The following is a 57,671-nucleotide window of genomic DNA, read 5'->3' as shown; positions in this document are numbered from 1 at the left end:
AAACCTTGCTCTTTCATTAGTAAAATTGAAACATAAAGTTGCATTAGTTGATGCAGATATATATGGTCCTTCAGTTCCTAAAATGCTTGGTGCTGAAAAATTAAAGGCGAAAATACAGGATGGCAAAGCAATACCTATAGAAAAGTATGGGTTACATACTATTTCAATTAGCTATTTTATTGATAAAGATCGTGCAGCAATATGGCGTGGACCCATGGTCACAAAAGTACTTTACAATTTGCTAATGGGAACGAAATGGTTGGATATAGAATATTTAATAATTGATACACCACCTGGAACTGGTGATGTACATCTAAGTCTGATGGAAAATTTTAACTTAACTGGAGCGGTGATAGTTTCAACTCCGCAGGAGCTTGCTTTGATTGAGGCCCGTAGAATTTACGACATGTTTACAAAGCTCAGCGTACCAGTTATTGGTATTGTAGAAAATATGAGTTATTTTATTCAAGGTAACTCAAAAATGTATGTTTTTGGAAAAGGTGGCATAAGAAAAGTATCTGAGGAATTAAGAATAAAGCTCTTGGGCAGAGTTCCTTTAGATCCACAGATATGCAGTGCTTCTGATTGTGGAAATCCCCTGATGTTAAGTGAGAATTTGATGAAGATTTATAAAAACATTGCTAAAGATATGGGGTCTTTTATATGCAATCTATAAAGGTTGTTTAAACTTTTTTAAAGTAGGTAGGATGTAATTTAAAGGTCAGCAAATGAATTATGATGTAATTATTTCAGGTGGTGGGTTACTTGGTTTTATTGCTGCCATTGGTCTCAGCAATAACTCTGTATCTGTAGCTGTGATTGAAAAAAGTAATCTACAGCATGTAATTAATGACAATCGAGTATTTGCTATTTCTCAAGGTTCGAGAAAAATATTGGAAAAATTAGGAATTTGGCAGATCATAGAAAGTGAAGCAGAACCTATACTTGATATATTCATACTAGATGAGAATAGTCCGGTTACTGTACATTATGATCATAAAATAGTTAGTGAAGAACCAATGGGCTATGTTATCAGCAATACTGCTATATGGGATGCAATCAATAATAATTTTTTGAAAAAGCTAAACATATATTCTCCACTTTCCTATAAGACAATTATTTGTGATGCAGGATATGTAGAGGTTATTCTCGATAATGACCAGAAATTAATATCGTCGTTACTTATCTGTGCTGAGGGTAAAAACTCTAAATTACCGGAGTTATTTTCTATACCGGTAATGAAATTTGATTACAAGCAAAATAGCATAGTATTTAATGTAAAACATGAATTGAATCACCAAAATTTAGCTGTAGAACGGTTTTTTCCTGGTGGTCCGTTCGCAATTTTGCCAATGAAGGGTGGCCATACTTCTTCAATAGTTTGGACAGAAAAATCTGAAGTTTCTAAAATGCTAATGAACTTAGCTGAAGAAGAATTTATCATAGAGCTCAAAAAAAGATTTGGCTCTTATTTGGGGGAAATTAGATTAGAGGGTAGAAGAAAATCTTATTCTTTGAGTTTTGCTTTTGCGAAAAGATTGTATAAAAGCAGAGTTTTGCTTATCGGTGATGTAGCACATTTGATTCATCCTGTTGCAGGTCAAGGACTTAATCTTGGAATTAGAGATATAGAAAGTATTATAAAGCAAATAACTGCTGTAAAAGCATATGGTATTGACATTGGTAGTAGTTACTTATTGAAAAAAATTTCATGTGATAGATATTGTGATAATTTTACTATGGCGCTTGCAACTGATTGGTTAAATAGGATCTTTTCTAACAGAGTATTTTGCGCTAAAACACTGAGAAATCTTGGCTTAATGGTAGTTGAAAATTCAAATTTCCTCAAAAAACGCTTTATTCGTTACGCTATGGGGTTTAGGTAAGATTTATATGTCAAAGACCTTGACTGAGGTGAATTTCAGTGTTTCTTTACTTCTGTTGTTTAAGCTGACTCTTTATCTCAGAGAAAACTCTTTTCTTTTTCTCCACTTCTTCTTAGGCAAAGTTATCCTTCGAATAGCTATCTTCAGTTCTAGTAGTGATAAACTAATGTACTGATTAGGGAAAATTTATTATAATAAAGCTTCTGTAGCTCAGCGAAGCAATTAAGTGGCAATACAAAATATTATCTCTCTTATCATGATACTATCTGTAGCAATTGCCGATATAGCAACTGACCTATATTTAGTCGCATTACCGAGTATTGCTAATCATTTTAAGGTAGAAGGCAGTGTAGTGCAGCTTACTATTAGCTTAAACTTAGTTGGATTTGCGATATCTGGACTAATTTATGGTCCGCTATCTGACTATTATGGTAGGCGTCCGATCATGCTAATTGGTATGACAGTTTTTACTTTGGCGAGTATTATGTGTTGTATGGTTAATAATATTGTGCTCTTAATACTAATTCGCTTTATACAAGGAATAGGAGCTGGTGTTACAGGTGTTGTTGGGTATGCAGCAATAAAAGATATATACTCAGGTAGTGAGTATTCGAGGATGATTTCAAAATTAAATATGGTGGTAGCACTTTCACCTGGAATAGCACCAGTGGTAGGTAGTTATATAATTTCACACGGATATAACTGGAAATTTTTGTTTCTTATTATATCACTAGCAGCAATTATTATGCTTATTTTTATTTACTTTAAGTTACAAGAAACACTTGCTGTAAGTAAAAATAAAATTAGTATAGCTAATTTGCTTGTTGATATTTTCAAGCAATATATATCGATGTTTAGAAATTATCGTTTTCTTGGATTTTCGGCTATTCATGGATTAACTTTTATGTGGCTTTGGGCGTATGTTGCTAACTACCCTTTCATATTTGAGTCTATTGGTGTTGAAGTACAGTATTTCGGTTATTTCATATCAATCATAGTTATATTTTTCATAATCGGAGCTTTGGTTAATAGAAAGTGTGTGCCAGAAATAGGTGTTAGCCGAATGTTAATAATAGGTTTAATATTGCCAATAATACCTGAGAGTTTATTGGCGTATTTTTACTCTATAAACAAATTAAGTATGTTTGTTCTTCAAATTATTTGGATTCCAAGTAATATAGGTCTTGCACTTGTAATAAGTAATAATGTAACTTCTGCGTTGGAAACAATTAAAGGTATAGGACTTGGCAGTGGAGTTCTCTCATTTTGTAATATGATGTTCGGAGCTATCGGAATATATATAATAGGGAAGTTTTTTTCTTACTGCGTTTTGTCAAATGCACTGTTAACAATTGCATGTTCTACAACTGCACTTCTTATATACTGTTTACTTGAATATACTAAAAAGTATTCTTAAGCCTAATAACGAGAGGTAGTCAAAGCCTAACTAAGATAAAAAGGTATTTATTCAAAAGTGTGATTAATATATAAATATTGAAGTGAAAATTCTTTCATAAGAATAGCTGATACCTAAAATACGGAAAACTTAATTTTAATTAAGTGACTGCATTTAGATTACAGTGCCTAGCATATAGATCTACTGTTTAAGTATCAAGATAAAGGTTATTATTTTTTGTTGTGGTATTTAAATAAACGATGATTTTCCTCATTACAGCAATTAAAGAGATTTTAACAGTCCTGCGGAGAGTTACTAAACGCTGGTAAAGTATTTTTCGTTTTTCTGTTACGGATAGATAGTAACCATAACAGACGACATGTATAATACTTTTTAAGTATAAAATCTGTCGCCTATAATTTATAATTTGCTAACTTTTTATATAAATCGTACAATAATTAAATTATGTTGTTTTTAATACGAAAATTATATGCCTGATTATGAAAGTTTGACACAAGGACAAAAGGATTAGTACAATAAATCATTGTATGTACTGTTTACTAGAGCAAAGTTATCACTAACAGAAAAATATATAATTAGGAGAGCTATTAAGACGATTAAAGAAAATAAAAAAGAAGCTCACCATATTGTAAAACGCTCTAAAAAATGATTTACTGTAAGTTATTTTTATCAATTTAGATATAATCGAAATTCTTAGCTCTACTGCGTAAGTATCAATGTTTGTTTTTTTTGTAATTCATGATGATGAAGATTATTACGGGGAGTTGATTTTTTTTTAAAAAATTAAAGATAATTACAGATACTTTATCTAATATTATCAATATTTTTGACTATAGTTAGTATAACTATAGCTACTGCATTGACAATTAGAATTATTACTCTAAGTGACATTGAATATACGAGATCAAAGTCTAGTGTTAAATTAAGTGTTCTGGAAGATAAAGTAGCATATAATATTAGCTCTATTAAATAGCTATTTGTAATCTTGCCCAGAGAAATGAAGAGAAAATTTAGAGTCTTTTTATGAAAAAAGGGTGTTCAATAAACCATACTATACTATGTTGGGTTCAAAAAAGGTGAGTAGTAAATTGTTCGATGTCTTCTACTTTTTCGAGATTAGTATTTATGGCAATATACAATGTAAAGTCTAAGAGAGCTGATCAGCTTTCATGTAACTGTTTTTATACTATATGTATATGCACTTCTACGATGTACAATACGATGCTACTTGTAATAATATTATACTAACGCTAGCTATAACTGGTTGAAATGCTGCTTTTGGAGATTTTATGAAAAATTTTTTATCAAATATCTATTACACAGTTTTATTTCAGTAGAAGAAAGATTATCAGCACGTTTGGTTCTTGCTCGTTGATTTTTTCTATCAACGGAAGTTAATTCTATAGCAATTTCTATCAAGAAATTTTGAGCTTTTTCGCCACTTCCACATGCAGGTTGTTTCTATATGAAGATCTTTATTGTTTTTTATACAATAAACTATCAGTTTTTGTAGATTCTATATAAGAGGTATCTTTCTGGATTTTGAAACTCTAAGTATTTTATTCAACATTGAGATGAGAGTTTCTTGTTGTTTTAATCTGCAGAAATTAGAGATAATTAAATACCTTCAGCTTTATGATAAAAGGGCTACATAATTTGTCGAGAAATTTTTAAATACACTTTACTAAAAGTTTATTATATAGCTATGCAGTAGTAGGTTTATTTTATCCTTGTCATTTGTAGTGTACTGCATTAATATTTACATGTTGATCAGAAGGTATTGATGAATAACATTGTAATTGTCGGCTTACAGTGGGGTGATGAAGGAAAAGGTAAAATGGTAGACTATCTTTCTGAGAACGCTGGTGTGGTTGTTAGATTCCAGGGGGGAAATAATGCAGGGCATACTATAGTAGTAGATGGTGAAGTTTATAAATTAAATTTGCTGCCTTCTGCTATTTTAAGGACAAGCAAGATATCCATTATAGGAAACGGTGTTGCTCTTGATTCACATGCCCTAATCTCAGAAATAGAGTTATTAAAAACTAGAGGAATAGATGTCAACCCTAACAATTTGATGATTTCTGAAAGCTGCCCATTAATACTCAGTGTACATAAGGACAAGGAAAAGTTGTTTGAAAATTTAAACGGGAATCATAAAATTGGCACAACAAACAAGGGAATAGGACCATGTTATGAAGATAAGGTTGGAAGAAGAGCTATACGCCTTTGCGACTTAGAAAATACAGATGAGCTTAATGGAAAGATTGATACTCTTTTAAGTTACCACAATGCTATCAGAAGGAGCTTAAGCTGTCAGGTAGCAAAAAAAGGGGAAATATTAAAGGAAATTGAAGAAGTCTCAAAAAAAATTCTTCCGTATAAGAAACCAGTATGGAGAATATTGAACGATCTCATAAAAGAAGGCAAGGAAATAATATTTGAGGGCGCTCAAGGCACATTTTTAGATATTGATCATGGGACATATCCTTTTGTTACTTCAAGCAATACTGTGGCATCGCAAGCAATAACAGGTTCAGGATTCTCTTCCAATGCTTATGTTATCGGTGTAGCAAAAGCTTATACTACAAGAGTAGGCAACGGTCCATTTCCTACTGAACAAAAAAATGAACTAGGAGATAGCTTATTTTCTATAGGTAAGGAGCTTGGAACAGTAAGTAATAGGAAAAGACGCTGCGGTTGGTTTGATGCAGTTTTAGTACGTCAAGCAGTACAACTCTCTGGAGTTTCAAGTGTTGTATTAACTAAGCTAGACATTCTTGATTCTTTTGATAGAATTAAAATATGTACTGGTTATGAGTACAATGGAAGGGTGTACGATTATTTACCTGCATCACATGCAATACAGGGAAAATTAGAGCCAATATATGAAGAATTTCCTGGCTGGAAAGAAAGAATTCAGGGCAAAAGGTCGGTTAAAGAGTTACCTACAAATTTAATAAGATATATAAGAAGAGTAGAGGAATTAATAGGTGTACCAATTCATTTAATTTCAACCAGTCCAAAAAGGGAGGATGTTATTAAGCTTAGGGATTTTAAACTTTCTGAAAGAGTTCTTATATCTTAATTAACTACTACCCAGTAAAAATTGCTTGTTTAACGAAAAAGTATTTGTGTTACCTTTAGTGTGAGTTTGTTAGTTAAAATGGCTTTGTGCTATAAATTTATAGCAATGGTTAATTTAGTATGTGGAGAGGAGTGAAAGAGTTAAATTCAAGTTTAACACTTGTAGTTATTTTCAACTTAGTTAAGATTTATAATCAAAGTTAATATAAAGAAGGTTTGTTAGCTTTAAAGTATGATTGTTTATTTTGAGGTAGGTTATTTGCTGTGACTAATGAGGTAGAGAAAAGTAAAGCAGTGAGTGTGGAAAAAGTAAGTAATCTTTTTAGAAGATGATCTTGTTTCATACTTTAGAGTAGTTCTTATTTCAAATGGGATAAACAACTTGTTAAAATTAAATAATGAATTATATTCACTGAATATAATGATGCAAAAAAGCTTAAGGTAGATTATGATAATATTAAGTTACTTATGAGTAGTATTGGTGAAAATAGGAGAGAGTGGATCTTTGCATGGGAAAGAACTAAAAGCATTATAATCTTGTAGAAGATTTTTATATAACACCTGGCTTTATCAATTATGGAGAATTACGTTTGTTATTGAGCGAGTGGGATAGTAGAAGATTTTACACAACAAAATTTAGTAGACAAGATCCTCCTTTGATGATTTATGAAAAACAAAAAGAGCTTCACTACTATATTAAAAAAATCTTGAGTGGTGTGTTTATAATCTAATAATCAATAAAATTTTTAAATAAAAATATATAATTAGAATAATAAATGGAAAAGTGAGGACTTTTTGAGAAACTGTAGGTAATTAGATAGAATTAGTAAAAAAAGTGGGAAGTTACAAGCAGGTATTAGAAAAGTAGTTTTTTGAATTTACTATGAAGAAACTTTAAAGTAGATAAAATCTTCAGTGCTAATCTTTATTGGCTGTAATAGAAGTGAGCTGATTAAGGTTAGTGCTATTTTATAGCAAGAAAGAGAAGGTGGTTTTAACTTGAATTATGATTATAAATAAGGTGAGAATCATGCCTTATTGTCAAGAGAAGATAAAAAATTAATAAAAAAGTGTATGATATTAATAAAAAGTAAAGGATCTAATTCTATATTATTGTTTGATGTCATATCTAAAAGTATGTTGGTAGTAATCTTACTTCTACTACTGATAATGATTTGTTAGTTTAAACAGAAATTACTTTATAGTACGTAACAGACTGGAGTTAGAAAATCAAAAATTATGAGAAAGGTTAGAGAAAGAGTTTAGTAAACTAAAAGAAGAGGAAGTGGTATTAGAAAATTAGTTAGAAGTAACTCGTAGAGTAGCTGAGGGAAAAATTAAAGAGTTTTTAAAAGGGAAAAAAATCGCACTTTTTGAAAAACTGATGTAAATGTAAACATAGTCAGCGTATGATATTACAGTGAATGGTAAAAGGTTTGTCCGGTAGACATCTTTAAATGTAATGTTTAACTTACATATAGAAGACGGGTGTTATCTTTACAGTATAACGAAGAATTAAAAGAAACAATAAGCAATAAGTGGAAAAGATGGAGTAAAGAAATGTGTTTAACATGACAGTATGTAAAATATTTAAAAATATGATTTAATTAGTTTACTTTTTAAGTAAATATAATACCTATATGGTAGTAAAATGGTTGAGACTTATATTAAACTTTCCATCTTATACTGGGGGTCAGATGCAATTCCGTATACTCTATTTGGTGGGATGATTTTATTCTCTATCCCAAAAATGATACCTTCAATTATAGCTATAAGTACTTTTTCAAGATTGCAATCTGCTCCGGGAACGCGGTGTTCTAAGCGACATTTACTGCTGGAACTTAAAGTCCTAATTGCAGCAGTTCTATTATTCACACCCCAACTGACTGTAGTTGGGGTGTGAATATCTGGGTACTGAAATCTGAGATATGAATCATTGTTAGGAGCAAAGAATAACATATCTTTTTTCATCATAGCACATAATCCACCAATACTATAAATCAAGAAATCACTGTACTTTTGTTCACTGCAATAAAATAAGTTGCTGTTATGTAAATTAACTAAGTTAACATGCACATTTAATGCACTACCTGCTCTGTCTAAGTAAGGTTTTGCTTTAAAGGAAGTATTACCACCAAGTTTTTGTGCTGCTTCAGTAATTAATCCCTTTACTAACTCAAAGTGTTTAATTAAGTCATTAAAGTTCGTATAACAACTACTTTTTATCTCATATTGGTGTATAGAGGTCTCTTTTTCACAGAAAAAACCAAGTAAGGCTATTTTGTCTTTAGCATTACTGAGAAATAAGCACTCTTTCTCTATTCCTTCGATATAAAATTCTAGCTCAATACCAAATTGAATATAATAGTTTAAATTACTTAATATATTCATGAATTTATTTCAGTAAGTTTATATTAAGTTAGTTATATTTATACTGGCACTTTACTTTTTTGCCAATACATTCAATACTATATTTATATATGATATATTATTGTTTTTTTAGTACACTACTAAGCACTTAAGGATAAGTGGAGTTCATTTATTGAAAGAAAATAAGATTTAATTTTAGTGCTTTTATACCCTTTACAACTCATCAAAAATCACCATAATTTTTAGTGTGTATTGAGTAGTGTTAGCTTTTCACTTTGCAACAAAATTATTGATTACCTTTTGTTTTTCTGATTATTTACTTTTTTTCTTGGTGTAGTGTATGAGCTTAATTAACTCTAAGGTTTCTGCTATGTTTTTTGACCAAGTTGTTACAGTAACAGATCACAATGTTACTTGGGAAAAAATCCAGAATTGTCTTTATAATCTTTATGGGAAGGCGACATATAACAGCTGGCTAAGTTCACTTAGATTTGTCAGTAGTAGCAATGAAGAAGTTTTGTTATCTGTACCAACAAGGTTTATAAAGGAGTGGATTACAGTTCATTATATGGAGAAGATACTATCTTTATGGCAAAGTGAGGATAAAAATATACGTTCTGTTGATATTCGAGTAACCGGGGAGGAAAAGGATTTAAGTTCTAATGCTATAGCAAAGAGTAAGGAGGAGAGTAATAATCATAGCCTTGGTTCACCACTGGATCCGAGATTTACTTTTGATAACTTTGTAGTAGGAAAGCCAAATGAGCTAGCGTTTACGGCTGCGAAACGTGTGGCAGAGTCTATAATAGATCCAATATCAGGTAGCAATCCTTTGTTTCTATATGGCGGGGTAGGGCTTGGTAAAACACACCTAATGCATGCTATAGCTTGGTACATAGTCAATTCTCTTCCAGCAAAAAGAAAAGTAGTATATTTATCAGCGGAAAAATTCATGTACCAATATATTACAGCACTAAGGAGTAAAGATATCATGTTGTTTAAAGAACAATTTAGATCGGTAGATGTATTGATGGTAGATGATGTGCAGTTTATTAGTGGTAAAGATAGTACGCAAGAAGAGTTTTTTCATACTTTTAATGCATTGATAGACCAAAATAAGCAATTGGTTATATCAGCTGATAGATCTCCTAGTGATCTTGACGGAGTAGAGGAGAGAATAAAATCCCGTCTTGGTTGGGGGTTGGTAGCAGATATTAATGAAACGACTTTTGAATTAAGACTTGGTATATTGCAGATCAAGGTGGAACAAATGAATATATACGTTCCAGATGATGTCCTAGAATTTCTAGCAAAAAACATAAAATCTAATATAAGAGAATTAGAGGGAGCCTTAAATAAAGTTGTCCATACTTCATTGATCGGAAGAAGTATAACAGTAGAATCAGCCAGTGAAACTCTAGCAGATCTTCTTAGATCAAATCATAAGCCAATTACAATAGCAGAAATACAAAAAAAGATAGCTGAGTTTTTTAATATAAAAGTTGCAGATATGCACTCTAATAGAAGACTCCGTGCTCTTGTAAGGCCGAGGCAGGTAGCTATGTATTTTGCTAAAAAGTTTACACAAAAAAGTTTTCCAGATATTGGAAGGAGCTTTGGTGGTAGAGACCATGCTACTGTTATACATGCAGTAAAACAGATAGAAAATTTTATAAGGACTGACTCAAATTTTGCTGATGAAATTAATCAGTTAAAAAAAATGTTTAAGTAGACTTTTTTAAAGTTAGATTATATATAGGTCTTAGTACCATGTTTGTTAGGTTAAGAAAATGTTGTAGAGAATGTAAGTTTCTTAAATTTAATAAAAAAGTGAGTAGCCTACATAATGAAAAAGAGCAGTTTATTAATCAAAAAAGTTCAAGGAATTTTTTTAATGAAAAAATAGGTAAAATCTCGTCAACTATAATAGGGTTGATAAAAAAGGAGGAAAAAGCTGTAAAAGGTTTATTATTAGTAAAAGCTACAATATTGGAGAATATAGAAATTGATAATTATAGTGTAAAAACGATGTATTAATTGTTAAACAAGGACATAATGAATATAATAAAACAGGTTTGAACTTTGGGAAGTAGTAGAATTCATGAAAAAGATGCATAGTAAATCTTTGACATTATTATTACATTAATTAACTAAAATATCTACTTTTTGGCAGTACCTAGAAAGTATATTTGTAAGATTGAGACTGTCGTGTTTCCCAGTTTTTCACATATTGTTGAATTAGTTCAGGATAGTCTTCAATAATTAGTAGGTTCTCGGCATTACCTTTTTCAGCTGTTCTACTAAGATTGAATGATCCTGTGATGACTCTTTGATCATCAATGATTATTATTTTATTATGAGCAATCTTAGGTTTATCATCAATCCAAACTGGTATCCCACCTGCAGATAATTCATTTATTACACTATATTTTGAATAAAGTTGCGATTTATCTAAGATGACTTTGACATCAACACCACGCTTTTTAGCCTTAATCAAAGCATCCGCAACTGTTTCAAGAGTAAATGTGTACTCTTGAACTAAAATAGATTCTTTAGATCGATCTATTTCATTAATTATTGGCGTAGTACAATCTTCTTCAGGTGAAAAGCAAACTGTAGCTCTTGGACAGGGTGAAAATATAGGGCCTGCATAATAATACAGAGAAAAGCATATTAATAAAGATAAAAGGTATAAAAGCCTCACAAGCACACCAAAAGCATAGGACTACATTATAGTTTATAATCTATCAATCCATATTCCTTCCACTTTTGCGTAACTTTCCTTACTATTTCCTCACTCATTTCAATTTTTCTTCCCCACTCCCGTTTAGTTTCAGGTGGGATTTTGTTTGTTGCATCAAATCCCATTTTGCTTCCAAGTCCACTTTCAGGAGAGGCAAAATCTAAATAGTCAATTGGTGCATTTTCTATCATGATAGTATCACGCACAGGGTCCATTCTCGTTGATATTGCCCATGTTACCTCTTTCCAATTACGGATATTTATATCATCGTCAACAACTACAATAAATTTTGTGTATAAAAACTGTTTTAGAAAGGAAAATATTCCCATAACAATTCTTTTTGCATGTCCTGGATAAGATTTTTTGATTGACACTACTGCTATTCTATAAGAACACCCTTCTGGTGGCAGATAAAAGTCTACTATCTCTGGAAATTGATTGATAAGAGTTGGCACAAAAATTTCATTAAGTGCCTCGCCAAGGATTGATGGTTCATCTGGTGGCTTGCCAGTGAAAGTGCTGAAATAAATTGGATTTTTACGCATAGTAATTGCAGTAATGTTAAACTCAGGAAATTGCTCAACAGAATTGTAATAGCCGGTGTGGTCTCCGTACGGCCCTTCATCTTGATATTTATCCAAACTCACGTAGCCTTCTAAAACAATCTCTGCATGAGCTGGCACTTGAAGTGGTATAGTCTTACACTTTACAAGTTCGATGGGCTTTTTTCGCAGCAGTCCAGCAAATTGGTATTCTGACAATGTTTCTGGTAATGAAATTACTGCAGCAATAAGTGTTGCAGGATCACCACCAATCGCAGCAGCAGCAGGAAATTTTGTGTTTCGCCTTTCTTCTTTCCATCGTTTATGATGACTTGCCCCACCACGGTGTGTAAGCCAACGCATCAAAGTCGTTTTTTTATCTATGACCTGCATGCGATATATACCAAGATTGAAATTATCTTGTCTGTTTTCCGTTGGTCCTTTTGTTACCACAATCGGCCAAGTGATAAGCGGTGCAGGTTCATTTGGCCAACATGTCTGAATGGGTAGTAATGCAAGGTTCACCTCTTCCCCAGTCAGCACTACCTCTTGACATGGGGCTTTGCTCACTACTTTACTTCGCATCGATAATACGGCTTTTAATAAAGGAAACATTTTTATAGTATCTCTGAAGTTTTTTGGTGGCTCAGGAGATTGCAAAAATGCTAAAAATTTACCCAGATCTCTTAGTTTACCAGGATTTATGTTCAAACCTAAAGCTATTCTATTGATAGTGCCAAATAAATTCACTAGAACAGGAATTGGATTTTTGCCGTTTTCTGTAACAACATTTTCAAAAATGATAGCTGGTCCATTATTTAACAGAATTCTACGGTGAATTTCTGTCATTTCAAGAACTGTCGAAACCTCTTCCTTGATTCTAATCAAGTCCTTTTTTTCTTCTAAGGCTTTAATAAAGTCGCGTAGGTTGTTATACATAACTTAAAGCAAATCTTCTAGTGTAATTACGTAATATATTGCATTTTTTAATTGATTTTTGTAAATCCTGCTTGCAGTAATTAATATCCAGAATATTTACTTCTTTGATTTCATTTTCTCCACACAAACTACTTCTTTTTCTCTTCAATATTTAATAAACTCCTTTGTACTATAAGGCTTATTGCTATGCTTATTTCATAAAGTATTATGCATATCTTTTCGATCAAAAGCTAGACCTATTTAAACACCAGATTCTTTAACTGTATTTTATATCGATACTGATATTGTCGATTTTCTACATATAAATCCTATATGCTTTTATATTAATTTTTTTACAATTATATTGACATATTTAAAATATACTGTTTAAAATACTTGTTTTTCTGCATTTGCAGGCTGTTTTTTATTGTTAATTTCTGATAGTGAATGCCCATTGTTACTACCTTTTTCATCTCTTCTCTGAATGGTTTAATTCATGCTGAAAAAAATAGCACATATTCATCCATTATACTATAATGTGTTTTTCTTATTGCTTTATTCAGTGTAAAAAACATCTAATAAATCCTGTTTTTTCTAAACTCCTTGATTTAGTACTCAAGTAGCACCACCTTCAGTGATTTTAGTTGCTTTTATTATCTCTTTTTGCTAATTCCTTTTGACCTCTTTATAGTCATATAAATTTTATATACGTTTCTGGTTCTTTACATCTTCATATAAAGGGTAAACAGCATATTAAATTCATTGAACAGCAAACCATTCATTTTTCAAATGGACCTCATTAATATTTTGAATCACTAACAATCATTTACTTATTGTTTTTAGGTAATGTAGTATTTTTTCCGTTATTACATAAATCTGTAGTACCTGTTGGTGGTTGAAATTGACTTTTAAACATCTAAAATACTTTTTAGTTTCACGTGAGTCAAAAGACTTCAAACTTATTTTTGCAGTAATACGATTATGTAGTTTCTTTTATTATATATTAATTTTTAAATATCTAAGAAACTGCTGAGTCACAAATAATTAATATATGGTTTTTTGATATATCTAATACACATTCAAAAATGCTCAGTACTATTAATAATCAGATTTTTACGTAGCAAACTATAGCAACTCATTAAAAAAATATCACAGCTTATCCATTTCCATATTTATCAATCAAAAGAGGTAAATGACATAACACATCCACCCAGTTTTTTAGGTACAGCAATTCTTATGCCATCATGAAAAACCCTAGACAATAATTTTATAGGACCTCAAACTATGCCTTTAAATTGTATTTATTAAGATCTGTTTACTCAAGTAGGATTACATTAATTTTGCTAAAAGTGGTTTACGTTTTTCCACACGACGTCAATTATATTCTGCAACGAACTTAGCAAATTGGGAAAAACTTATTTTCTAAAGTAGCCGTTTCTTTTTCTCTAGCAATTATTAGCCCACTCATATAATTTACTGCAGCATATGTTAAAATTGTGTTCCGCGATTATAAAATAGTCAACTTTTTATTGCGACGTCTATAATTACTATATATAGCAGTGAAAGGTAGAGCAATTTCATAATTGGTCACTCTAGAGAGCTTTAACTACCTGCATCACCAAATCTTTTGATAAATTCGTGATAATATATCTAAATTTCATTGTGCGTAAAGCTTGTACTTACAGTAAAACTGACTATAAAATACACTTAATACGAATGTTTTTATATCTTAACATAGATTCTTCTTTTGATATATAAGTAAATATGTGCTAAAAACTTCATGTTGTAGATTATTTAGTAAGTATATGTCTAGAATACAATTTTTATTGATTTTTATGTTTACAGTAGTAAGTTTGCCAGTAATAAGCAATTGGCTTTCATATCGCAACCAAACCTTAAACAATGATTGTATCGGTAAGGGAATAGATAATAACTATGTGAGTAGAAACTTTGATAAGATTATAAAAACTTTCCGAAAGGAGTCAATTAGAAGTAGTTATGCTACCCTGGATGATGCAACTAAAGATAAAATCTTACAATATAAAAACAAAATATTTGACTCGGCTTATCCTTACTCAGGAAACAAAAATAGTAAAATTATAGCTGTGTGGTTCTTTGACTATTCTTGTAGCTATTGTAAAGTCATGAAGGACGATATCAAACAGTTGATTAATGACGGTAAAATTAAGTATATTTTCAGGGATACTCCAATACTTGGTAATAACTCTTTAAAGGCAGCAAGAGGTGCTTTAGCTGTCTATTTCATTGATAAAGAAAAATATTTCGATTTTTATTATGCTGCCTTAAGTTATAGGGGAGAATTTTCAAATGAAACTGTATTAAATATAGTGAAAAATATAGGGGTTAATGAAAGTGATTTTGATAATTCTATGAAAAGTAATGCAGACAAAATTGAGCAAGCGATAAACAATAGTAAACTTTTAGTAAAGGAATTAGGAGTAGGTGGTACACCTCTTTTAATAATTGGGGATAGTCTGTTTGTAGGGGTAACTAATTTGAATGTATTACGCAAGAAAGTGGATGAATTAAGCCATAAGCAAAACTAGTTATAATTTGCTACAAAACTTTATTTTTTTGTTTGACAGTACAAGTAAGCTTAAGTGTGTAAATGATAGTAAGCAACAGCAGTTTTAGTATCAGGCTAGGTAGCTGTAATTTAGTTACTTATTATGTAGATGTAGGATGTTCCAAAGTTGTAGTGCTTATACACCTTTCCTTTAGTTGAATTACTTCAACTTTATCTTTATGAGACAGATATGTTTCATTTATAGAATTAGATTTCCAGAAAATATATCTTATAGTTTTACTAGAGAGCTAGAATTTTCTACTTACTGACGTGCACAACTTATAATGGTTGTGAACAGCGCAATATCAATTGGTTTCGTTCATAAAAATAGAATAGGAGAAAGTAAAAAGCTTCTTGTTAACTGATTTAAAACCTTATGCTAATGAAAAAGATAAATAAGCACATATGTGCATAATTAAGAAAATATATACATGATGCAGTAAAGATTCGCTTAAATGGTGAAAAAAAAGCGAATATTTAGTAAGTTACTCGTGAGGTAAGTAAACTTACCAGTAAAAGGGAACAATAATCACTGCAAGCTTTGAATTTTTGGATACCTATATGCTTTGTGATACAGAAGACTATTTAGATGTTTTCTATTGATAATTATTATAGTAATAGCGAAGTAATGTTCCTTTTATGAAATTGAAATCTAGATAGCTTTCTCATTAGTACTTTGAAAGCAGCAAATACTACTTGATAACTTGCTTTAAAATTTCCTCTTGTTGCTGAATATGAACATTAACATAACCGCATGCAGGAGATGCAGCAGCAGGTCTTGCTATACACTTAGGTCTTTTTGCTTGAACATCGAGATTGAGCAATACTTCTTCTATCAACGGATTAACAAAAAACCACCCTCCCATGTTTTTTGGTTCTTCCTGACACCATACAACTTCAGCGTTTTTATATTTTCCAAGCTCATTGCTTAGTTTATTAGCAGGAAATGGATAAAATTGCTCTAATCGTATTATTACTATATCATTTATTTTTTGTATCTCACATGCTTCAATTATATCGTAATAAACTTTACCACTGCATATTATGGCTTTGCGTATCTTGTCATCTGAAACTAAGCTTACTCTATATTCCGGAGTTACCGTGAGAAATCTTCCTTCAAAGTCAGATAGGTGAGAAACTGCTCTTTTGTGACGTAATAACGATTTAGGTGTAAACACTACTAAAGGCTTACGGAAGTCTCGATGGATCTGTCTGCGCAAAACATGAAAGTAATTTGCCGGAGTAGAGCAATTAACTACTTGCATATTATCTTCTGCACAGAGCTGCAAAAACCTCTCTATACGCGCAGAGCTGTGTTCAGGTCCTTGCCCTTCATAACCATGAGGCAAAAGTAGAACTAGACCGCTGGATCGCAACCACTTTGTTTCTGCTGACGCAATAAACTGGTCGATTATAATTTGCGCACCATTTGCGAAATCACCGAACTGTCCTTCCCAGAGCACCAATGAATACGGGGAGTCAAGACTATATCCATATTCAAAGCCCATTACAGCATACTCTGATAAAGTGCTATCTATAACCTCAAAGTGAGCCTGTTCTTTGTTTATATCATTCAATGGAGTAAACACCTCTTCTGTTACCTGATCAACGAGTTTTGAATGACGATGTGAAAAAGTTCCACGACCAGAATCTTGTCCTGACAAACGCACTTCTATTCCTTCTGTAAGTAGTGATGCAAATGCAAGGCTTTCAGCTGTTGCCCAATCTATATTACTACCAGAACTTATGCTGTCTATTCTGCTATCGAGTATTTTTTTAACTTTATTATTAATGTTAAAACTATTTGGTATATTGCTATTTATATGTACACCTAGTTTTTTTAGCTTATCTGATGGTACACCAGAATCTGTATAGTATTCGTTTAAATCATTTAGCCTTGCTTTTCTAAGTTTTGACCACAATCCACCGAACCAATCAGCTTTCTTTGGAGTATAAATCGCTGATTCAGTGAGGCTTTTATCTAATTTTGCCCTAAATTCGCTACGTAGTTTGTTTACTTCATCACTATTTAGCACTCTTTCTGCAGTTAACTTCTCTTCATACAGCGTTCCTGGAGTTTTATGCTTTGATATTACCTTGTACATGAGAGGCTGAGTGAGATTTGGTTCATCACCTTCATTGTGACCATGTTTACGGTAACATATTATGTCGATCACCACATCTTTTTTAAACTTTTGCCTATATTCCATCGCTAGATTTGTGACAAAACTTACAGCTTCTGGATTATCTCCACTTACGTGGAATACTGGTACTTCTATTAATTTTGCCATGTCAGTACAATAAAAAGATGACCGTGCGCAGCATGGATTGGCAGTAAACCCAACTTGGTTATTAATGACAATATGCACGATTCCATCCACTTTATAACCTTTAATATTACTCAAGGCCAAGGTCTCAACAACCACTCCTTGACCTGCGAAAGCTGCATCACCATGAATTGATACCCCGAGCACAGACTTCGTTTTTTGTTTAGCTCTCACTCTTCCAACCAGAACTGGATTTACTGCTTCGAGGTGAGATGGGTTAGGGCATAGACTCAAGTGTATTTTCTTGCCATTAGCAAGTATGCGATCAGATGAGTAACCGAGATGATATTTGACATCACCAGACATCTTAAGGTCACTTGGATATGCAAGATTGCCTTGAAATTCAGATAGCATTGCTGCATATTCTTTCCCAATAACTTTGGTTAAAACGTTGATTCGTCCGCGGTGAGCCATACCAAAAACTATTTCTTCAATCCCAAAAGCTATGGAATTACCAATGATCTTTTCTATTGCGACAATAACTGATTCTCCACCTTCAATAGAGAAACGCTTATGTCCAGGGAATTTTGTATGAAGAAACTGCTCGAACATCTCAGATTCAATCAAGTGCCTCAGTATCTCCTTTTTATCTTGCGAGCTTAGTGTATAAACCTGATTTTCAATTTTTTCCTGCAGCCACATTCTCTCCTTGTAAGAGGAAATATGCATAAATTCAAAACCAATATTTTTACAGTAAATATCTCTATAAACTCTAGTATCACGTGTTAGAGAGAAATTTGAATATTTCTGGTAATCTATTTCCTCATTCACGTTTGGTGATAAAGGATTGAGGTCTGAAAAAAAATGACCGTAAGATCTGAAAAAATTTACCGAATTGGAAACTGAGTCATCTACTTTAATCAGATGTTGTATACTACAGCACTTATCAACTTCTAAGTTAACTAAGAAGGTTCTGTACCAATCTTCCCCGATTGATTTATCACCTTGCAAGTAACGGCTATACATTTCCTCCACAAATTTCATATTATCACTGTAAAGGTAAGAATTGTTTTTAAAATTTGGCATAATTATATAAAAGATATCAAGTGTTTATAAGTATAACTTAGGTTTTTTAAAAAAGAACTTTTTTTGACACCTATGAGTTAAATCAGTATATCATAAATTTCCTAAGGATTACCTTCAGCATTTAACTTAACAATTTTTTTAGTAATAACTTCAGTAAATTCAGAAAAGGCTCTTTTTTTGTGTGAAAATGTAACCTTTATAGTGCCAGCAATGAAAAAACATTAAGAACTACATAAACACTGCCTAGTATAAAGCGTTAAAGAAAATGCATGATAATATATCTTATACTTAAGGTAGTGAAAACCACCGTAAAACAGCGACAGACACTACAGTCTTCTATTACTTGATTACGCAGGTAGCATTTCTCAATAATACTATATTGTGTGCTAGCAACACTTTAACTTTATTATTTTTGAAAAATACAGAAACTGACCCTATTAAGCCACCTTTATCATAATCATAAACCTTTTCTTTTTAGTAGTTTTTCTTTATTAAAAGCTGAGTTCATGTTTTTGAAATTTTTTAAAGCAAACTAATTTTACACACCATACTTCAATATCAAGCTAGAAATGACCTTGTTCTTATGTTCCAAAACTTCGTTTAACTAAATTCAACGTGATACCTATGTATAGAACTCTATTGTGTTTACTTAGAAGTATATAAATATAGTAGCTTTTTATGCTATACCCCTCTCAGCTTCAGCTACTTAGGTGGTTTCATAAGAACAACTGGAATAGCGTCATAGAAGTGCTGATATGACACCTTATTAGTAGGGATTGATTTTGTAATTTCAACGTTTATATAATTATTAACTATATATATTAAGAGATTTATTAAATAAAGAAAGAAGATAAGAGAAATCTCGTAATAGTTAATTATTTTCTAACCTTGTAATCTGATGTTCTATACTGTCTTAACTACTTTATAAGTATGCTTCAAATTATATAATAAAATCCTGAAACTAGATATAAAGTATATATAGCATATAAAATTAGATGTAAGACACAGCTATGTAATACTTTCGTTGTTCAATTTATTCAGATTAAAGATAACTAAATGCTCTTGTTATCATGATAAAGAGACTGGCGGAGTTTATTTCAGCAGTTTTTAATTCTGCTCTTATAACTGAAGGAATCTGAATACTAATTAGTTATTTGGACGGTAGAAAGTGACGCCATTGATTACACTGGTTTCATCTGCTATACATAATCTTTGAATATGAAAAAACAGTGGATGAATATGATATAGCAGTTGTAGGTGGTGGCCCTGGCGGCTATATAGCGGCAATTAGAGCGGTGCGGCTTGGGTTTAAAACTGCAGTTATTGAAAAAGAAAAAAATTTAGGTGGTATATGCTTAAATTGGGGATGTATACCGACAAAATCGTTACTTAGGACATCCGAAGCCTATAGGCTCATAAAAAGAGCGGAGGAATTTGGTATAAAAGTGAAGGATGTGAGTTTTGATATACAATCAATAGTGAAATACTCAAAAAATATTGTTGATAAACTGTCGAGCGGTATTGTATATTTAATGAGAAAAAATAATATAAAAGTCTACAGGGTTTTGGTAACCTTGTAGGTAATCGTACTATAAAGATTTCTAGTGGTGATGGAGAACACAAGATTTCTTCTAAGCGTATTATTTTAGCAACAGGTGTAAGAGCACGAAATCTGCCTGGAGTAGAAGTAGATGGAGACTTAATATGGAATGCTCAGCATGCTATAGCTCTAGACAAGTTACCAAAATCGTTGTTAATTATAGGATCTGGTGCAATTGGGGTAGAATTTGCGAGTTTCTATAGTACTTTAGGAGTTGATGTCCCAATTATAGAAGTAAAAAACACTATTTTACCGTTAGAAGATAAGGATATTTCAGGTTTAGCACAAGAAATATTTATGAGACAGGGAATAAAAATATATACAAACAATAGTGTAAAGACTATAACTAAAAATAAAGGCTCTGTTCAAGTGCAGCTAAGTAGCGGTAAAAACAAAGAATTCGATAGAGTAATTGTTGCAGTTGGCGTTCAGGCAAATACTGAAAATATAGGTTTAGAGAATACAAAAGTTAAATTAAGTTCTTCTGGCTTTATTGAAACAAATGAATGGTATGAAACGTGTGAACCGAATGTATATGCAATAGGTGATGTAGCTGGCCCGCCATGTCTAGCACATAAAGCAAGTCGTGAAGCTATGGTCTGCGTTGAGAAGATTGCTGGTAAAGATGTCCACGTATTTAAAAAAGAGTGCGTACCAAATTGTACTTACTCTTATCCGCAAATAGCGAGTGTTGGTCTAACTGAAGAACAAGCAATCAAAGATGGATATGATATAAAGATAGGAAAATTTCATTCTGATTTTAGTAGTAAATCTATTGTGCTCGGTGAGACTGATGGGTTAGTGAAAACAGTGATAGATAAAAGAACAGGTGAGCTCCTTGGAGCTCACCTGTTAGGAGCAGAAGTAACAGAATTAATTAGCAGTTTTGTCCTTGCAAAGCAGATAGAAGTAACAGATCTTGATATAAAATCTACGATTTTTCCTCACCCAACTATTTCGGAAATGATGCATGAGTCAGTACTTGCTGCAGATAATGAGTCGCTGAATAGTTGAGTTAACGTTCTGTTGCTTTAAAGCTGAAAGTCCTTGAACGGAAGATTTTTATGTACTTTAGTTATGACTGATTGATTATCAGAATTAGATCTCTATCGTCTTTCTTTTAGCTCTTTAGCTCTGCTAGTTTCACTTTAAGCTTTATCTTTAGATTAAGATATCCCTGAGCTTTTTCCTGTATTATCTAAATCTTGTTACTCCAGTTAGTGTTTTCCATTTTTATTACGCTGTTCTTACTGAGTAGATCAACATCTAAATTAAAGATACTTTTATTGTGTTTTTAGCAATCCGATAAATCTTCTCCGTTTTGTCTTCTATTCTGAGGTTTACTTTTTTGTTAATTTCTTTTTTACTATTGTTGCTAAGTACTTTTCTTCCTATTTTTCTATTATAAAGCCTAATAAAATTCTACGTGCAAATTATTAAATAATAGTTAATAATCTAGTATCAATGTACTATACACAGATGGATGTTATCCTCGCAACAGGCGGAACAGGTGGACACATTTTCCCGGCTATGACCTTGGCGAAAGCACTAAAATTGCAAGGGTACAGTTGTATATTGTTTACTAATAAAAAAATAGATAAAAATACAGATATAGAAAGCTATACCCTGCCATTATGTAGGCCAAGTAATAATAGATTTAAATTTTTCTTTTTGTTAACATATAGCTTTGTGTTAGCACTGTGTCAAATGAAAAAACTAAAGCCAAAGCTAGTTGTTGGTTTTGGTAGCTATGCCTCTTTTCCAACTCTTCTTGCTGCAAAAATTCTCTCTATACCTATAATTTTACATGAACAAAATACAGTTTTAGGAAGAGTAAATAGATTTTTTCTCAATGGTGCAGAGTTGATCGCAACTAGCTTTCCGGAAACTAAATATGTAGAGAACAATAGATGTATTTTTACAGGAAATTTTGTTTATATAAAAGCGCAGGGCTATTATCACATTCATTCTGAAGAGAACTTGAATATATTAGTGATAGCAGCTAGTCAGGGTGCAAGTTTTTTTGACGATGTAATAAGTGACGTAGTTTGTAATTTGCCTATTAAAGTGAAAGAGAAGCTTAGAGTAACGCAGCAATGTACGAAAAAAAATATCAGTAAGGTCAAAGACTTGTACGAAAGTGAAAAAGTCAGTAATGAGTTAAGTGAGTTTTTTGATGACATAGAAAGTAGATTAGCAAGTACTCATTTGGTAATTAGCAGAGCAGGGGCAACTTCAATAGCAGAGATCACTCTTGCTAAGCGTCCTGCTATATATATTCCTTACCCCTACTCAAAAGATGGTCATCAATTTTACAACGCAAAATATATTGAGAATTTAGGAGCAGCTGTGATAATTGAGCAAAATAGTGAAACGAAAAGAAATCTAAGAGAATTACTAGTTGATTTATTAGGAAATTCTCAAAAATTGAGTGATATGGCTAATAATACTAAAAAAGCAAGAATAAAAAATGGAGTTGATGAATTTATTAAGATAATAGCTCAAAGATTTTGATGACGAGTATGGATGCTTGCTTTTTCTTCAAATGTATCCCATAGTTTTTTTTCTAATGCTATATTATATAGCTTATTGATGTAAACTACACCTGTAGGTGAGGTTATGTTAATTTCAAGGAGAAAATTATCTATAATGTCAATGCCAACGAATATTAACCCTCTTTTCTTTAGTTCAGGGCCAATTTTATTACAAATTTCATTATCTCTGTCACTCATTTCAGCTGGTAGAAAACTTGCTCCAAGTTGTAAGTTTGTTCTGATTTCTTCACTGACTCTTGGGACTCGTTTCATTGCTCCAATTGGTTGGCCATCCAGTAATAATATTCTTTTATCTTTATCTATATTCTTACAAAATGCTTGCGCAATTATAGGGCATTTATATTTTGAAATCATTAGTTCCAGTATTATTTGAATATTACTTTCATCTCTTGCTCTCATTACGTCGTTTCCTCCATAGCTATACAATGGCTTCAGAACAATATTTTTGTCATGATTATGGTAAAAATTCCTAATCATTGATGTATTTTCAGTGATTAAAGTCGGCAAAGTTAATTCTGGAAATAATGAGGTGATTAATTTTCAGGACAATTTCTTATCTCTGTTGGATTGTTTATTACTAAAGCACTGGCTTTCTCTAAAATATAAGTGGTTGTAATGTAACGCATATCAAAAGGTGGATTCTGTCTAATAAATATGATTTCTATTTCATTTAAGTTAATTATTACGTCTTTTCTAGAGGTAAGACCAGAATCATCAGCACTAACTTTCTGAGCAAGAGCGATTGGCTGGTTTAGATTTAATGCTAAATTATTAGGAACATAAATGAAAATTTCGTGCTTTCTCCTTTGTGCTTCCTTTATTAGTGCAAATGTAGTATCAGTTTCAAAGTTTATATTTTCATCCATTTGAAAAGCAACTCTCATTTATATATTATTTTTAAAATAAAACTACCATTTAAAAACTAAGCTTCCATTAACGTCGTAACTTGCTATGTCTATGACGTACATAACTTACAACTTGCTTTACTCCTTTAACTTTTCTTGCAATTGCTATTACAGCTTTTAGTTCTGCTTTATTCTGAGCTATACCCATTAAATAAACAGTTCCATCAACTGTGTTAACACTGTAATTAATTGATTTGATATTTCTTTTCCCTAAAAACCTTGTTCTTATTTCTGCTGTTATCATACCATCTATAATAGAGTCAAGTATGGAAATTGTTTGAATTGGTGTTACCCTTATTTCATTTATTACCTCTTTAACTTCTTTTTCCTGCCAAGCTATTTTTTCTGCTGTAAGTTGTTTTTCGGGCGTATCGACATTCCCAATAAGCAGTACTCTTCCTTCACTTACTTTAACTTTTACAGGTGAAAATAATCCATGCTTTAAGAGCTCCTTATTGATTCTGATTATTATAGTTGTATCGTCGACAATATTTCCTAAAGATTTATCTTGCATTGCTACTGCTGTCGCTGTAGTAGCTACTACACCACTTATTATAAGGGTTGTGCATCCACTTTGTGTAATCAGAAAGATTGCAAGTAAAAAATTTGCTATCAGTCTCATTATTGATTTTCAGGGTTTAGAGTTTTTGTTAAAAGATATTAATAAGCTTTTTTGATTATGTAAATACCATAATTGAGTAAGATTTTAGATCTTGAGTATTTTAATGTAGTACTATAATGTTAGTTTGAAGTAATTTAGGTTTGCTTAAGTAGATTGATAAGTGGAATTGATTAGAGTATTATAAGGTCGTTATTCTAATTTTGTGACACTGGGTATAATCTTCAAGATGAGTTCTATCATAAGATAATAGAAATAGATTTGTGGTGTAGCTATAAGTTACTGGAAAATTTTTGCGGATATGGCGGAATTGGTAGACGTGCCAGGTTTAGGTCTTGGTGATCTTGTTCATGGGGGTTCAAGTCCCTCTATCCGCACTTACATAACTTAGATTCTAAAAAAAAGTTTATAATCACTAAATATGCTTTTGTTTCTATAAAAAATCTGTTCTTAAAGATTGTATTTAACTTAAATCCTGATAAAATAACTTTGTTAAGGTGTGAATTAAAATACTTGTAAGTAGGTTATAATGTCTAATAGTATACCTCAAAGTACAGTTAAAATAGGTGTATCAGATAGTATTTATACTTATAGAGAATTAGGTATAGATAAACTTAAGCATGAGTATGAAATTACGGTAAGTAGTGATTGTATAAGACAGAAAATGGGTTTTAGATTACAAGAAATAGCTAAAAGTGCAAAATTGCCTGGATTTCGGTCTGGCAAGATGCCTTATGATCTCGTTGTTACGAATTATAAAAGCGAAGCTTTAGAATATGTAGTAAACAATACGATTGACTATTGCTCTACTGATTTGATGGAAAAAATTGGAGTTAAATCTCATGTTTATCCTAAAATTGATATTATATCATTACCAAATCTAGACAAAAAAGATGAAAAGGACAGTTTTGTATATAAACTATCTTTTGAGTCAATGCCAGAGGTACCATTGATAGATCTTGATAAAATAAATTTGAAGAGAATTGAGGCAAAAATCGAAGAGGAAGACATAAGAGAATTTATTGCCTCTATAAAGGCAAAATTTCCTGATTTTGTCTCTGTTAATGATGTTTCTTATCAGGCAAAAAATGGAGATAAATTAATAATTGACTTTAAAGGGCGAATTAGAAATAAGCTTTTTAGAGGTGGAAGTGATAAGAACTTTAAGGTGATTTTAGGTTCCGGAACATTTATTAATGGTTTTGAGGATCAATTGATTGGTATGAGAAAAGGAGAAACAAAAAGCTTTAAGTTAAAATTTCCTGAAGATTACCAAGTAATTTCTCTTGCAGGACAGGAAAGTAATTTTTCTGTTCTAGTTAATGATATTCAAATTATTCGAGGTTTTAGAAGTAATGATGAAATAGCTAAAAAAATGGGTTTTGAAAATTATTCGTTACTAAAAAAATATGCTAAAAAAGTAATTAGTGATCAGTGTAAAGAGATGGGAGATCTATTGATTAAAAAAGAGCTGTTTGATTGTTTAGATGCTGGTTATAGCTTTGGGTTACCTACGGAAGTGGTGAAACAGGAACAACAGAGAGTAAAAAAGGAATTGGACTCTGGGGACGATTCTTGTAAAGAGGCTGAAAGGCGTGTAAAGCTTGCAGTGTTATTTATGAAGTTTAGTACAGAACATAAAATATCGTTAACTCAGAATGATATTCTGAATGTTGTTATGAATCAGTATGTTAATAAAAATATGCCGTTTGATAAAATAGTGAAGCATTTTAGGTCAAATAGGCAGTTTCAATGGTTGGTTAAAGGACAAGCTCTTGAGCATAAAGTTACAGATTATATAATGGAAAAGGTTAATAAAAAAGAGCAAGTTGTTTCTGTAAAAGAATTAAAGGAATTGTTTGATAATATCTAGTGAGAAGGGTATGACTCTTATACCAATTGTAATTGAACAAACTAGTCGTGGTGAGCGTGCTTATGACATATATTCGAGATTAGTGAAAGAAAGAATAATTTTTGTGACTGGGCCTATTGAAGACAGCATGGCTAGTGTAATAGTGGCACAGCTTTTATTTTTGGAGTCAGAAAACCCTGACAAGGATATTTATATGTATATTAACTCGCCAGGTGGTATTGTAACTGCTGGTTTATCGATCTATGATACAATGCAGTATATAAAGCCTGATGTTTCGACTTTGTGTATAGGTCAAGCTGCATCTATGGGTTCTTTACTACTTGCAGCTGGTACAAAAGGTAAGCGTTATTCTTTGCCACATTCAAGAATTATGATACATCAACCATCTGGTGGTTATCAGGGTCAAGCAACCGACATAGAAATACATGCTAATGAGATTCTACGAGTTAAGAAGAAGCTGAATCAGATTTATGAAAAACATACTGGAAATTCACTAAAGAAAATTGAAGAAATGATGGAGAGAGATAAATTCATGGATTCTGAAGAAGCCAAGAAAATTGGATTGGTTGATAAAGTAATGGCTGAGCGCGAAGATATTAAAGTTGAGTAGAGGGTGAATTAATGGATTATAATAATAATTTACACCGTTGTTCTTTTTGTAATAAAGCACAAAATGAAGTAGATAAATTAATTACTAATTCTTCAGATGGCTTAAAAGTGTTTATTTGTAATGAGTGCATAGAGTTATCTCATAAGGCAATAAGTCAAAAAAAAGGAGGGCCTTTTAATTCAGATTATATGTCTGATGTGAAGTTATTATTAAAGAAACCTGAGGACATAAAAAATTTTCTTAGCAAACATGTTGTGGGTCAAGAGCATGCACAACATGTTTTGTCTGTGGCTATGTATAACCATTGTCAATCCATGGCACAAATTCACTCTATAAGTGACATTGAGATTGAGAAATCGAATGTAATGCTCATTGGTCCCACTGGTTCTGGTAAAACTTTGTTAGCTAAGACACTTGCTAAAGTCTCGGATGTGCCGTTTGCTATGGCTGATGCGACAACTTTAACGGAAGCAGGTTATGTAGGCGATGATGTAGAAAGTGTGTTGTCACGTTTGTTGCAAGCTGCAAACTATGATGTTACAAAAGCGCAGCGTGGTATAGTATTTATAGATGAAATAGATAAAATTACAAGGAAATCTGAAAGCACTTCAATAACGCGTGATGTTTCAGGTGAAGGAGTGCAGCAAGCTCTGCTTAAGATTATGGAAGGTACAGTCGCTTATGTTCCACCGCATGGGGGACGTAAACATCCACAACAAGAACTTATACAAGTGGATACTAATAATATATTGTTTATCTGTGGAGGAGCTTTTGAAGGTCTAGATAAAATTATTGAAGCAAGGAAAAGAGGAACATCAGTTGGCTTTGGGGCGGATATCAGTCATTCTAGGGAGCAAAGGAAAAAGAATGTTTTACATGATGTTCAACCTGAAGATTTGATCAAATTTGGTTTAATACCGGAGTTTGTAGGGCGGGTTCAAATAACTGCTGTTTTAGATGAGTTAGATCATGAAGATTTAGTACATGTACTAATAGAGCCAAGAAATGCACTAATAAAACAGTACAAGGCATTACTTGCATTTAGCAAAGTAACCCTTGAGTTTACAGATGAAGCAATATCAGCTATTGCTGAAAAGGCTATGAGTTATAAGACAGGTGCAAGAATGTTGCGTGCTATTTTAGAGTCACTTTTGCTTGATGTTATGTATACAGCTGGAAATGGAGGTCTTGAAGGTAGTACAATAGTGATTACTAAAGAAATGGTAGAGCTAGGAAAAGCAGTGATTAATCGTAGTAATAAAGGTACTATTATAACAGTTAATGATTAGTTTGGGGTAGTGTTATGAGTGTTGAATGTACTGTAGACTCTGTTTTTGTTACATTGCCAGTATTGCCTTTAAGAGATGTAGTAGTTTTTCCAAGTATGATGGTTCCTTTATTTATAGGTAGGGAAAGATCTATCAATGCGTTAGAGTGTGCTATTGATAATAGTAGTCGCCGAAATGAGATTTTTCTTGTGACACAACGAGATGGTTCTATTGATAACCCGGAACCACAAGACCTTTATGAGGTAGGTGTGCTAGCAAATATTGTACAATCATTAATAAGACTACCTGATAATGCAGTAAAGGTTGTAGTTCAAGGAGTAAACAGAGGAAGAGTTTTAGAGTATATCGACTCTCATACTTTATTACAGGCTAAAGTAGAGTTGAGTAGTTACTATGAGTGTGAAGATGATGAAGATAATGTTGATCTAGAGGCTTTGAGGCGCTCTGTTATAAACGCATTTGATAGCTGGTGTAAACTAAATAAGAAAAATCATCCTGAAGTTGTTGTTAGTCCAATTGAACAAATCAAAAAGCTTGATCAGCTTGTAGACACGATAGTTTCGTATTTAAACGTAAAAGCATCAGATAAACAAAGCATACTTGAGACTTATAGTACAGTAGAGCGTTTAAGAAAAACTTTCACTTTTATTGAAAGAGAAATAAGTATTTTGGATGCACAAAACCGTTTGTGTAAAACAATTAAATCACAAGTTGAGAGCACTCAGAAAGCCTACTATCTTAATGAACAATTGAAAGCTATACAGAAAGAACTAGGTGAATTTGAGAATGGAGAAGAAGGAAGCACAGTAAGTGAATTTGAGAAAAAGATAAATGAAACAAAGCTTTCTCAGGAAGCAAAAGAAAAAGCTATGACTGAATTGAAGAGATATAGGAAAATGAACCCTGTTTCTCCTGAAGCTACAGTTATATCTAATTATCTGTATTGGTTGCTTGATCTGCCATGGGGAAAGCATAAAGATATAAAAATTAACTTAAATGCAGCAAAGAAAATCTTAGACGAGAATCATTATGGCATAGAGAAGGTAAAAGATAGGATAATAGAATTTTTAGCAGTATTGAAGAGAGTAAAAGAGATAAAAGGTCCTATACTTTGTCTAGTTGGACCACCTGGCGTTGGTAAAACTTCTTTAGCTAAATCTATAGCAAGAGCGGTAGGTAGGGATTTTGTTCGCATTGCTCTTGGTGGTGTACGTGATGAATCTGAAATACGTGGCCATAGAAAAACATATATTGGTTCTATGCCTGGCAAGATTATCCAACACATGAAAAAAGCTAATTCGTGCAACCCGCTCTTTTTACTTGATGAGATAGATAAAATGGGCTCTGATTCGCGTGACGATCCTGCGTCTGCGTTGCTTGAAGTTTTGGATACAGAACATAATAAGCACTTTACAGACCATTATTTAGAAGTTGAGTTTAATCTTTCAAGTGTAATGTTTGTAGCTACAGCGAACAGCTTAAATTTGCCATATCCTTTGCGTGATAGGATGGAAATTATACAATTGTCTGGTTATACTGAAGATGAAAAGATTAATATTGCTAGATATTATCTGATCCCTAAATTGAAAAAAGAGCACGGTTTACGTCAGAAGGAATGGAGTATAACTGATGATGCACTGTATGAGTTGATACGTTTATACACACGTGAAAGCGGCGTGCGTAGTATGGAAAGGGAGCTTGCGAAGCTTATGAGGAAAGCGGTTAAGAAGATATTAACTGATAAAAGTAGGGAAATATCTGTAAGAGTTGATAATTTACAAGATTATTTAGGAATACGTAAGTATACCTTTGGTATTGCAGAAAATGAGAGTTTAGTAGGTGTGGTAACTGGACTCGCTTATACTGAAACAGGTGGTGATATTTTAATGATAGAGTCAGTTCTGATTCCTGGTAAGGGAGAAATAAAATACACAGGAAAACTTGGAGAGGTGATGCAGGAATCTATAAAAGCTGCATATAGTTATGTTCGTTCAAATTGTCTGTTTTTTGGTATAGAGCCTGAAAAATTTCAAAGTAACGATATACATTTGCATATACCTGAAGGTGCTGTGCCAAAGGATGGGCCTTCTGCTGGTAGCGCAGTATGTACGTCTATTGTTTCTCTTATGACAAGCATACCAGTTGATAAAAGTGTTGCTATGACAGGTGAAGTGACATTACGTGGTAGAGTTTTAGCTATTGGAGGCTTAAGAGAAAAGTTACTTGCAGCACTCAGAGGATCAATTAAGACTGTAGTTATACCTAGCGAAAATGAGAAAGATATACAAGAAATTCCAGCAAAGATTAAGGAAAAGATCAATATAGTTCTTGCCAAGAATATTGATGAGGTCATAAAGGTTGCTTTGATACGACCCACCATTCCAATTGAAGGCAATACTGGAAATAGCACACCATCTTCTTCTATAGAAAATAGAGGTGATAGTTTTCCTGAGTTAAAAACACTAAAGCATTAGGCCTTTGTCTGCATAGCTTTAGCATTCCATAATAAGTTTCAAGTAGCTGTAGAAACAGAACACTAAAAACTCCTTAACAAGTTTTGCTAGCTTTCTTATCATTATAATGAAAGTATCACGTAATCGATATCCTGTCTGATTCCTGGTATTATGTGTACCTTATGTTTTTACAACCTTTCTAAGGTTTTATCTATATAAGCTGAAATGAGCTTTTGAAGCATTTAAGGTAGTATAGAATACCAATTTACAGAATTAGAGAGAGCTACTAAAGGGTCTCACCTGCCTTCTTTTCTAACTTAGTAAGTTTTATAAATATTTATATAACTAAGAGTTAATTATTTTTATTAAAAAAAAGTAGTTATTTATCCTTTTCTAGATTATATAGAAAGTCGATATAATATAACCAAATTGGTTTAGGTTTACTAAATGTGAGAAAACGATATGGTAGCATATAATATTTCAAAGACTTAATCTATTATAATCTTTTTAAAATAGTTCTATGAAACGTAATTGATAATAAATTGCAAAATGCCTTTGAGGTGAGTAAAATAAACCGTGTATTTTTTTATAAATTGACTACGCCAAAAGCATGCAAAAACTTCATATATCTATTTGTCTTGCACTACCTCCTATAATTGGCACGTTATTCTTAGTGTACCCTATGATTTTTCCATGCTTAATATCTATTGTTGTAGCATATTTATTCAATCCGCTAGTAGTAAAGTTTGAAAAGCATAAAATACCGCGCCTATATTCTGTAATTTTTATAATATTTGTGCTACTGCTGGTTCTTGTATTAATTGTTACATTTGTTTTACCTATTATATATGTTCAAATTACTTCGATATTAAATTTTTTAATCAGTAAAGCACCTTTCTTAAACCTTAAAGGTATCTCATCTGCATTAGAGTTTCTTAATATAAAAGTAGGAGATGGTTTGTTTGATCACTTATCTGAAAATCTAGTAAAAAATTGCGGCGATTATATATCTTATTCTATAAACGCTTTTGGTATTATAGGTAATTTTATTGTCCAGGTGTTAAGCTCAAGCTTTAACTTAATTCATGTAGTATCATTGGTAGTAATTATTCCGGTAATGTTTTTCTATATATTGCGTGATTGGCCTCTAATTATAATAAAGATTAGTGAATTAGTTCCTGTTCCTTATAAAGAAAAAGTTGCAGTTTTTTTTTCAAAAGTAGATTTTATTATACTTAATTACCTAAAAGGGCAGGTAAACATATGCGTTGTTATGATGGCCTTTTATTCTATAGGTCTTAGTATAATCGGGTTGAAACATCCTGTTGCTATTGGAATTTTATCAGGAATATTAACATTTATACCTTATATAGGGCCATTAATATATACTATTATTGGGTTTTTGAGTGCTATTGCTCAATTCAGTGGGTGGTTCAAAAGCGCTGCTGTTTTAGCATTATTTAGTGTTGGACAGTTAATAGATGCGAACATACTAATTCCTTTATTAATAGGGAAAAAAGTTCATATATATCCAGCTGTAATTATCCTTGGAGTAACTACATGTGCTTCATATTTTGGGTTGATAGGTATATTACTTTTTATTCCAATAATAGCGATTATTAATGTATCAATAAGATATGCAATAGATATATATCTTCAAAGTGAGTTTTATAAGGGTGGTTAACAGATTTTTTATATAACTTATGATAATGAAGAACATGGACTTTAAAATATTATTTGTACATAACAAGAATAAGCAAATTTTAACACAAAACTCACTGTCAGAGGTGTAGGGGTTATGTTTAGTATGCAATTAAATTTATTTAGCAATAATCAAACTGATTATAGTTGGCAAAATTTTATTGTTTTAAGTGAAAATAAGCATGTGTACAATTCAGTAATTGATGACCTGTCTTGGAAATGTATGATTCTCTTTGGACCTAAAGGTTCTGGTAAGACTCATCTTGCTCACATCTGGCGATCGATAAATAATGCAATTTTTATCAATGTAAATAATTTTGTAAATGAGATGAGATATAGCAATGCTTTTATTTTAGAAGATGTACAAAATGTTCAAGATCAAGCAATGTTGTTACATTGTTACAACTATATGAAAGAAAATAACAAAAGACTACTTATTACTTCTTCATCTTCACCAAAAAAACTTAATTTAAAATTAAAAGATTTAAGTTCTCGTGTACTATCAACTACCAGTGTGAAAATTCCACCTGCAAGCGAAGAACTGTTGCGAATTATGTTGGTAAAACGATTTTCAGATAAACAAATGAGGGTTAATTTGAGAGTGATTGATTATATTTTAGCAAGAATAGAACGTTCTTTTCATAGTGTTAATAAAATTATGGAGAGAATAGATAATGAATCTATGGGATCAAATATTACCATTCCTTTTGTTAGTACTTTACTAAAAAAGAGCGATTATCATATATATTAAGAATTTATTAACATCTATGCTCTGTAAATGAGCCACCATTTAATCACATTAGTGCTATAGAAAATTATCATTTTAATATAGATATAATTAGATATGATCAAGGGATAGTTATTATGGTAGTTTATAAGGTATTTTCTATAGATTTGAATGTTATAATTTAACTATGGTAAAAGTAAGATCAAGTCTGAAAAAAAAATTAAGACGAAAGTTTATTGTACTTATAATATTAGTAAATGCTTTATTTATCTCGTATTTCCTAATAAAAAATATGAGTAACATTTCTAATCAAACTGTAGTCAAAGAAATAAATATAGAGGCTAATAATGCAGAATAAACAGTTGCAGGGTAAAAAAGGAAACCTTTACATAACGTATTATATAGATGCTTTGGTATCAAAAAGATCTGCTATGCAAAATACTTTAGAAAGTTATTGTTCAGATTTACTTTAACTTGAGAGTTTTTTATTTAAAAGTGGTACTACTTTAATTAGTGCAAGCAAAGCTAATATTAAAGATTATGTTAGGTATCTAAGTATACAAAAGAAATATAAAAGTAGTTCTATATAAGAAAAATATCTGTTATGAAAAATTTTTATAAGTGCCTATTTAATGATACAATAATAGACTTCAATCCAGCTCTGGCTAGTGATGATGAATTAAAAAATCCAAGAGTTTCTCGTCCTTTACTAAAGTATTTGAGTATTGGGGAAATGCTTTTACTAATGAACACAGTCAGAAAATCAGTAAGCAGATCAAATAAAGAGATAAGCAATAGGAGATCATGTACCATTTTAGATATCCTTTACTCTTCTGGTATGCGTATTACTGAACTGATTAATATAAAGTTATGTGAAGTGTTACATTTAGTAAACAATAGTGATAAAGAATGTTACATAATCATAAAAGGAAAAAGTGGTAAAGAAAGGAGAATCCTTTTTAAGGAACAAGCACTAAAAAGCCTTAAAAATTATTTATTAGTTCGTCACAACCTAATACTTGGAGATAAGGAATCTGATTGGTTATTTCCACAGGTAATAAACCCAATAGGCAGATTACAAGCAGAGAATCGGTCAATTAATTAAGGAATTGGCGAGAAAATGTAATATTGATGAAAGTAAAATCTCTCCGCATGTAATTAGGCATTCTTTTGCTACTCATTTACTCGATAGTGGAGCAAGCATTACACTGATACAAAGAGTTCTTGGTCATACTAACCTTTCTACAACACAAATATATACTCACATTACTAATAAAGAATTGAAAGCTGAATTAGCTGATTTGCATCCTATTACTCAGGTAATCAATAGTTAAACTTGTTGTTTTAAGTTTGTAGTAGAGTTAGACTTAAATAAATTCATCTGGATTTGTGACTTCAAGTTTGTTATTTAATTTTTTTCTTATATTATGGGAGGTGCTTTATACTTTAGTTACTCTTCCCATACTCTTTTTTCCTACACATGTAGTAACTATTTTTCTTACCTTCTCAATAAAGATTGTATTATACATGCTTCGTTTACTATGTGGTGTTGAATATGAAATCAGGGGAATGGAAAACGTTCCAAAGCAGCCCTTCATAATAGCTTCTAAGCATCAATCTCCGTTTGAGACATTTATTTTTATGCTTTTATTTAGAAATGCAGTTTTTGTTTTAAAACGTGAACTGAAATGGATTCCATTTATTGGCTTACACCTCATGGCACTTGGAATGATTTTTATCAATCGCTCAGATGGTATCAGTTCTATACGCTATATTGTTAAGTTAGCTAAGTTACGTGTGAAAGAAAATAGGAACGTAATCATATTTCCTGAAGGCACCAGAACAGTTGCAAAGCAAAAGACGAAATATCAATCAGGGGTAGTTGCTTTATATAGTGTATTATCTGTTCCTGTATTGCCAGTTGCTTTAAATACTGGTTTATTTTGGCCAAAGAGCATACTTTCTATGAGAAAAAATCCTGGAAAGGCAGTAATAGAAATATTGCCTCCAATATATCCTGGATTAAGCAAAGGCGAATTCTTGAAAAATTTAAAAAAAACTATTGAAGGAAAAAGTAGTAAATTGGCCACAAGAAAACTGGTATTGCAAATTACTGAAAAGCATTTACAATAAAAAAAATACAGTGTTTTAGGTCTTAATATATGGCAAATCATAAGAGTGCTAAAAAAATGGTAAAGGTAATAGCAAAACGCACTTTAGTAAATAAAATTCGTAAAAGCAAAACTCGCACTGCTATTAAAAAATTAGTTGATATAATTAAGTCTGGTGATAAAGAAAATGTCATTTTAGCATTTCGAAACGCTGAATCTAATTTGCACAAGTGTGTAAATAAAGGTCTTCTTCATAAGAATACTGCTGCGCGTAAAATAAGTCGCTTGAATGCAAAAGTAAAAGCATTAATGACTGTTTAATGCGATTAATCTAAAGTTAACCAAGTTATATATACTTTTTAGTTTGCATGCTTTATATAAAATTTGATAGACCGGGTTATGGATAAAAAAGCGTTATTAGAATTAAACAATGGGTTAAAGGTTGAACTACCCATATTAAGTGGAACAATAGGCCCTGATGTGTTAAATATTAAGGATTTATATAAGGCAACAGGGCTATTCACTTATGATCCAGGGTTTATTTCCACATCTTCGTGTTCTTCTGCAATTACATTTATTGATGGAGATAAAGGAGTCCTTAGATATAGGGGACATGATATAGCTGATTTAACAGAGAATAATGATTTTACTGCTGTAATTTATCTATTACTTTATGGTAAATTACCTAGTTCAAGTCAACACAGAACGTTTCTTCTAAAAATAAAAGAGTTATCTAAAGTGCCGGAACAGGTTATTGATGTAATTAAAGCATTTCCAAAAACTGCTCATCCTATGTCAATTTTGATTGCATGTTTTGCAAGTTTGTCAGCATTGTACTATGAAAAACATGGTACTAATATTAATAATGAAGACCTGAATTTTGGAATCTCTGCAATAGCCCAGATCCCTGTAATTGTTGCAATGATATATAGGTATATAAACGATCAGGCATTTATAAATACCAATAATGAATTAAACTATAGTGAAAATTTCTTGAGGATGATGTTCGGCGATGCTTTTAATAACGATAGGGGCACTCTTTTTGCAAGAGCTCTCGATAAAATATTTACTCTTCATGCTGACCATGAGCAAAATGCTTCTACAACAGCTGTCAGATTAGTAGGATCTGCTGGTTCTAATTTATTAGCGAGTCTATCTGCAGGAGTTGCTACACTTTGGGGACCAGCACATGGTGGTGCTAATGAGGCAACTATAAATATGTTAGAAGAAATAAGACAAAGTGGAGATATAGATAAATTTATTGAAAAAGCTAGAGATGATAAAGATCCATTTAGATTGATGGGGTTTGGACATCGTGTTTATAAAAATTACGATCCACGTGCACGCATATTAAAAGATACTTGTGATGAAATTTTAGATAAGCTTGAACAAAATAATGAACTACTTAAGGTTGCAAAGAGGCTTGGAGAAATGGCTTTAAAGGATGAGTATTTTATTGTGCGTAAGTTGTATCCTAATGTTGATTTTTACTCAGGTATAATAATGAATGCTATCAATATTCCTTCAAATATGTTCACGCCTATTTTTGCCCTTTCAAGAACCACTGGATGGGTTACTCAATGGTATGAAATGATGAGTGACAGGGAAACTAAGGTTTGTAGACCAAGACAACTCTATATCGGTAAATGAACCTATCTATACCTCTGATTTTAAATACTAATTATCTTGAACTTAGTGTACAATTTTAAGCAAGAGAATTTTATGGTTCATTTATATGTTTCTTAATTTCAGCTACAATCTTATCGGATTGACTTTCGTCTGAGTTTAGGTCAGCTACAAAGTGCGTAGCATATTTTCCTCCAGGGCCAATGAGATATATTATCGAAGAATGGTTGATTTCCTCTTCTTCACCAATTTTGCTGGTGTATACTTTATAACTCGTGATTACCTCATCTATTTTTTCTCTTTCACCAGTTAACATTTGTATTCTATGGTCAAATTGCTGTTGGAATTCTTTAAGTTTTTCTGTATTATCACGTTCAGGGTCAACTGTTATAAAAAATGTTTGTAGCTTTTCATTGGTTTTCTCATCTAGTTTTGCAAGTACCTCCGAGATTATTCCAAGATTCATGGGACAAACCTTTTTGCATGAAGAAAACCCGAAAAAAATCATCATATATTTATCTTTAAAATCATTACTGCGTATAATTTGATTATCTTGATTAATCAGAACAAAATCTCCCCCTATTTTAACTTCTGCCTTGTGAATAACTATTGGAGCAAATATACCTTTTTTGGTGAAATAACAATAACTAAGAAAAATAACTGCTAATACTATTAGCATGGTAGATAATAATCTTACAAACTTTATCATTAGAACACCTTAAATAAAATAAGATTATATCTTGTTAGCCAACTTATTCAATATGTTCTTTCCAAAGTGGGTTGTTAATTTTATCCAACAGTTTTCTATGTTCATTAATTTCTTCATTGCTTGGTGAGTGTTTCCTACGAGATAAATCACGTATTTTACGGTAAATGACTGTGGAATTATTATCTTGCTTGCACTGATTATCAAATAAGAAAGTTTGTAACCCTCCTGTAAGCTCAACATAAACTTTTGCAAGCAGCTGAGCATCAATTAGTGCTCCGTGTAATTCTCTGTCCTTTAGCGATATATTAAAACGCTTACATAATGCACTTAAAGATGCGGGTGAACCTGCAAACTTTTTTCTTGCAAGTGGTAATGTATCCAACACTCTGTCCGAAGAAATTAATCCGGTATTTAGTTTACTAAGTTCCATATTAAGAAACTTAATATCAAATTCAGCGTTATGAATTATTAAAATATCGGTAGATATAAAGTCAAGAAATTCAAGTACGACATCTGAAAATAATGGCTTATCTTCCAAAAATTCTTCACTAATGCCATGAATCTTAAATGAGTGATAAGGTACATCCCTTTCTGGGTTAAAATACTGATGGAATACTTTGCCTGTTGGGACCCGATTAATCAATTCTATACACCCTATTTCAATAATCCGGTGGCCAAATTCAATATCAAGGCCTGTAGTTTCAATATCAAGTACTATTTCACGCAGCTTACTTTTCATGATTAACTTTAAACAATACTAGTCTTGTTTACCATTTGTTATTGGATCATTATCATGATTGTCTTTATTGTAGTTAATAGAAACAAGCAGCCAGCTTGGATCTGATGAATTGATATTTTTTTTGAATTGCCACATATCCTCAACTCTATTAATCGTTGATGTGCTACCTGATACAATATTTCCATTATCATCCTTAATAAAATTAATTTGCTCTGAAAGAAAATACACTGTGATAAACACTACGTTTTTCACTAGTTTTATTTCTAAAATCTTTTGTGAAGTAATAGAAACAATTATAGATTCATGTGTTTCCTTACGATGTCTAATTTTCTCTGCAAAGTTATTATATAAGCCTTTATCTAAGAGAGGTTTTAGCTTAAGTAGATTCCCCTGATTAAAATACTTTATTATTAGTTCAAAAGCTATACTTGAACCTTCCATAAAATAGGAAATGGAGAAATCTTTATTTTTTTGTAATATTTGTTTGTAAGTGGCTTTTATTGAGTTTTTGTCGTTACTATTGATGTAGTCTTCAATGTCTTCTGCTACGTCTTTGTTACTTTGGCTTATATCAAGTACATTAGTTAATTTTCTTAAGTTTGAGTTTGTTAACCTTCCTAAAGAGTTATATAATCGCGAAAAAATGAATGCCGCTAATAAAGCATATATTACAAGCTCTATCATAGTAATTCAACTCCTTAGCATGTAAAGTACCTGAACATTATTAATTATTAATAAAAGTGTGCTTGTTCTATGTCAATCTGCGATTTGGATTTACTATTTATCTATAAATGACTATATTGTAGAAGAAAACGTTAAATACTTCAACTTAATTATGGAGGCGTAAGAAATGTCACAGTACAAAATAAAAATTCATGGCCAATATATTAAGGATCTATCGTTTGAAACCCCGAATTCACCATTCCTTTCTTTAAAGGAAGCTCCCAGTATTAATGTAATGGTTAATGTCAATTCAGTGAAGTTGAAAGGAGCTGAAAGTAACGAAGAAAATGATGAAGAAAAATCTTTCCATGAAGTTACTTTACATATAGAAGTCAAAGCAGTGATAGAGAGTGAAAGTATGAAAGATGGTGTTGCTTTTATTTGTGAAACGAAATACTGTGGTCTTTTTTCAATAGAAAACTCAGCAAAGCTAAGTGCAGAGGGGGCTAGACAAGCTTTATTTATAGGTGGGCCTACTTTTCTTTTCCCTTTTGCAAGGGAAATAATTGCACGGGTTACAAGTAGTGGTGGGTTTCCTTCTCTTATATTGGATCCTATAGATTTTGAAGCTATGTATAAACAACAGAGTCAACAACAAAAAGATACCGTAAGTAATGAGAATTTTAACTAATATTGGCCTACCCTTATTGTTCCAATGTGAGATAGTTTTATACACAGTAAGTTAAAAGACTTTGATGTTCTTAGTAGTCAGAATTTAACGTTCAGTTATGTTATAACTTAATGCTTGAGTTTATAAAATAATTGACAATGTTAATTTTCTAATTTACAAGTAGGTTTTTGAGGTAATTATCCAAGGGGTAGAGTTTGATTGAAGTATCAGTTCATTATGGTGATGTAAGTAGGGCTTTTCCAATATTAAAAAAAACAATTCAGAAAGAAGGAAGAGGGGTAAAAATAAAAAAACAATATCATGAAAAGAAATCAGAAGTAAGAGCTAAAAAGAAAGCTGAAGTTAAAAAAAAAAGGCGCCAACAAGAGAGTAGAAGACAGCGTTATGGTTTATAATTTTTAATAGTTTATATTGGTTGTTTTATGAATGTTCATGAATATCAAGCAAAAGAGATCTTACGTAAATTTAATGTTCCAGTTTTAAGCGGTTTTGTTACTACGTCTGCAGAAGGAATAGAGACTAAAATAAATCAACTGAAGTCTGACATACTTGTAGTTAAAGCTCAGATTCATGCAGGTGGAAGGGGCAAAGCTGGCGGTGTAAGACTGGCAAAGTCAACTGAAGAAGCTCAACAGCTTGTGAAGGATATGATTGGTATGACTTTGCTAACTCACCAAACAGGGCCAAGTGGGCAGCAAGTAAAAAGGGTTTACATTGAAGAGGGTTCAACTATTAAGAAAGAGTATTATTTAAGTTTAGTAGTTGATCTAAAACTTAGCAGGCCAACATTCATATTTTCTTCAGAAGGTGGAATGGATATTGAAAAAGTTGCGAAGAGCTCTCCTATGAAAATTGTGAAGCTCGATATTAGTCCTGCTTCTGGTTTTGCAAGTTTTGATAGTAGAAAGTTAAGCAGTAGTCTTAATTTAAGTCCAGAACAAATAAAAAAAATAACAAGTGTTGCAAAAAGTGTATATAATGCATTTATTGCAACTGACGCAAATCAAATAGAGATTAATCCACTAGCTGAGACAGATTCTAGAGATTTTGTTGCGCTCGATGCAAAGATTGATTTTGATGACAATGCTTTATACCGTCATCCAGAAATTGCGCAACTCCGTGATTATGATGAAGAAGTAAAGGAAGAAATAGAAGCCTCAAAACATGGGCTTAGTTATATAAAAATGGATGGCAATATTGGTTGCATGGTGAATGGTGCAGGTCTTGCTATGGCAACAATGGATATAATAAAGTACTACGGAGCAAAGCCAGCCAACTTTTTAGACGTTGGCGGTGGAGCAAATAAGGAAGCTGTTACCAAAGCATTTAGGATTATATTGTCTGATAGTAACGTAAGAGGAATTTTAGTTAACATATTTGGCGGGATAATGCGTTGTGATGTTGTTGCAAGTGGAATTGTTGAAGCTGTAAAAGGAATGAGTATTGGAGTTCCTCTAGTGGTTAGATTATCAGGTACTAATTTTAAAGAAGGAAAAAGAATTTTAGAGAAATCAGGGTTAAGTATTATTGCTACGGATGAGCTCGATGAAGCTGCACAGAAGATAGTAAAAGAGGTAAAGTAAAGCATGTCTATTTTGGTAAATAAAGATACAAGATTAATATGTCAGGGGTTTACTGGTGCACAGGGTACATTTCACTCAGAGCAAGCAATTAGTTACGGAACAAAGATAGTTGGTGGTGTAACTCCTGGCAAAGGTGGAAGCACTCACCTTGATTTGCCAGTTTTTAATACTGTAGCGGAGGCCAAAGAAAAAACTGGTGCAAATGCTACAGTAATATATGTACCTGCTAGGTTTGCCGCTGACGCAATACTTGAAGCGATAAATGCAGAAATAGAACTAATAGTTTGTATTACAGAGGGCATTCCTATACTTGATATGGTAAAAGTTAAATATATGCTTGTAGGTTCAAAAAGTAGATTGATTGGGCCAAATTGTCCTGGGATTATTACACCTGAGGAATGTAAAATAGGAATTATGCCGGGACATATTCACAAGCGTGGACATATAGGAATTATATCTCGTTCTGGAACTTTAACTTATGAAGCAGTAGCACAAACGACTACTGTTGGCCTTGGTCAATCAACATGCATTGGAATTGGAGGTGATCCTGTTCATGGCATGACGTTTGTTGATTGTATGGAACTGTTTTTGAAAGATGAAGATACCCATGGTATTGTAATTATTGGTGAAATAGGTGGGAACGAAGAAGAAGATGTGTCGAGTTTTGTAAAGGAAGAGAAAACTAAAAAGCCAATTGTTGGATTTGTAGCTGGTCAAACAGCACCTCCAGGAAAGCGCATGGGGCACGCTGGGGCTATTATTTCTTCTAGTGGCGAAAGTGCTGCTGCAAAGTTAGAGGTTATGAAAAGTGCTAGAATTGCAATTGCAGAAACTCCAGCGGTGATTGGTAAAAAAATCTTGGAAGTAATGCATCAAGTTTAAAGTATTGTTATAGAAACCCTATATTACCAACTACAAATACATTATTTACCCATTCGATTAGTAAGTTCCCTCCTGGTGAATTTACTGAAGTTTGCTTAGTAGGCAGATACTTACGAAGTACAGATGCAACAAATACTGCGCAAGCTGCGCTACTACATGAAGCAGTAGTACCTGTACCTCTTTCCCAGACTCTCAAAGTTATTTCTCCAGATTTTTCAATTTGTGCAATACTAACATTAGTTTTTTTTGGAAAGAATGCATGATTTTCCAACTTTGGTCCCAAATTTAGCAATGGTATTGTACCTATATTATCGACAAAAAAGATTATATGGGGATTGCCAATATTTACTGCAACTGGATCCTTAAGCATCTCAAATTCTATAGGTAAGTGAAGAGTATCACATTCAATGGATAGAGGAATCTCATACCATTTAAACAAGGGCTTGCCCATATTAACCTTTATTAATTTATTACCGACTTTAAAACACTCTAAAATACGCTTATTTACTAGCTCAATGGTAGAGTACTCAGTACCTTTTTCTAACATTATTAAATATCCAACACAACGCGCTGCATTTCCACACATTTCAACTTTGCTACCATCAGAGTTATAAATGTGCATGAAGCAATCAGCTATACTAGAGTTAGTGATGACTATCACTTGATCGCAGCCATTTTGGTTGGCAATTTCCCTATAGCTCCATTCTAAATTGTTTGTTGAACGTGAGTCTATGATAACAAAGTTATTACCAGTACCATGCATTTTTACGTAGGGAATTTTGTCTGTTAAACTGCTTACCATTATAGCAAAGACTATATAAACAAAAACTTCTTTTCTGATTATAGCTGTTTTATACGCTATAGTTTTTTGTAGTGTAGATGCTAAGTTAATGTCAAGCAATAGTGAAATGCTCTTTCAGCTGAACTTAAGTTGGAAAGGAAGAAAGTGTTTCTAATAGAAAAATTAGTAATGGACTAATTAAAGCAGCAGAGTTCTAAAATTAGCTTTTTTCATCCTGCTCTTGACAAATTTGAAGCTATGCAGTGTAACTTTCCTCTTGGTAATGTAGGTTCTTGTCAAGAATCTGCTTTCTAAAGATCTGATAGTACTAAAAAATATTTTAGATACTTTTGATAACCTAAGTTTATTTGGTTTAAGGCGGAAGCAAAAATAACAATGACAAAGATTATTTATATAACTAAGTTAAGTTTCTCAAAAACAAGCAGCAAAACTTTGGCAAGACTTTGCAAAAAGGATTGAAAATCATTCTGCTATTATTCGATATAGAATCTCAAATGAACCATATCTAGAAGACGATTTAGTATTCAGGCTCCTGATACTTACTAAGTAAACTATTAAGATGAAATCCAAAAATCATTTGTTTAATTTTTATAATCTTATTATCAGAAGCATTCGCAATGTTGACTAAGCAACATCTGTCATTTTAATAGTAGTAGCTATACTGATCTCAGTGCTTTTGATGAACAAAATCAATTGACGATCAAAATATTCTTTATTCATTCTATATATACAAACCTTTTGCTTATCTTAAAGTAAACCTAGAGAAAATTTTCCTATCTGAGATATATTCATCCTTTTAAACAAACAAAGTAGAGCATTGAAATAAAGGTAAGTTAAAATCATATATGAAAACCATAAAAGTTTTTTAAGAAAAGTATAATATACCAAATTATATGAGATCCTTATTAAAGGATTTGATAACATTGCTATTTAAAAGTGCTGAAATACTATCTGAAGGCTCCTGTTTCTAATGAAATAATTGGTATTCTGCTATTTATAACTTTTGCGAAGATATATAAAGTAGCATGAATTATGGGTTTAAAAATAAATAATTTTATGGAAATCTTGACAAGAAGTTCAAGAAAGAAAAATGAGAAAACCTACTTACTAAACAACCATATTTTATAGTATTAACAGAAAAGTGGTCAAGTCAGTTCACTGGGCCACTCATCATAAAAGAATATTTCTTCTACTGGCCTTCTTTTTTTTCCTTAATTTCAGCACCTTCTTCTTCGTAACCAACCGCTATCACCGATGTTATATTAAAATCATTAGGTATATTAAATTTTTTTACTATTTTGTTTCTATCAAAGCCACCTACTTGATGTGCCATTAAGTTTGTAGATGCGGCCTGTAACATAAGTGCATAATTTGCTGCACCAGTGTCATGCTTAGCCCAAAAATTCTCCCCCCTATCCAGCTCTCGGAAATTTTTAGCACTTAATGATATAATTAATACTTGCGCATTTTTCGCCCATTTTTGATTGGATTCATTAAGGCAACTCAGTAACTTTTTCCATGAACTTTGATTACTCTGCTTATTATATATTACGTATCTCCAAGGTTCATCACCAAAACATGAAGGAGAAAGCCGAGCTGCTTCTATCAGAGAATTGATCTCCTCCTGATTTACTACTTTATCCGGATCATATAAGCACCCGCTGTGTCTTATTTTCATCAACGTTAATAGATCTTGCGTATTTACCATTTTTTCATTTAAGTATATGAATTATACACATTGTAACACAATGTAAGCAAAATTTAAATTGCAGAATTCCGTAAATATAGTTAGTATAAACGTGTTTTATTTTGAGAAGTATGTTTATAACATAATCTAGTAGTAAATCGACATTATCAAAGTTTTCTCTACTTGCGTACATATCACTTAATACGTAATAGGTCTTATTTTTGTGAGTTTTCCCGTTAATTATTCCACTCTTCTTTAACCAACAACAGGTAGATATTTAGTTGGCCGTTTAGCTGCCGTTGTAATGATAAGCTAAAGTAAATGAATTGCTAAAGCTCTAAATGTGGATCACTTATACGCAATCCTTTTAGATATTTAGCTGGTACAGCTATAATTTTATATGTTACATTTATATAGATCTGAAAAATGCTAGTTTTTCCTCATTAAAAGCCAGTTAATTACTATTTAAAGTTACTAAGATTTTTTATCAAATCTTTAACTATTATCAATAGTGTCTCTTAGATTTAGGCTTGTACTGTTTGTAACCCAGTACTTAAAGTACTAACAATTTCTTTTTTGCTACTTTTTTCAAGTCTGTTACATACTTGTCAGTATTTATTTTAGCATAACAAGATCAATATTCTCATAACCTGACCTATTGCTTTTTCATTAGTCTTTTTCCTTGTACTGCTATAAGCAGCATTCCTCTTCAAGGATTGAACTTTATTCTATAAATTATTATACATATAAATTACTCAAAATGTTGTTCAAAAATTTTAAACCAGCCCTCGACACTACAGTACTTTCTCTTTAGGCTTATAAATACTAATTTATGATGTTTGGGTTAATGTTAAATATATGTCATGCTTCTCTATGAGGTTCAGAATTGTAATCTTGAGGAGAAACATTATTACACTTTCAAAAATCTTTCTCTCTCTCTCTCTCTCTCTCTCTCTAAAGTGCATTTAGTCAACTTTACTAAAAGTAATCTCCTTCAACTTCTCACTTCATCTTCTTAAATTTCTCTTTCAACCTTTCAATAATAGCTTTGGATTGATCTTGGTTGCCTAAGGTTATATCAATCACGGGGTAAAACATTCTTCTCGTAAGATAGCTTGTTAATAGATGTCTTTAAGCTCTTTCGCATCGAGATTATTTAGAAGTTTTGCTAATTGCTTATTATGTACGCTCTGAATGAAAGTTTAGGGTTTCTCATCAATTATAGAATTAATTATAACTTTAATTTTTCTAGGATCAGTTAGATTTTGAGCTACCATTTTGAGTTTATAGTAATCTAGCTTATTAATTAAATCTCTTAATTTATCTTTCTCTAAAATGTCTACTAGAACTTAAATTTAGTAATTACTCGTTCTTTAGGAAGAATGGTTAAATATTATTCAGCTAAATCTTTTGCTAGTTCTACAAGTTGATGATAATCTATATTTTAAATAAGTACTCTGGACTGATTTGCTTTTAAATTAGATCAGGTGTTTTTTATCTGATTTGGTTTCAATCCTTTAATAAAAGATAAGAGTCGATCTTCATTTAAATATAGAGAAATAATTTTCAGTTTTGTTTCGTTTAATTTCTAAACTAGATTTGTAGTCAGTGATTAACAATAATCTACCAAGCCTTGACTGGTCGTCGGTTAAGTACTTTTCTATAAAGTTTATAAGTTTGTCATTAGTATAGTAGTGTTAGTAAGAGCTTTTAGTTGTTTACCTATGGGACCTTTTGTGAGAAATTTAATAAATGCACTTACTTGATGATAATATATCATCTAGTATATTAGATAGTATATGTATATCATTTGCTGTTGCTTTTCTGCTTCTTCTGTACTGTAAGATATTATGCCTTTTGCAACACTTTATTATCTCGTGAATCAATAATATTTATTTTCTGTTCAAAATAGTATTTACCATTCTTATTTTGTGCTATATACTAATAAGTTCTTAGGTTTTACTGAGAAAATGCTTTCAATATGCTTTATTTAACACCACTGCCAGAAGTTTCCTGGTATAAGATATGTTGAAGTTCTATGTTTACTAATTTATCATTAAAATAGACAAAGGAGTTATATTACTTATACGACCTGTTTTTGCTTCCTTGAAGAAACTTTTGTATAAAATGTAATCCATATCATACTTACTTAATTTCTTTTACCATTTATAATTGCAAATTTCAAACTTTAAATCTTCTTTCCCTTTTTCAATACAGGGTAGTAATAAAGGTGGCAAAAATGGTTTAGTGCTGTTACAGGATTTCACTAAGAGTTAGTATTTTATTACTTTTATCATACAACGATATAAAAGCAACTTTGGTAATTTTGTATGGTTTATCAATGGAGTCATCATATTTCAATATAAAAATATAAAAGAGTGATGATATACTACATTACTGCTCTTGATACCCTTTGTATATATTTCTAAGGTTACTTTTAAAATTAAGTAATTTTCCCTAGAACTATCTTTAAAAGGAGTTCATTTTCATTCACAAAAATCGCGCAATAAATTTACAGGTATCAGTGTTATAATAAGTTCTTCCTATCATCCAAGTAACTGACACTGTGGTGATACCATTTATGTACATAAAAGCATCCATAAGATTTAAACTACAATAAAACTTACTTTGATGTAAAATTACTTGCGTAAGATTTTGGTAACCTCCTAATACTTTTTGGCATTTCAATTATGAATTTAACGTTGCGTTTTTTTGCATATGATATTGCTTGTTCAAGGGAATTAAACTTTAATATGATTTGGTTTTTTGGATTTTTTGAACCTACCCACCCCATCAAAGGTTCAATATAATAGGAATCTGGCTTAATTTTTAGATACCAAAAACGTGTGTTACCCAAACCAGATTGGGTTGCAGTTTTTGTTGGTTTATAAATTTTTAAAACTGCTTTATCGTCGATATTCATAGTTTTTGTTAAATAAGTTTATAATATATACCTAAATAACCCGTTACACAAACATAATTTCCTTTTCTCATTAATAATGAGAACATTGAATATAGCTTTTACAAAAGCACAAATTAATGCTAGATAAAAGTATAAATACAAAAAGAAAAGAAATGATTGAACTTAAAGGTCCAGAAATTTGTGTGAGTGGAAATAAGAAAAATTTGATTGTTTGTTTACATGGCTGGGGATCAAGTGGTGATAACTTTGTTCATCTTGCTAAAGTTATGAGCAAGTCTTTACATGACTCGTGTTTTGTAGCACCAAATGCTCCGTTTGAAAGAGAAATAGGTGATGGCTATCAGTGGTTTAGTTTAGAAAATCGCAGTGAAGAAGCATTGTACAGTGGAGTCAAAAATGCCACGTTAATAGTAAATCATTTTATTGATACAAAATTGAAAAAGTTTGGCTTAAAAGATACACAGCTTTCTTTAGTCGGATTTTCTCAAGGGGCGATGCTTGCGATACATACAGCTCTTACCCGCACTCAATCTTGTGCATCGGTTGTTGTATATTCTGGTAGATTTCTTTCACCTTCAAAAGTTGCACCAAATATCAAGTCAAAACCTAATATGTGTCTTATTCATGGTGATGCCGATGATATAGTGCCTTTTTCTTCTCTTGACTTAACGGTTAAAGCTCTAAAGAAAAATGGAATAAATGTCGAGGGATACCCAATTCATGGATTAGGACATATTATCAATGAAGAGGGAATAAAATTAGGTGTAGAGTTTATTAAGAAAAATTTTAAAAATTAGTTTCTATGCATTTATTTTGTTTTGGTTATGGGTATGTAGCTAAATTTTTATCAAAAATTTTACTGAGTTTAGATTGGAAAATCAGCGGTACTTCGAAGAGTCAAGATGTACAAAGCATTAATCTTTTTAATTACAAAAAAGTAAGCAAAGATACATTTCAAGACGTAACACATGTCTTAGTTTCCATTCCACCGGATGGTGATGATGTGCTAGAGAGATATGGTCATTACCTTCAAAATATTAAATGGCTTGGATATTTGTCCACAACTAGCGTCTATGGTGATCACGCTGGTAATTGGGTTACAGAAGAATCTGAAACAAAACCTGTAGAAAGCAGAGGAAAAAGCCGCCTTAAATCCGAAAAGAAATGGCTAAATAGCAAGTTACCTGTACATGTTTTTCGTTTAGCTGGAATATACGGTCCTGGCAGAAACGTACTAGTTGACTTACAAGTTAATAAAGCAAGAAATGTGCGAAAAGAAGGGCATCTTTTCTCTCGTATTCACGTTGAAGATATATCTAATATTCTATTTTCTTCTATGCTGAATATAAAACCTGGAGAAATATATAACTGTGCAGACAATTTACCTGCTACACAATCTGAGGTGGTAACATATGCAGCCAAACTTCTAAATGTTAGCATTCCAGAGTTGATAGAAATTTCTTCTTTGCCAGATTATGCACAAAGTTTTTACTTAGGATCAAAAAAAGTGAGTAATATTAAAATTAAAAAGGATTTTAGTATCTCTCTAATTTATCCTAACTATAAGGTAGGACTGAAGAGTTTACATGTTAATGAGCTGAAGCCGCATACAATGGAATAGATAAGCCTAGAAAAGAGTTGTTTAAGTAGTTAATACTGACTTTAATTTTTCATAAAAATGTTACTTTTTGCATAAAGCAGTTACTTTTATGTTCACTAACTTAAGAAACTTTCGGGTCCTAACGCTTTAGTACTGAGATGACGTTTCTTGGATTTTAAAGCTATAAGTGTTTAAAAAGTTTGTTAAACAAAGAAAAAAGGTAAAAAAACACTGTAATAATTAGTCACTTGCTCTCTTATTCTATAAACTTGTATTCTATACTACCTTAAGTGCCTTATAAGCATATATTTTAGACTATATATAGGTAAAACCTTAGAAAAGGTGTAAAAATATAAGGTACACATAGTACAAAAAGTTCAATATTAAAACATAAACTACATAGTGCTTTCATCATTTAATTTACATAAACTGAAAATTAAACACTTTAATTTTATAGTAAAGGAACTAGCTAAGGGTTATTAAGGAATTTTTGTTGTTACTTTGAGTAAGCTTTCGTTTCCATGAAATTATATCCTTGTAAGTAAATTAATGGTATTCTTTTATTGCTGGTTTGAAGTTTTTTATGTTCATACACTTGCGTGTTCACAGTGTTTATTCATTGCTTGAGAGTTCAGTCAAAATTGAGGAACTGATCGGCCTTTGCTTGCAATATAGAATGCCAGCAGTTGCGGTTACTGATTCAGGTAACTTATTTGGCTCACTTGAGTTTGCAGAATATGCAGCAAGTAGAGGGATACAGCTAATAATAGGATGCAATATTATAGTTCGACAATCAGAACAAAATTTACCCATACTATTACTTGCAAAAAATGAGCAAGGATATACCAATTTGGTTACTTTAGTAAGTGATTCTTTTAGAAAGCGCAAAAACAGCCACGATATTCCTTATGCCGATTTTACTGAGTTATTAAGTTTAAGTTCAGGTCTGATCGCTTTAACTGGTGGATCTGATGGAATATTAGCTCAATTATTATTGAAGCAGGATAGGGAAACAGTAAAAAGACTGTTCTCAGCATTCAATGGTCATTTATATGTTGAATTGCAGCGTCATAGGCTTAATGAAAAATTAGAACTTGAAGAAGTCTTAATAGGCTTTGCTTATCAGCACAATGTACCACTTGTTGCAACTAACGACGTATTTTTTTTAAATAAATCTGACTATGAAGCTTATGATATATTAACGTGCATATCAGAGGTAAGTTATTCTTTCGAAAAGAATAGGGAAAAACCAACTACTGAGCATTATTTTAAGTCTGTGATAGAAATGAAGGAGCTATTTAGTGATATTCCTGAAGCAATTCATAACACTTTAGTGATAGCTAGGCGATGCTCTTACATGCCAAGAAGTAGGCAGCCTATTTTGCCCAAATTTCCTTGTCGAGAGAATAAAACTGAAAATGAAGAACTGAGGGAACAAGCAATTACAGGTTTAGAATTACGCATTGCAAATGAAATAGACATAAACATTGAGCAGTACTATGATCGCCTGAACTACGAACTGAGCGTGATAACCTCAATGAATTATTCTGGATATTTTCTCATAGTTTCTGATTTTATTCGTTGGAGCAAAGCAAATGGCATCCCAGTTGGTCCAGGAAGAGGTTCTGGTGCTGGATCAATTGTTGCTTGGGCGTTACAGATCACAGACCTCGATCCAACAAGATTTGGTCTGATTTTTGAAAGATTTTTAAACCCTGATCGTATATCGATGCCTGACTTTGATATCGATTTTTGTCAAGAAAAGAGAGACTTAGTTATTGATTATGTACGAAAGAAGTACGGTCATGTCGCTCAAATAATCACCTTCGGGAAATTGCAGGCAAGGGCCGTACTACGAGACGTTGGGAGGGTGTTACAGATGCCTTATGCTCAAGTGGATAAAATATCTAAAATGGTTCCGTTTAATCCAGTAAACCCTGTGACTCTGTCACAAGCAATAGAGCTTGATCAGAATCTGCAAAAAGAGCGAGATAGTGATGAAGTGATTGCAAAACTTCTTGATGTTTCTCTTAAGCTTGAGGGAATATATCGTCACGTTTCAACTCATGCTGCTGGAATTGTGATATGCGACCAAAAATTAGAAAACTTTGTTCCTGTTTATTACGATCCAAATTCTACTTTGCCAATCACTCAGTACAGCATGAAATATGTGGAAAAAGCTGGGCTAATAAAGTTTGATTTCCTCGGACTTAGCACATTAACACTAATAGATCATGTATGCCGTTTAATTAATCGTAATGGGGAAAAAATCAATATTTCTTCAACTTCATTAAATGATTACAGAACTTACAAAATGCTCTCAAAAGGTGATACAATCGGGGTGTTCCAGCTTGAAAGTTCTGGAATGAGAGAGGTTCTAATCAAGTTAAAACCAGACTGCATTGAAGATATTATCGCTTTAATTTCCCTTTATCGTCCAGGACCTATGGATAACATTCCAACTTACATTGCAAGAAAACACGGACTTGAAAAACCAGACTATATTCACCCTTTACTCGAAGAAGTATTAAAAGAAACGTTTGGAGTAATAATTTACCAAGAGCAAGTAATGGAAATAGCACGTATTCTCTCCGGATATAGTTTAGCTGAAGCAGATCTATTAAGGCGTGCTATGGGTAAGAAAATCAAAGAAGAGATGGATAAGCAACGTGAACTTTTTATCCAAGGAGCAATGAAAAATGCTGTTGATTATGACAGAGCAAGTTATATTTTTGATCTTGTTGCAAAATTTGCTGGTTACGGATTTAATAAATCTCATGCAGCTGCATATGCAGTGATATCTTACCAAACGGCTTACCTCAAGGCCAACTATCCATTAGAATTTTTCACAGCTTTGATGAATTTGAATATTAGCAACAGAGATAAGCTGAACTTGTTTTATCATGCTGCAAAACTTTGTGGGATTGCTGTTCTTCCACCTGACGTAAATAAGTCTCAAGCTCTATTTTCAATAGAGGGCGAATATATACGCTATGGTATTGCAGCTTTGCGTAATGTTGGTTCTTCTATAGCAGAGGGAATAGTGCACACAAATTCGAGCACTTATTGGAATATATGGGAATTCATTCAAAATTCGGGACATATAATAAATAAAAGAGCACTAGAGAGCCTAATTAAGGCCGGAGCATTTGATAGTGTGCATCAAAACAGAAGGCAGCTATATGAGTCAATAGACACATTGATTTACTTTGCAAATAAAAACAGACAACATAAGGAGTCAAATCAAGCTAGTTTGTTTGATAAACTTAATGTCCTAAAACCGAAACTTAAAGATGTGAAAGATTTCAATAAAGAAGAAAAACTAGAGCACGAGTTATTTTCACTGGGATTTTACTTAACTGATCATCCACTTAAAAGATTTAGAACTATTTTAAAAAAATTAAACATTGGATTTATTGGAGAGGGCAGAACGACAAAAACTGCTGGTGTAGTATTAAATGTACGTATGAGAACCTCAAAGCGTGGAAGATTTGTTATACTTACGCTCTCTGACCCATATAATGTTTCTGAAATAGCATTTTACAAAAATGAAGTAATAGAAGAGAAAAGAGGTCTATTTTCGCCAGGAACATTTGTTATAATTGATCTTGAAACTTCAGAAAATATAACAAGATTAGCAGGAAAGGATATATCTGAATTTACAGATAGAATCACTTCTGTAATAAAAAGACTAATCTTAACTGGACATGCAAATTCGCAAAAAATTGCTATGGAACTAAATTCAGTGTTAAAAAGTGGTGGCAGGACCAAGATAATGTTGAAACTCTTTTTTGAAAAATATAAGGTAAACATCTTGTTACCAGATACATATTTAATTACTCCTCAGATTGCTTATGAAATATCTAATTTAAGTTGGGTTAAAAGTATAGAGATTGATACAAATAGCTTGCCTATATAAAAAAGTCATATATAATAAAAAATTTGGTCAGTATCAAGGGAAGACATAATGAGTCTTTATGAGTTTACTTTTGTAGCGCAGCAGGGCTTGTTACAGCAAGAAGTAGAAGAGATGGTCCAAGAACTAGCTGTTTTACTAAAAAGTATTAAGATAGATGTTATTTTTCAAAAAGTCAAAAAATTTCTGGAAAATAACAAGCTTACGAAGCAAGAATTGGAAGCACGGTTTAATACTATTCAAGAAAGTTTAGTTAATTATTCCAACTTCTTAGAAAATTTTGCAAAAATTTTGTGGGTCGAGCTGGAAGGAGATCTTTCAAATTTGAAAGAAGTTAAATTGAAAATTGGTAAAGAGCTAAAAAGTGGGTTAAAAGATTTAGGAATGACACAAAATTTTATAAAGCTTTCGGAAGGTGGTAAGCAAGTTGCTAAGAGTATATTTATTCGTAACATAGCAAGTGCTTTAAAAGAAAGCATTTCAGAGAATCTAGCAAAGGTTCTTCAAGAAATTTTGAAAGATTGTGAAATAACAAACCTAGATCAATTAGATAAAACGTTGAAAGTGATTCTAGAAAATGTTGAAGCTTCAGGATTGATAAAATATGAATATTGGGGTCTTATAGATTTCGCATATCCGATAAATAAGATGAAGAGTGGCCATTACTGTATGATGTGCATAAGTTCTACCTCAAGTATTATGAACGAATTTATACGCAGAATAAAGCTTAATGAGAATATTATTCGCCACTTATCTGTACAAGTTGATAAATTTTCTGAAGGTAAATCTCATATGATAAATAAACAAGTTGAGGAGCAAAGTGCATAATGGTAAAAAAACGAAATAGTTTTAATGGTTCCTATCTATCTATGAATAATAGGACTGGGTTTAGGCGTTCTAAAGCTTGTCCTCTTGCTACATCTAAAGATGAGGATATAGATTATAAAAATACAGATTTGTTATCTAAGTTTACTTCTGACTATGGTAGAATATTACCCAGAAGATTAACGGGTGTGTGTGCAAGAAGGCAAAGAAAACTTCGTTTAGCAATTATAAGGGCACGTTTTCTAGCTCTTGTTCCTTATTGTACTAAAAAAGCTTAGGTGATTTATGTTGGTGATTTTGAAGGAAAACATAAGAACGCTTGGTAAACTAGGTGAAATTGTAAAAGTGAAGCCTGGTTACGCACGTAATTTTCTTTTCCCACAAAAAAAGGCAGTTAAAGCTACTAGGGAAAGCATAGCGAAGCTAGAAGAGCAACGTTCCTTTTTAGAAGAGGAAAATATAAGAAAATTAAATTTAGCAAAAGAGCTGGCAGCATCTCTTATCGATAAGTTTGTAATATTAGTGAAGCAAGCTTCTGAGGATGGTAAAATTTTTGGTTCTGTAACAACAAAAGAAGTTGCAAAGTCTTTATTGCAAGGACATGAAATTGATTACCGTAAAGTATCTTTTAATGGAGTGAAGGTAAGAAATTTAGGTCAGTATCAAGTGAATATAGAGCTTCATAGTGAAGTAGTGGTACCAATCACTGTGTATGTTGTTAGATCAGAAACAGATGCACATGAGTTGAGACAAGTAAAATTGCAAAGCCAAGAGTTGCAACAACAAGAGGTTGAGCAGAATTTAGGTAAAGAAACTGCTGATAGTGATAAAGTTGATCAAAGGTGATTCTGGTTACGACCACAGAAAAATGCTTTTTATAACTAAATTAGTATCATTCCAGCATGTAATCTTGGTTCTTACATGCTAGAAATAAAACGGAGGTCGTTTAATGATTCCTCGCTATAGTTGTGAAGAAGTATCTGCCATCTGGAAGGAAAACAATAAGTTTAATATATGGCTTAAAATAGAAAGATTAGTATGTGAGGCTCAAGCAGAGTTAGGAGTAATTCCAAATGATGTTGCTAAAAAACTTTCTGGTGCTATCAAATTTGATATTGAACGTATTAATGAGATTGAATCCACTGTAAAACACGATGTTATAGCTTTTTTAACGTATGTTGCTGAAAAAGTAGGAGTTGACGTTCGTTATCTTCATTATGGTATGACGAGTTCTGATGTATTGGACACATGTCTTGCTGTACAGATGAAAGAATCGTGTGATGTTTTACTCAAGAACTTAAAGAATTTACTTAAAGTATTAAAGAGAAAAGCTGAGGACTACAAAGATACTGTGTGTGTAGGACGTAGTCACGGAATGCACGCAGAGCCAACAACACTCGGGTTAAAATTTGCTAGGTTTTATGCAGAGTTTAAACGCAACTATCAAAGGCTAGTCAATGCTCAAAGAGAAGTTTCAACTTGTAAAATATCAGGTGCAGTAGGAAATTTTGCAAATATTGATCCATTTGTTGAAGAATATGTAGCAGGGAAAATGGGACTTATACCTGAAACCGTGTCATCTCAAGTAATTCCTCGAGATAGACATGCCATGTTCTTTTCAGTTTTAGGAGTAATCGCAAGCTCAATAGAAAATGTTGCCATTGAAATTCGTCATTTGCAAAGAACTGAGATTGGAGAAATTTCCGAATATTTTTCTACTGGGCAAAAAGGAAGTTCTGCTATGCCACATAAGTGTAATCCTATTTTAAGTGAAAATTTAACTGGACTTTCACGTTTAATACGTAGTTATATATTTCCTGCGTTAGAAAATGTTGCGTTATGGCACGAACGAGATATATCGCATTCGTCCGTGGAAAGATGCATTGTTCCTGACGCTTGCATAGTGATGGATTTTGCTTTGGTGCGATTAACAGATTTAGTAGATAAATTGGTGATTAATAAAGAAAATGTTGAAAAAAATTTAAATTCTTCAAAAGGATTGATTTTCTCACAGCGCATATTACTTGAATTAGTGCGGAGTGGTCTAACAAGAGAAAAAGCATATGAAATCGTTCAAAGGAATGCAATGAAAGTAAAACGAGACAATAGTGATTTTTTGTCTGAATTAAAACAAGATAAGTCTTTATTTGAAGTTATTGACTCTGAAAAGCTTGAATCTTTGTTTAACTTTGAATATTATATAAAATATATAGATCATATGTATAGTAGGATTTTTAATATTAGGCTGAGTAGCTCAGTTGGCAGAGCAGGAGGATCATAATCTCTTGGTTGTGGGTTCAAATCCCTCCTCAGCCACTAGTTGTGTCTTATGAGCTTTTTTATATAAATCCACTATAATAGATTACTTTAACATCTTATACATATGACACTAACTCTATGAACTAGCCAATAAAAAAATACTTAAAATGGCTATACTATTTAAGTAGTAAGTAATTTATATTAAAAGGATAATCCTGATTAATTTGAGAAAAATAGGAAAATTTATGATAATTTTCTATTTTAAAAAGCCGTCCTTCTCGTAGAGAGAGTTCTTAATTTTTTCTAAACAGAGCAAGTTTTAGGAATCCTAATTTTTGAAATAAGTAATAACTATCTTGTTTAGTATTAGATTGTAAGCTACAAATAATTTTTCACCGTAAAAACAGAATTGGTACCAGTAAGAGAACATAGTGTTTGCAAGTTCGTCCTATACTTTTTTTCCTTCCACCTAGCTAACAAACGAATATAGAACTTTTGCAGTATAATTCTAACTATTGTAATAGTAAAAAAAATTGAATAAATCAACATTGGCTATGTTTTCAAGAGGAGCTCTAAGAATTTTTATCAGTATATTAACTGGTACTGATTCTGAAGGCTCATCCAAGTTAGCAATGAGATTAGAGCATCTTTATTTGATCTTTACTAGTTTTAATAATACCCATACTAAGAATATTACCATAACAGACCTTAATTCTAGGTACGTGTACATTGTTCTTAGCAAAAGTTGATTTCTTTCATGATTTAAGTTCTTTCTTGATAAGAGAACAGGACTATGTACAAGCTATACAATGAGTGTTGTAATATATTATGAAATAAAGAAAAACATCATGGATTATAAGAAACTTTGACTTAAATGGTAAGAGTTTTATTAATTTCTTTATTTTAATAATAACCTCTATTCAAGTCAATAGGAAACGCTATTTTAGGCAATAAAACTTGTAGAACTAGTGATTTGTAATAGAGTCTACCTGTTCTCAGTTACTTTTAGGTAATAAAAAAATATTTAAACACTTTGAGAAGAAAATCGTTTAGGATAAAAGAACCGAGTTAGCTCTCATTTTTCACTCTGACTTCCAGGCTAATTTAACACTCCTTAGAAACTTATCGAATTAATCAACACTTGTGGTAGTAAATCTATTATCTTTTCCAATAAGCATAAGTTATGTGAACTATATTAGACTGAACTATTGAAGTTCATTATTACTGAAACAATTTTCAAGATGGACGGAGCATCGCATCAACAGAGAAAATTTTTTAATCTTAGCAAAGAACGTAAAGCCTTCTGTATTTAAATGAAACACATTCAACAGGTATTATTGGACATAATAGGTACTGCTTCTCTACCGTTAACCTTTAAAAAAATTCCACATTTAGTTTCAGACACTGTTAGTAAAGTCTT

The 57,671-nt window shown here is 32.0% G+C and carries 41 protein-coding genes, 2 tRNA genes and 3 pseudogenes (1 of these 46 cut by a window edge); 33 read left to right on the top strand and 13 right to left on the bottom strand.

Features of this window, described 5'->3' with window-relative positions:
* The 4 genes from WOVOC_RS04195 to WOVOC_RS02070 form a co-directional block, all read left to right on the top strand.
* A protein-coding gene (locus WOVOC_RS04195) for an Mrp/NBP35 family ATP-binding protein (protein WP_410543188.1) crosses the window boundary here: on the top strand, window positions 1–676 show its 3' portion. It extends 200 nt beyond the left edge of the window; the window shows 676 of its 876 coding nt (coding positions 201–876); the start codon falls outside the window, past its left edge; its stop codon occupies window positions 674–676.
* A 52-nt stretch (window positions 677–728) separates the two neighbouring features.
* Entirely contained in the window at window positions 729–1,886 is a 1,158-nt protein-coding gene (gene ubiH, locus WOVOC_RS02080) for a 2-octaprenyl-6-methoxyphenyl hydroxylase (RefSeq protein ID WP_025264166.1), read from the top strand.
* 226 nt (window positions 1,887–2,112) lie between these two features.
* The gene (locus WOVOC_RS02075; protein ID WP_458695116.1) at window positions 2,113–3,303 is read left to right on the top strand and encodes a multidrug effflux MFS transporter; all 1,191 of its coding nucleotides are present in this window, start codon (window positions 2,113–2,115) and stop codon (window positions 3,301–3,303) included.
* 1,783 nt (window positions 3,304–5,086) lie between these two features.
* Window positions 5,087–6,391 (top strand): adenylosuccinate synthase, encoded by a 1,305-nt coding sequence (locus WOVOC_RS02070; protein WP_025264164.1) that lies wholly within the window; start codon window positions 5,087–5,089, stop codon window positions 6,389–6,391.
* A 1,661-nt stretch (window positions 6,392–8,052) separates the two neighbouring features.
* On the opposite strand, the gene WOVOC_RS02065 is transcribed toward WOVOC_RS02070, so the two are convergent.
* Window positions 8,053–8,781 carry a type I glutamate--ammonia ligase gene (locus WOVOC_RS02065; RefSeq protein WP_025264163.1) on the bottom strand — a complete coding sequence of 243 codons (729 nt, stop codon included), beginning with the start codon at window positions 8,779–8,781 and terminating at the stop codon, window positions 8,053–8,055.
* 319 nt (window positions 8,782–9,100) lie between these two features.
* On the opposite strand from WOVOC_RS02065, the gene dnaA reads away from it, so the two are divergent.
* Window positions 9,101–10,492 (top strand): chromosomal replication initiator protein DnaA, encoded by a 1,392-nt coding sequence (gene dnaA / locus WOVOC_RS02060; RefSeq protein ID WP_025264162.1) that lies wholly within the window; start codon window positions 9,101–9,103, stop codon window positions 10,490–10,492.
* Window positions 10,493–10,530: 38 nt separating this feature from the next.
* Window positions 10,531–10,797 (top strand): hypothetical protein, encoded by a 267-nt coding sequence (locus WOVOC_RS02055; RefSeq protein ID WP_025264161.1) that lies wholly within the window; start codon window positions 10,531–10,533, stop codon window positions 10,795–10,797.
* Window positions 10,798–10,936: 139 nt separating this feature from the next.
* Here WOVOC_RS02055 and WOVOC_RS02050 read toward each other — a convergent pair whose 3' ends face one another.
* Window positions 10,937–11,464 (bottom strand): phospholipase D family nuclease, encoded by a 528-nt coding sequence (locus WOVOC_RS02050; protein ID WP_025264160.1) that lies wholly within the window; start codon window positions 11,462–11,464, stop codon window positions 10,937–10,939.
* 26 nt (window positions 11,465–11,490) lie between these two features.
* Window positions 11,491–12,984, bottom strand: coding sequence for a UbiD family decarboxylase (locus WOVOC_RS02045; protein WP_014869245.1), 1,494 nt, complete (start codon window positions 12,982–12,984; stop codon window positions 11,491–11,493).
* Between the two features lie 1,784 nt (window positions 12,985–14,768).
* On the opposite strand from WOVOC_RS02045, the gene WOVOC_RS02035 reads away from it, so the two are divergent.
* Window positions 14,769–15,530: a DsbA family protein gene (locus WOVOC_RS02035; RefSeq protein WP_025264159.1), complete on the top strand. Its 762-nt coding sequence runs from the start codon at window positions 14,769–14,771 to the stop codon at window positions 15,528–15,530.
* A 712-nt stretch (window positions 15,531–16,242) separates the two neighbouring features.
* Here the strand turns inward: WOVOC_RS02035 and WOVOC_RS02030 are convergent.
* Both WOVOC_RS02030 and WOVOC_RS04760 read right to left on the bottom strand, forming a co-directional pair.
* Entirely contained in the window at window positions 16,243–18,903 is a 2,661-nt protein-coding gene (locus WOVOC_RS02030) for a 2-oxoglutarate dehydrogenase E1 component (protein ID WP_025264158.1), read from the bottom strand.
* 581 nt (window positions 18,904–19,484) lie between these two features.
* Window positions 19,485–19,568 carry a GIY-YIG nuclease family protein gene (locus WOVOC_RS04760; RefSeq protein WP_410543194.1) on the bottom strand — a complete coding sequence of 28 codons (84 nt, stop codon included), beginning with the start codon at window positions 19,566–19,568 and terminating at the stop codon, window positions 19,485–19,487.
* A gap of 564 nt (window positions 19,569–20,132) precedes the next feature.
* Here WOVOC_RS04760 and lpdA point away from each other — a divergent pair.
* Window positions 20,133–21,517: pseudogene (gene lpdA / locus WOVOC_RS04190) on the top strand (dihydrolipoyl dehydrogenase).
* 465 nt (window positions 21,518–21,982) lie between these two features.
* The gene (locus WOVOC_RS02020; protein ID WP_025264157.1) at window positions 21,983–23,017 is read left to right on the top strand and encodes a UDP-N-acetylglucosamine--N-acetylmuramyl-(pentapeptide) pyrophosphoryl-undecaprenol N-acetylglucosamine transferase; all 1,035 of its coding nucleotides are present in this window, start codon (window positions 21,983–21,985) and stop codon (window positions 23,015–23,017) included.
* Here WOVOC_RS02020 and gshB read toward each other — a convergent pair.
* Window positions 23,005–23,942 (bottom strand): annotated as a pseudogene (gene gshB, locus WOVOC_RS04945) (glutathione synthase). The gene WOVOC_RS02020 and the pseudogene gshB sit on opposite strands and share 13 nt — an antisense overlap.
* Window positions 23,943–23,991: 49 nt before the next feature.
* Window positions 23,992–24,585, bottom strand: coding sequence for a BON domain-containing protein (locus tag WOVOC_RS02010; protein WP_025264156.1), 594 nt, complete (start codon window positions 24,583–24,585; stop codon window positions 23,992–23,994).
* Window positions 24,586–24,877: 292 nt separating this feature from the next.
* Between WOVOC_RS02010 and WOVOC_RS02005 the strand changes: the two genes are divergently transcribed.
* The 12 genes from WOVOC_RS02005 to WOVOC_RS01950 all read left to right on the top strand — a co-directional run bounded on the left by WOVOC_RS02005 (window position 24,878) and on the right by WOVOC_RS01950 (window position 36,996).
* A tRNA-Leu gene (locus WOVOC_RS02005) sits at window positions 24,878–24,959 on the top strand.
* 152 nt (window positions 24,960–25,111) lie between these two features.
* Entirely contained in the window at window positions 25,112–26,455 is a 1,344-nt protein-coding gene (tig, locus tag WOVOC_RS02000) for a trigger factor (protein ID WP_014869238.1), read from the top strand.
* 10 nt (window positions 26,456–26,465) lie between these two features.
* Complete coding sequence (gene clpP, locus WOVOC_RS01995) at window positions 26,466–27,065, top strand: ATP-dependent Clp endopeptidase proteolytic subunit ClpP (protein WP_014869237.1); 600 nt, start codon at window positions 26,466–26,468, stop codon at window positions 27,063–27,065.
* Between the two features lie 11 nt (window positions 27,066–27,076).
* A complete protein-coding gene (clpX, locus tag WOVOC_RS01990; RefSeq protein WP_014869236.1) occupies window positions 27,077–28,354 on the top strand; it encodes an ATP-dependent Clp protease ATP-binding subunit ClpX in 1,278 nt (425 codons plus the stop codon).
* A gap of 14 nt (window positions 28,355–28,368) precedes the next feature.
* Window positions 28,369–30,828 carry an endopeptidase La gene (lon, locus tag WOVOC_RS01985; RefSeq protein WP_025264155.1) on the top strand — a complete coding sequence of 820 codons (2,460 nt, stop codon included), beginning with the start codon at window positions 28,369–28,371 and terminating at the stop codon, window positions 30,826–30,828.
* 589 nt (window positions 30,829–31,417) lie between these two features.
* Window positions 31,418–32,491: an AI-2E family transporter gene (locus WOVOC_RS01980; protein WP_014869234.1), complete on the top strand. Its 1,074-nt coding sequence runs from the start codon at window positions 31,418–31,420 to the stop codon at window positions 32,489–32,491.
* A 123-nt stretch (window positions 32,492–32,614) separates the two neighbouring features.
* A complete protein-coding gene (locus WOVOC_RS01975) occupies window positions 32,615–33,259 on the top strand; it encodes a DnaA ATPase domain-containing protein (RefSeq protein WP_025264154.1) in 645 nt (214 codons plus the stop codon).
* A gap of 580 nt (window positions 33,260–33,839) precedes the next feature.
* A complete protein-coding gene (locus tag WOVOC_RS04910) occupies window positions 33,840–34,340 on the top strand; it encodes a tyrosine-type recombinase/integrase (protein WP_256377367.1) in 501 nt (166 codons plus the stop codon).
* 4 nt (window positions 34,341–34,344) lie between these two features.
* Window positions 34,345–34,569, top strand: coding sequence for a tyrosine-type recombinase/integrase (locus WOVOC_RS04905; RefSeq protein WP_256377366.1), 225 nt, complete (start codon window positions 34,345–34,347; stop codon window positions 34,567–34,569).
* Window positions 34,570–34,762: 193 nt separating this feature from the next.
* Window positions 34,763–35,368 carry a lysophospholipid acyltransferase family protein gene (locus WOVOC_RS01960; protein ID WP_410543209.1) on the top strand — a complete coding sequence of 202 codons (606 nt, stop codon included), beginning with the start codon at window positions 34,763–34,765 and terminating at the stop codon, window positions 35,366–35,368.
* A 29-nt stretch (window positions 35,369–35,397) separates the two neighbouring features.
* Entirely contained in the window at window positions 35,398–35,667 is a 270-nt protein-coding gene (gene rpsT, locus WOVOC_RS01955) for a 30S ribosomal protein S20 (RefSeq protein ID WP_025264152.1), read from the top strand.
* Window positions 35,668–35,745: 78 nt separating this feature from the next.
* The gene (locus tag WOVOC_RS01950) at window positions 35,746–36,996 is read left to right on the top strand and encodes a citrate synthase (RefSeq protein ID WP_014869230.1); all 1,251 of its coding nucleotides are present in this window, start codon (window positions 35,746–35,748) and stop codon (window positions 36,994–36,996) included.
* Window positions 36,997–37,066: 70 nt separating this feature from the next.
* Here WOVOC_RS01950 and WOVOC_RS01945 read toward each other — a convergent pair whose 3' ends face one another.
* The 3 genes from WOVOC_RS01945 to WOVOC_RS01935 are packed head-to-tail and all read right to left on the bottom strand — an operon-like array spanning window position 37,067 to window position 39,104.
* The gene (locus WOVOC_RS01945) at window positions 37,067–37,681 is read right to left on the bottom strand and encodes an SCO family protein (protein ID WP_025264151.1); all 615 of its coding nucleotides are present in this window, start codon (window positions 37,679–37,681) and stop codon (window positions 37,067–37,069) included.
* A 43-nt stretch (window positions 37,682–37,724) separates the two neighbouring features.
* Window positions 37,725–38,420, bottom strand: coding sequence for a DNA polymerase III subunit epsilon (gene dnaQ, locus WOVOC_RS01940; protein ID WP_014869228.1), 696 nt, complete (start codon window positions 38,418–38,420; stop codon window positions 37,725–37,727).
* 18 nt (window positions 38,421–38,438) lie between these two features.
* Window positions 38,439–39,104, bottom strand: a complete 666-nt coding sequence (locus WOVOC_RS01935) for a Tim44/TimA family putative adaptor protein (RefSeq protein ID WP_025264150.1) — start codon at window positions 39,102–39,104, stop codon at window positions 38,439–38,441.
* Window positions 39,105–39,270: 166 nt separating this feature from the next.
* Here WOVOC_RS01935 and secB point away from each other — a divergent pair, with 166 nt between their 5' ends.
* From secB to sucD, 4 genes are all read left to right on the top strand, one after another.
* A complete protein-coding gene (secB, locus tag WOVOC_RS01930) occupies window positions 39,271–39,774 on the top strand; it encodes a protein-export chaperone SecB (RefSeq protein WP_025264149.1) in 504 nt (167 codons plus the stop codon).
* 194 nt (window positions 39,775–39,968) lie between these two features.
* Window positions 39,969–40,169, top strand: coding sequence for a 30S ribosomal protein S21 (locus tag WOVOC_RS01925; protein WP_014869225.1), 201 nt, complete (start codon window positions 39,969–39,971; stop codon window positions 40,167–40,169).
* A 27-nt stretch (window positions 40,170–40,196) separates the two neighbouring features.
* A complete protein-coding gene (gene sucC / locus WOVOC_RS01920; RefSeq protein WP_025264148.1) occupies window positions 40,197–41,357 on the top strand; it encodes an ADP-forming succinate--CoA ligase subunit beta in 1,161 nt (386 codons plus the stop codon).
* A gap of 3 nt (window positions 41,358–41,360) precedes the next feature.
* Window positions 41,361–42,239 (top strand): succinate--CoA ligase subunit alpha, encoded by an 879-nt coding sequence (gene sucD / locus WOVOC_RS01915; protein ID WP_014869223.1) that lies wholly within the window; start codon window positions 41,361–41,363, stop codon window positions 42,237–42,239.
* 7 nt (window positions 42,240–42,246) lie between these two features.
* Here sucD and dapF read toward each other — a convergent pair whose 3' ends face one another.
* The 3 genes and pseudogenes from dapF to WOVOC_RS01900 form a co-directional block, all read right to left on the bottom strand.
* Window positions 42,247–43,041 carry a diaminopimelate epimerase gene (gene dapF, locus WOVOC_RS01910; RefSeq protein WP_025264147.1) on the bottom strand — a complete coding sequence of 265 codons (795 nt, stop codon included), beginning with the start codon at window positions 43,039–43,041 and terminating at the stop codon, window positions 42,247–42,249.
* A gap of 1,145 nt (window positions 43,042–44,186) precedes the next feature.
* A pseudogene (locus WOVOC_RS04175) lies at window positions 44,187–44,749 on the bottom strand (nitroreductase family protein).
* A gap of 2,602 nt (window positions 44,750–47,351) precedes the next feature.
* Window positions 47,352–47,651, bottom strand: coding sequence for an NADH dehydrogenase ubiquinone Fe-S protein 4 (locus tag WOVOC_RS01900; RefSeq protein WP_014869219.1), 300 nt, complete (start codon window positions 47,649–47,651; stop codon window positions 47,352–47,354).
* A gap of 152 nt (window positions 47,652–47,803) precedes the next feature.
* On the opposite strand from WOVOC_RS01900, the gene WOVOC_RS01895 reads away from it, so the two are divergent.
* The 8 genes from WOVOC_RS01895 to WOVOC_RS01865 all read left to right on the top strand — a co-directional run bounded on the left by WOVOC_RS01895 (window position 47,804) and on the right by WOVOC_RS01865 (window position 56,308).
* Window positions 47,804–48,448, top strand: a complete 645-nt coding sequence (locus tag WOVOC_RS01895) for an alpha/beta hydrolase (RefSeq protein WP_025264146.1) — start codon at window positions 47,804–47,806, stop codon at window positions 48,446–48,448.
* Between the two features lie 5 nt (window positions 48,449–48,453).
* Window positions 48,454–49,272, top strand: coding sequence for an SDR family oxidoreductase (locus WOVOC_RS01890; RefSeq protein WP_014869217.1), 819 nt, complete (start codon window positions 48,454–48,456; stop codon window positions 49,270–49,272).
* Between the two features lie 562 nt (window positions 49,273–49,834).
* A complete protein-coding gene (dnaE, locus tag WOVOC_RS01885; protein WP_025264145.1) occupies window positions 49,835–53,170 on the top strand; it encodes a DNA polymerase III subunit alpha in 3,336 nt (1,111 codons plus the stop codon).
* A 507-nt stretch (window positions 53,171–53,677) separates the two neighbouring features.
* The gene (rpsF, locus tag WOVOC_RS04985) at window positions 53,678–53,995 is read left to right on the top strand and encodes a 30S ribosomal protein S6 (RefSeq protein WP_410543193.1); all 318 of its coding nucleotides are present in this window, start codon (window positions 53,678–53,680) and stop codon (window positions 53,993–53,995) included.
* On the top strand, window positions 53,995–54,270 hold the full coding sequence (gene rpsR / locus WOVOC_RS01875) for a 30S ribosomal protein S18 (RefSeq protein WP_025264144.1): 276 nt from the start codon (window positions 53,995–53,997) through the stop codon (window positions 54,268–54,270). The genes rpsF and rpsR overlap by 1 nt, the downstream gene beginning before the upstream one ends.
* Before the next feature lie 7 nt (window positions 54,271–54,277).
* Window positions 54,278–54,838 (top strand): 50S ribosomal protein L9, encoded by a 561-nt coding sequence (rplI, locus tag WOVOC_RS01870; protein ID WP_014869213.1) that lies wholly within the window; start codon window positions 54,278–54,280, stop codon window positions 54,836–54,838.
* 103 nt (window positions 54,839–54,941) lie between these two features.
* Window positions 54,942–56,273, top strand: a complete 1,332-nt coding sequence (gene purB, locus WOVOC_RS04485) for an adenylosuccinate lyase (protein WP_081730865.1) — start codon at window positions 54,942–54,944, stop codon at window positions 56,271–56,273.
* Window positions 56,236–56,308 (top strand) — tRNA-Met (locus WOVOC_RS01865). Before purB ends, WOVOC_RS01865 begins: the two co-directional genes overlap by 38 nt.
* The last annotated feature ends 1,363 nt before the right edge of the window (window positions 56,309–57,671 follow it).

Origin of the sequence: Wolbachia endosymbiont of Onchocerca volvulus str. Cameroon (genome assembly GCF_000530755.1) — a bacterium.
GTDB lineage: Bacteria > Pseudomonadota > Alphaproteobacteria > Rickettsiales > Anaplasmataceae > Wolbachia.
Note: the sequence above shows the minus strand (reverse complement) of the source record. Positions and strands in the feature narration are given on the sequence as shown.

Coding starts and splice junctions, on each gene's coding strand:
- ubiH (WP_025264166.1), top strand. CDS start 729: ATGAATTATGATGTAATTATTTCAGGTGGTGGGTTACTTGGTTTTATT.
- WOVOC_RS02070 (WP_025264164.1), top strand. CDS start 5,087: ATGAATAACATTGTAATTGTCGGCTTACAGTGGGGTGATGAAGGAAAA.
- WOVOC_RS02065 (WP_025264163.1), bottom strand. CDS start 8,781: ATGAATATATTAAGTAATTTAAACTATTATATTCAATTTGGTATTGAG.
- dnaA (WP_025264162.1), top strand. CDS start 9,101: ATGAGCTTAATTAACTCTAAGGTTTCTGCTATGTTTTTTGACCAAGTT.
- WOVOC_RS02055 (WP_025264161.1), top strand. CDS start 10,531: ATGTTTGTTAGGTTAAGAAAATGTTGTAGAGAATGTAAGTTTCTTAAA.
- WOVOC_RS02045 (WP_014869245.1), bottom strand. CDS start 12,984: ATGTATAACAACCTACGCGACTTTATTAAAGCCTTAGAAGAAAAAAAG.
- WOVOC_RS02035 (WP_025264159.1), top strand. CDS start 14,769: ATGTCTAGAATACAATTTTTATTGATTTTTATGTTTACAGTAGTAAGT.
- WOVOC_RS02030 (WP_025264158.1), bottom strand. CDS start 18,903: ATGCCAAATTTTAAAAACAATTCTTACCTTTACAGTGATAATATGAAA.
- WOVOC_RS02020 (WP_025264157.1), top strand. CDS start 21,983: ATGGATGTTATCCTCGCAACAGGCGGAACAGGTGGACACATTTTCCCG.
- WOVOC_RS02010 (WP_025264156.1), bottom strand. CDS start 24,585: ATGAGACTGATAGCAAATTTTTTACTTGCAATCTTTCTGATTACACAA.
- tig (WP_014869238.1), top strand. CDS start 25,112: ATGTCTAATAGTATACCTCAAAGTACAGTTAAAATAGGTGTATCAGAT.
- clpP (WP_014869237.1), top strand. CDS start 26,466: ATGACTCTTATACCAATTGTAATTGAACAAACTAGTCGTGGTGAGCGT.
- clpX (WP_014869236.1), top strand. CDS start 27,077: ATGGATTATAATAATAATTTACACCGTTGTTCTTTTTGTAATAAAGCA.
- lon (WP_025264155.1), top strand. CDS start 28,369: ATGAGTGTTGAATGTACTGTAGACTCTGTTTTTGTTACATTGCCAGTA.
- WOVOC_RS01980 (WP_014869234.1), top strand. CDS start 31,418: ATGCAAAAACTTCATATATCTATTTGTCTTGCACTACCTCCTATAATT.
- WOVOC_RS01975 (WP_025264154.1), top strand. CDS start 32,615: ATGCAATTAAATTTATTTAGCAATAATCAAACTGATTATAGTTGGCAA.
- WOVOC_RS04910 (WP_256377367.1), top strand. CDS start 33,840: ATGAAAAATTTTTATAAGTGCCTATTTAATGATACAATAATAGACTTC.
- WOVOC_RS01960 (WP_410543209.1), top strand. CDS start 34,763: ATGCTTCGTTTACTATGTGGTGTTGAATATGAAATCAGGGGAATGGAA.
- rpsT (WP_025264152.1), top strand. CDS start 35,398: ATGGCAAATCATAAGAGTGCTAAAAAAATGGTAAAGGTAATAGCAAAA.
- WOVOC_RS01950 (WP_014869230.1), top strand. CDS start 35,746: ATGGATAAAAAAGCGTTATTAGAATTAAACAATGGGTTAAAGGTTGAA.
- WOVOC_RS01945 (WP_025264151.1), bottom strand. CDS start 37,681: ATGATAAAGTTTGTAAGATTATTATCTACCATGCTAATAGTATTAGCA.
- dnaQ (WP_014869228.1), bottom strand. CDS start 38,420: ATGAAAAGTAAGCTGCGTGAAATAGTACTTGATATTGAAACTACAGGC.
- WOVOC_RS01935 (WP_025264150.1), bottom strand. CDS start 39,104: ATGATAGAGCTTGTAATATATGCTTTATTAGCGGCATTCATTTTTTCG.
- secB (WP_025264149.1), top strand. CDS start 39,271: ATGTCACAGTACAAAATAAAAATTCATGGCCAATATATTAAGGATCTA.
- sucC (WP_025264148.1), top strand. CDS start 40,197: ATGAATGTTCATGAATATCAAGCAAAAGAGATCTTACGTAAATTTAAT.
- sucD (WP_014869223.1), top strand. CDS start 41,361: ATGTCTATTTTGGTAAATAAAGATACAAGATTAATATGTCAGGGGTTT.
- dapF (WP_025264147.1), bottom strand. CDS start 43,041: ATGGTAAGCAGTTTAACAGACAAAATTCCCTACGTAAAAATGCATGGT.
- WOVOC_RS01900 (WP_014869219.1), bottom strand. CDS start 47,651: ATGAATATCGACGATAAAGCAGTTTTAAAAATTTATAAACCAACAAAA.
- WOVOC_RS01895 (WP_025264146.1), top strand. CDS start 47,804: ATGATTGAACTTAAAGGTCCAGAAATTTGTGTGAGTGGAAATAAGAAA.
- WOVOC_RS01890 (WP_014869217.1), top strand. CDS start 48,454: ATGCATTTATTTTGTTTTGGTTATGGGTATGTAGCTAAATTTTTATCA.
- dnaE (WP_025264145.1), top strand. CDS start 49,835: ATGTTCATACACTTGCGTGTTCACAGTGTTTATTCATTGCTTGAGAGT.
- rpsR (WP_025264144.1), top strand. CDS start 53,995: ATGGTAAAAAAACGAAATAGTTTTAATGGTTCCTATCTATCTATGAAT.
- rplI (WP_014869213.1), top strand. CDS start 54,278: ATGTTGGTGATTTTGAAGGAAAACATAAGAACGCTTGGTAAACTAGGT.
- purB (WP_081730865.1), top strand. CDS start 54,942: ATGATTCCTCGCTATAGTTGTGAAGAAGTATCTGCCATCTGGAAGGAA.